The sequence below is a fragment of the Bacteroidia bacterium genome (genome assembly GCA_020852255.1).
GTDB lineage: Bacteria > Bacteroidota > Bacteroidia > JADZBD01 > JADZBD01 > JADZBD01.
The window spans coordinates 57,672-115,342 of the sequence record JADZBD010000018.1 but is presented as its reverse complement, the minus strand read 5'-3'; the positions used below and the strand labels follow the sequence as shown (position 1 = coordinate 115,342).

Sequence of the window (57,671 nt, the reverse complement as noted above, 5' to 3'; positions counted from 1 at the left end):
AATGCCATCTCCAAGCCGGTTGTTATTTCTTTTCATACCGTATTACCGCACCCGCATGCGTCATTAAGAGAAAAAGTGCAGCAAATTGCGGATGCTTCTGAAACTCTCATTGTTATGACCAAATCTTCTAAAAAAATATTGATTAATGATTACGGGGTAGAAAATGAAAAAATTTCAGTCATTCCGCATGGTACACACTTAGTGCCACATTCAGATAAAAAGCTTCTGAAAGAAAAATATAAATTATCCGGGAAAAAAGTACTCTCCACCTTTGGACTGCTCAGTTCTGGTAAAAGTATTGAAACCACTTTAGAGGCATTGCCGGCAATCATTAAGAAAGATTCCGACGTGTTGTTTCTTATTATCGGTAAAACGCACCCGTCTGTTATAAAACACGAAGGCGAAAAATATCGCAGGGAGCTTGAAACAAAGGTTGCTGATTTGCAAATGCAACAGCATGTACAATTTGTTAATTATTTCCTGCCGCTGCCCGATCTGCTGGAATATTTACAGCTCACGGATATATATTTGTTTACCTCTAAAGACCCTAATCAGGCGGTAAGCGGAACTTTTTCTTATGCCATTAGTTGTGGTTGCCCGGTTATTTCCACTCCTATTCCGCATGCGCGTGAAGTATTGCGAAATGATGCAGGGATTATCGTTGATTTTGAGAACCCGAAACAATTACGTGATGCGGTAATCCGCTTATTGAATGATGAACTGCGGAGAAAAAATATCAGTTCAAACGGATTGCACAGAATAGCATCTACAGCCTGGGAAAATGCGGCTATTGCCCATGCATATTTATTTGCCAAAACAGGAAACGATAAAATTTTATTGCACTATAATTTGCCTGCCATCAACCTTGACCATATAAAAAAACTGACGACTGATTTTGGAATGGTTCAGTTTTCTAAAATAAATAAACCTGACATTGATTCAGGATACACATTGGATGATAACGCACGGGCCTTGATTGCCATGTCTCAACTTTTCGAACTGACAATGGACAAGAAGGTTGTAAAAGATATTTATACGTATTTCAATTTCATAAAACATTGTCTGCAACCGGAAGGTCACTTTCTGAATTATGTGAACGAGCAAAGACTTTTTACAGAACAAAATAATTCAACCAACCTTGCTGATGCAAACGGGAGAGCCATTTGGGCTTTGGGCTATTTGGTTTCTCTGCGCGATTTATTGCCCAAAGAACTGACAGAGGAAGCAGAATCAATACTGGAAATAGCTTTATTGAATGTAAATAAGATTCATGCAACGCGAGCCATGGCATTTGCAATTAAAGGGTTGTACTATCGCAACACAAAATGCAAATCAGCGCAAAATGTGTTGTTGATAAAAGAACTTGCAAATAGGCTGGTTCAAATGTACAGGCACGAAGCGGACCATGAATGGCAGTGGTTCGAAAGTTATCTTACATATGCTAACAGTATTTTACCCGAAGCGATGTTGTGTGCATGGTTAGCCACCTCTGAACCGATATACAAAGAAATTGCAAATTCATCTTTTGATTTTCTTTTGTCGAAGACCTTTAGAAACAACAGCATAAGAGTAATTTCTAATAAAACCTGGCTTCATAAAAGCGAGGACAGGGTATTGATAGATACCGGAGGAGAACAGCCGATTGATGTAGCCTATTCTGTCATTGCATTAAGTAAATTCTATGATGTAGTTAAGAATAAATATTACCTAGTTAAGATGAAGACCGCTTTCGATTGGTTTCTTGGAAATAACCATCTGCACCAGGTTATTTACAATCCCTGTACTGGCGGATGTTATGACGGGCTTGAAGAAAATTATGTAAACCTCAACCAGGGTGCTGAATCAACCCTGAGCTACCTGATGGCAAGATTAACAATTGAAAAATATTTTGGGGGTAAGCAAAAAATTGAAGGCTAGGGTGGACAGTGTGAGACCAACTAGGGATTTTCTTCTCTTTGTGCAAAAGTTTGTGTTTCCCGAGGATTGGAGTATAACCGCAAAGAAGGGGCATTTCGAACCCCAAAGTGAACTTAATTTTTCAGACCATTGCCCATTTTAGCAGTAGAAAAGGCAAAAATAAGAAAGGACTGCCCCCCTTTTTTAATGGGGCAGTCCTTTTGAGCGGAGAGAGGGATTACTGGCATGAGCCCTATTACTCCCATTGTCACAGTCAAATGAAGCGCTGCGCTGTTTTCAATTTTTCTCCAAGACCATGAAAGCAAGCTTTCCGGGCTTTCCGAAAAATTAAAAACCCCGCGATAGCGGGGCTTCATTTGACTTATCTGCGGGAAAGGAGGTCCACGCTTCGAACCTCAATCCCGCTGATTTACAGGCTATAATTGACTTTATTGACACTTACTTGCAAGAACCTGAACAAAGGTATTAAAAACCGGCTATAAGCCTTTAAGGGACGATCCTGGTAACCTGTCAGGAGTGATGTTCCTGTATACCATTTACTATTATTCTTGTATTGAAAGACAAAGGTAGGTAATCCGAAATCCTTCTCATTTCAAGTGCAGATTCTGAACGTAAAAGCCTGTGAATCAGATACAATTTTTGACAAAAGTAAGCAAAAGTTAGCATTTTCCGTACCCGAATTCCGCACCTAAAATCGCATCTTTAAATACGCCTTACTTCTTGTATTTAAACCTCAACAAAGTCGGCTTTTTATCCTGACCTTCATTGGTTATAAGCATATCGCCATTCTCAAAGAAAGTAATTCCTTCTGCTTTATTGAACATTGCTGGATTTAGTTGCTCAATATGTTCAAGATTACCGTTCATGTTGAAAATAAACAGCAAATGATCAGATGCTGAAAGCAGGTAGAGTTTTTGCGTGACTGGATGAATGCCGATAGCCGAAGTCCTGAATTTGATAAAAGGTTCCTTCACAGTTTCCCCTTTCTTTTTTCGCTCCTTTACCGGAAGATTAAGATTGTTCTTGATAGCAAAATCTTTGATGGCTTGCAAATCAAAGTCAAAGACAGGTTCTTTGGAAAGAGATTTTGTCTTTAAATCGAAACCATAAATCACCCTCTTGTCCTTGAATTCAGGCCCCTTTCCAATTTTGCCCTTGCAAGCGATCAAGAGCCTGTTGCTATCCGGATTAAAACATAATCCTTCATTGTTGTTGGCAGGAATACCGGTTTGATATGAGTTAACTTTGCAATCTTTTGAATCATAATCAGTGATCTCAAAAAGCACACCATCGCTTCTGAGAACATATATCGTCTTGCCAACCCTGGCTATTCCCTCGTAATCTCCATCAAGGTGAAAAGTATATTGCTTTTTTACTTCGTTCTTTACAGCATCGTAGATGAACAATATTCCGTTTTCATCCTGAATACAGGCAAAGGAAACAGAATCAATGGCCGTAAGCCCTGATACTTCTCTTAAAGTATCGGGGAGAATCATTGTGGATTCTGGTTTTGTCATGTTATAGCCCACCAACTTCTCATTGCTTGTATAAGATGCACTGCATCCCAGCAAAAGCAAGACATATAATAAGACCATATTGCGAATTTGAACTACCATTTTTAGATGCATTTCTTTATGCCAGGTTTAATCATCGCTTCCTTTTTCATTCTTTAGCTTTTCAATGATCCCCTTCTCTCCAACAATCCAGATAATGTCTCCTTCTGAAAGCGGTGTGGAAGAATCGGGATTCAATATTCTCTGTCCGCCCCGCTCGATTCCTACAATTAGTCCATTGGTTTTTTCCCGGATGCCCGATTCCCTGATAGTCTTGGAAATAAGCTGGAAATCCTTATCTATTACAAACTGCTGAAGCAATACTTCATGATTAGACTTTTGCTCAAGTGGCTCAACGGGTAAAATTTCCAGTTCACTTCGGAATTGGTCTAATTGTTCGTCTGTACCAATCACAAAAATATTGTCCCCAGGATAAAGCCTTTCCTCTTTCCTGGGAATATTGATTGTAATTTTTCCCCGTTCAATCCGTGCAATATTGATTCCGAATTTTTCCCGCAAGGCCAGTTCCATGAGGGTTTTTCCAATAAAAGGAGATTCGGGCAGTATTTCAAATTCCGCTATATGCGCGTCCCAAGGAAGCATTTCCCGCATCGGTATTCCTTCTTTCTGTTTTAATTCACGCGCATGAAGGTTGTACATGAACCGTTCTTCAATTATGTCATAAAGTAGCTGTAAACGCCTGGAAAAAATCACCGTTATCGTAATGATTATGGCAAGGGCCACAATAAGGGCGATCAGCGGAGAAAATAACTTGTCAAGCAGGAATCCAACAAAAAAAATCGCCAGCACTATTCTTATGATCTCCAGAATAACCAAAGGTCCCCTGTATTTCTGATTAAGCCATACATTATGCCCGGTAGTGGTCGTGATCTTCTTCATAGCCAAAGCCCACAGGAAAGGAGTTATGCATAACATGGCAATGACAGCAGTAAGAATATTACCCGTTAAAACATTCCCGATTTTTTCCTTTACAAAAGGAGCAAGAAGGTATGAAGACAGAAAGATAAGACCGCTGATTACAACGGAATTAAGAACTATAACATAAGCATACGACTTCAGAATGGCTTTCCATTCACTTATATCTTTAATCACGTTCACATTGGAGGCATAGCGGTTCATCCTATGAACAAGTTTTGCAGGTAGAGTTTTTTCAATCAACCTGTAAAACGGCTCGGAAGAGCGAATAAGATATGGTGTAATAAAAGTTGTAACTGCCGAAACCGCTACCGCAATCGGATAAAGAAAATCACTGGTAACTTTTAGAGTAAGGCCGAGGGTTGCAATAATAAATGAAAACTCCCCGATCTGGGAAAGGCTCATTCCTGCCTTGACGGACTGTTTTAGCGGCTGACCTGAGATCAATGCCCCGAAAGTAGTGCTCATGAATTTGCCAAAAACTGTAACCAGCGTGATAATGGCGATCGGTCCGGCAAATTCTTTCAGCATGGCAGGCTCAATGAGCATACCGACTGAAACAAAGAAAATGGCTCCGAAAAGGTCTTTTACTGGTTTTACGATATGTTCTATTTTCTCGGCTTTGGTAGTTTCCGCAAGCACAGAACCCATGATAAAAGCCCCAAGTGCCGGGGAGAAACCGACTTTTACGGCAAGCACCACCATTAGTAAGCATAGAGCCAGCGATACGATGAGCAATGTCTCGTCACTCATTAATTTTCGAATCATTCTTAGGAATGTGGGTATCAGAAAAATGCCTGCAACAAACCAAAGGACAAGGAAAAAACCGAGTTTCAGAAGCGAGATCATCATTTCCGTACCCGCGAATTGCTGACTTAATGCCAATGTGGAGAGAATGACCAGCAGTAGTATTGCCACCAGATCCTCAACGATAAGTATCCCGAAGACAAGCCCGGCAAATTTCTGGTTCTTCACTCCCAATTCCTCAAAAGCGCGAATGATAATTGTGGTGGAGGATATGGACAAGATGCCTCCGAGAAAAATGCTGTCCAAATGCGACCAGCCCAATAGCTTGCCCGTACAAAATCCCAATAAAAGCATAGTGGCGACCTCAAAGACGGCAGTAATAGAAGCCGATCCTCCCACCTTTATGAGTTTCTTAAAGCTAAACTCTAATCCAAGACTGAACAGCAGGAATATTACTCCTATCTCAGCCCACGTTGTAATATTTTGTGCATCTATTACTGTGGGAAACAAAGGGAAATTCGGGCCAACCAGTATCCCGGCAATAATATAACCGAGCACAAGGGGTTGTTTGAATTTCTTAAAAATGAGGGTAACAAGAGCCGCAGAGCCCAGTATTAAGGCAAGATCAACAATTAAATTCGGTAAATGAATCATCTATGCAACATCGGTTTTTAGAGGCTCCCTTTGCCATAAAACATGCAAAAGTATAATAAAGAATCCTATTGTTAAAGCCAAGAAACAATGTAAAAAGCCTCGCCCGAAGGTGGAGGCTTTTTACCACAAGTAAAATTAACCTATAAAGAGCTTTAATACCACCAGAAGTAATATTACTACTCCTATAATCACAATAAGAAATCCGAATCCTCCCATGAATCCCGGCTTTTCGTCAGGCGTTTTTTCTGTATTTTCCATAGTGTATTTTTTAATGTCAATATTAAAATTCATTAATGAAATGAAAATAAAATCCGCACATCAGCCATTAAGCCGTGTGTAGATTAACCGCGAACGTGGAAGGATCAGATTATCAGCCGGCGAAAGGCAATATAGAAAGGATAGCGGCTGAAATTATTATGCCCATACGAATATGCCGGATATACAGATGGCGAAATGGCTGAGGCATGAACAGACGAGTTGAATCCTATGAACTTTACATTGTTTTTGAGTATCTGATGGACCGGAGCATTACTTGGATTTATCCTTATAGAAGACTGAAGTATCCCATCTGCGGCATTAATAGAATAAGCGGAAAGCCGATTTCCTTCTTTGCAGGGTGTTTCCTTTTCGGATGATGGACTGGAAGATGAAATACGGAAGTCGCCCAGGCTGTTTAGGGCAAACAGCAGCATTAGGGAACCGAGAATAGCTGTAATCTTCCTTTTGTTCATTATTTTATGATGCTAAAGTAATAAAATAAATTTTGGGAGGAATTCTCCTTCCTTGCCGTATCACCCGTATTCATTCAGGCGATAAATTCCTCAAGATTCTTCGCTATAATAAATTTTATAATACTTCCTTCCGTCCTTTTCAACTCCTTGCTGAATCATCTCCCGATTTCCATGAATGTAAATGTGGAAGTTTTTATCCAATTTCAGAACACTCTTGAAAACCCTCGATTGCCGTTTAACTGCTTGTGGCGAAATATCAAAACTTTCAGCCAATTCAATATCATGGTCCTCTCTATAAGTTGAATCGAACTTTCGGAATGATTTTATAATTTCTGAGTCTTGAAACACTTCTTTTTCAAACTCCTTTTTTTCAAAACTCTCATGCGTTTTAAAATATTCAACAGAGCGATTCAATAGTTCAATTTGGTCTGCCTTACCCACCTCGAATTCATCCAAAAGTTGCTTAGTAACAAAATTCTTAGCGATACTCAAGAATTGATTTGTCTGATGAAACTCGTTACTAATTGGCCTAACTTTCAAAAAGTCATCCTTCCAATATTGTGCCTCTGCCGACTTATTCGCATTATCCACGATCAAAATCTTATATCCCTTCTTATGGTCAGTATTGAATATGATGCAACCCTTATCCATTCCCTTAATTTCAAACCCGTAGTCATGATGGATGTTATATTTCGATTTTTGACTTTTCATTTTAAGGAATGGAACATTCGTCTCCGATTTAAATATTCCAATTGCGTCAACAACTTCATCATCCAAAATGATATTTGAAAAAAAGGCTACATTTAGTTCTCCCTCCTGGATTTTCGGGTGCATTGATTGTTCATAAAGCAGTTTAGCAATACTTTGGGACGATTCAATAAATGATTTCGGTTTCGAGAAAACATTTTCCACCACCGTATATATTTCATTTAGATTGAGCCGTACAGAATGGGAAAAGGAATAAAATTCTTCAGTTTTTATTGGCAATAAGAAATATTTTAGTAGAAAATCCTTCGTTTCATCCGCAATGCTTGATAGTTCATTTGAGAGAGAAATCCTTTCATCTCTCAATTTGCTTCCAACATGATGAGTAATCAGGCTCCTAAGCTCTATTTGTGTAAAATCTAATGTTGTCATGAATTTGGCACAGTAAATTGTTTGCTGAGATTTTGAAGTTTGCACCACTCATGTTTTTCAGTCTTAAAATTTTCAAATTCCTTGAACAGTTGAGTTTTTATTGCTGAAATGGGAGTGGCTGAATATTCATCTTTTGGATAAATTTTCGGAATATCCACAACGAACTCAATATTCCCAATTCTCTTTTTAAAATCATAGCCGTTAAACCCAAAACGAATTATGCAACTGCCTTCAACAGAAGGAAGTTGAAAATCATAAATTATTTCCATTTCAGATAACTCCATAAACTTGTGTAATTTTTTATCCTTCAAAAAAGGAAGCTCATGCAGCTTTTCGCCATTAATATTTAATTCCCGGACTTTAGCCAATTCAAGCCATCTGATATCACTATGTAATGTTTCAGTCGGATCGGGTCCTATATCCAAAAAGGTGGCTTTTGTGTAAGTAAAAATATCATTGCCTTCGGTCATGCCCAATAAAAATTGAATTCTTTCCTCGTTTGTGAAATCTCTATAAAGAATCCTTTGAATTTCCTTTTGGGGATTCATGTAGTTGTTTGCTTTGAAATGTTTTTCCAAACTCTTTGAAACTTTCTCTGCAATATCAGTTGTCTCTGGTGAAGTGTGAATGATCTGTAATTGAACTTTATTGTCCTTCGTTGTGATTTTTTCAAAGGTTACTTTGCCTTTGAATTCATTTTTGCCACGGAACCATGCCTTGCTGTAATTGTTGGTTTCACATTTAAAATCCAAAGAAATTCTATTTGGATTATTGTCAATCATCTTAAAGTTTGGGTTTCCAATTACCTTATACTTTGGGAAATTCGTTTTAATCACTTCTTGAATATTGAAATTATCAGGAATGGCGGCAATTAAATTTTTGTTTGTTTCCCAATCCAAAGTTCTTGTTATTGTTTTTTCTCTATCCTCCTTTGCTTGAAGTTTCTCTTTCAGAAACTCAAATTCATTCGGACTTAATAATGAAGTTGTAAGAATTGGAAAAGTACTATCCTCATCACAGTTATTCACAAAAATTCCTTTCATTCTCAGAAGCTGTCTTCTTTCCCTATCCTTAATAGAATCATGCTGGAGTATTGCTCTTAATGAATCTCCGAATGGAAGGAAGCGATTTATATTGTCATTTATTTTCTCCATTAGTTTCTAAAATTAGGATTGAAATTTTCTACTGAAAGAGTGTTAGTAAAAGACGCTTCTTCAACTATTAACTTGGCATTAGCGACAAGTTGCTCATGTTGTAAGCGATTATAGTCGGGGAATGCGATAATTGTATTTGACTGGTAGTTTGCAGTAATATTCTTAGCCAAACCAATTAGTTTTATTAATTCTTCTTCTTCAAAATTTTCTCTTGAACAAAGTATCAAAGTGTTTTTATCTGTATCAGTTTGTACCCTCATGGGTAAAATATTTGAACCCAAATATTGAATCGGCATTATGCTTCCATTTTTGGGAGTTTCATTGTCATTATTCAATCCTGTGCTGAAGTAAGTAAACTGAATTTCTTTGCCAAAATATTTTCGTTTTGCAAATTCAATCGCCTTAAAGAAAAACTCTATTTTCTTATTGTCGACAAGATAAATTCCATCATGATTAAAATCCTTTGGTGCTTCAAGTTTTGATAACTTCTCCAAAATATCCACGGAATCATCATCAATATTATTCAACCAGAAAATTACTCCTCTATCAAAGGTTGTTTCAAAATCAGAGCGGCTATTAATAGTGTTAGCCCTCATTTCAGACTTTTTAAATGATTCTATTGCCATCCCCAAATCGCGGTAATGAGATTTAAATTTCTCAACGGGAGCGTTTGGATATTTATCCTTGCTGTATTTAACCGAAATTAAGATGTTCTCCAATGTTCTTGAAATCATTGGACTTTTATAGTGGAAGTAAGCATCAAGACCATGTGTATCTTTTTCATGTTTGACTGGATCAATACTTGGAATATCAAAGTTGCGGACAGGTTGATGCCATCCGACCAAAGCAAGAAATTCGACTACTATTTCTTCGCCAATTTCTCCTATGCGTTTTGAAAATTCACCCATGATATTATTCGTTAGCTATTAATTCATCTGGATCAGTTTTAGCCCGTATCTCCCGCCACGCCTCTGCAATAACCTTCCAATTCTCCTTTCTCTCATTTTGTCCCGTCCATACATCCCAAAAGTCGGGATATTCTGATAGGCTAAAGCGACACAACGCTTCCTGCACCAAACCATTCCATTGCCTTAGCTACCACTTGCGGACTGGCATTGTGATAGAACACTGCTAAATTCTCTTTAGCTCGAGTACAGCATACATAAAATATCTTTTGGGTTCTTTCCAAAACGCTCTGCGTACCTGAATTTAAAAACACATTTTCAAAGTTATATTTATTCCAACCTCCATTATCCAATATAACTAAGACATTATCGAACTCCGTTCCTTTTGTTTTGTGTTGCGTAGAAAATGGTGTTTTTCCTTCCAGATAATCATATAACTTTTGGAATTCGCTATACTTAACTCCCTTTACTCTATTGTACAGGTATTCCTTCTTTAATTTGAAATCTTCCAACTTATCATCTTTTAGACAAATATCTTTTTCATGTGCATCATTTATTACCTGCTCAATGGTCTTGTCCCCTACATTGATAAGGCTTTCGATATTATCTTTCAAAATTCTTTTAGCTGCAATACTGACAATCCTATCTCTATAATCCGTTGCTCGCAAAAATTCGTTATACCTGCCAGATTGATATAGCACGATATTGTTTTGAATCCTAAAAAGATGCTTTATCAGGTTGTCCCGCTTTGAGCCCTTTTTGTTCTCATCGTCCTCATTCTGCTTTTTATCATCCAATAGTTGATCTTTATTGACATAGATTTTTGAAAACATCTCATAATTATAGTTCGATGCAGCCTGGTAAAGTGGCTGATTTTGATCTATGAAAGTTTGCATAGAAGCTGTTGGGTTGACCGAATTCAGTTCGCGACCTGATTTACCATTAGTCAAAGCTGCAACAACTTCTCCAAATGTTTTTTGCGTAAAATCAGTGGTTATTGCCTTGTCCTTGATATACTTTTTAAGTCTGTCTCTATAACTCAGTATCAAGTCCTTATCATAAATATCCATAAGTGTTCTAAACCCCGCCTTATCCGCAATCAAGTTGTGCGTCAGGTTCAGCTCTTTTGTTTCCTCTGCGTTTTCAAAGTTCCATCCATGATTCTCACTCAAGTATTGCTTTACTACCGAAACATCACCATTCGCTGAATGAATAAACAGAACGTTCCCTTCCTTTATCTGGCCACCTGTCATATTTGGTGCTTTTCCATCAGATGATGGTTCTTGGGTAATACCGTCCGTTCTTAGTCTGTTTGCCAGATCAATTACTCTGCGAGGGCTCCTCCTGTTTTGGGGTTTCTTAATTTCCTTCACAGTATCCACAGTCTCTCCTTTATATTGATCAAGATTACCAATGCCGTCATCATAAATGGATTGCATAGCGTCTCCAAAAAAGCCGATAAGATTTTTTCTTTCACTTTTCTTGAAGTGATTCAGAAGAATATCTACAACAGCCGTATTTGTATCCTGGTACTCGTCAATAAATATGAACTGGTACTTATCTTTAACAATGGCGCTGAGCTTGGGATATTTTTCAAAGAGGCCGTTTGCCACGATCAATAATTCATCATGGGAAATAATGCCCTCTTTGAGTTTTAAGAACTCTTTATATTGAATGCCTTTTTCAAGTTCGTCAAAATAATTATTCGGAATGGGTTTATCTTCATCAATAGAAATTTTTGCATCATCTTCGTTCGCTAAATCAATGATACTTGATTTGAGTTCCTTCTGAAAATGCTTGATGTTGTCCCATAGGAAATCATGAATGGTCGATACATTCAGGTTCTTGTGGTTTACCCGTTCTTCAATTTCTTTAACTGCTGCATTGGTATATGTCATGCAGGCTACCATAGCCGTTGGATTCTCAGCAATAACCTGCCGAATAACTTGAACTAACGAATAGGTCTTACCACTTCCTGCGCCCCCGCTTAGCAAAAAGTTACGTTTGCCATCAATGCATTGAAATATTTCCCGCACTTCCGGCTCTAATTTTAGTCTTTCTTCAGCCATAGTAAACCTTCTTTGATGTAAGCGGGAATTTTCCAGTTATTAAAATCAGCATTACTGTGATACAGAATGTCCAAAGCAAAATGTGTTTTCTTTTTTATACATTTTTCGGCCAATTCGTAGGCATTGGCTCCGTTTTCAAAGAGCTCTTTATTTTGAAGTCCTCTAAAGCCAGCCTTGTTGTCATTTACATAACCTTTATTGATATGAATAAATGCGTCCTCAAAACTTCTGGCATTGTAACCAACTTCTTCGGTTTGATAAACAACACTCAGTTGGCCATCAGCATGATTTGTCCATGAGCCAGCTACCTTATTAAATAGTTTGTTTACAAGTGTAAATCCTCTCAAATTAGCCAACGTTGGACTATTAAAGAAGAACCTAATGGCTTCATTGCTGTAATCCACACCGGTTGCGACTTCGCATTTTTTTCCATCGCCATTAACCGCATCAAGGTCAGTAATGATAAGTGCTTTAATACCTAAGAAGTCAATGAATTTTTCAAATATCTGAGAGTACGCACCAACTTCAATAATCGAAATATTTTGAGAAAGCAATGGCAGATATTCATCCTGTCCACCAGATGCAGAGTATTTTTCTTCTTCTTCAATATCCACCTTACGCATGAGAGTGGGGATAAGGATTCGTTCAGTATCGCCTTCGATCAAAACTGCTTTGTCAGCAAAAAATATTTCTGCGCGGCTAATAGTAAGATATTGCTTCAGGAACTGGTACTGTGTTGTTTCAGTATCGTATTCATTCTTCAGGTCTTTTAGATTCCTGGCTATTATTCCCTTGTCCTTATCCTTTTTCAGATACTTAAGATCGTCAAAATCGCTGTCCGCTACAATGCAAGCTGAATGCGTGCTTATAACATATTGTAATTCCCTGTTCTCTCCGTCTTCCCGCTTAATTCCTTTATCGAGTAATTTCTTGATATTCTTTATAAATATATACTGCATTTGGGGATGAGTATGCGCTTCCGGTTCTTCAATAAAGAGTAGGTTTATGTCTGCCGGCTTTTTATCCTTTTCACGTTTAAACTCATGAACAAGTATTTCGATTTCAAAAATCATGCTGATGAGGTTCATATAGCCCAATCCATTGTAATGTTCGGGAAGATGATTATCCTCATCATGTTTATAAACAACCGTTGTGTTTCCTTCGAGCAATTCCCTATGTTGCAGCGTAGATATAATCTCAATCTCAGATTCATTGATTTTTACGCCCCCGAAATCCTTCACCTTCTGAATAATTTCAGCAAACAACGTTCTGTATATGCCGCTTAAATCCGTGTCAGTTTCACTAAGTTTATCTTTAAAGTCTGCAACAGCTTGATTTTCTTCGTCTCCATTAACAGTGCTGCGGTATATTTCTGAGGTCTGTCCTGAAAGAGTTTTGTCAGCATCCTTATTTGCAACATCCCTTTTTGCACTGATGTATTTGAAATTGATAATATCAGCAACACTTATTTTTTCAGAATCCAGGTCAATAGATTTATCTTCACTTGATTTTTTTGTCGCTGGATCGTAGACCAATGATCGCCTACCTGTTTTAAAATATGCCGCATGATTTGACTTTAAGAAATCAATTAATGTACGGGGCTTGTACCCATTTTTCTCCTGCTCCTTCTGTTTTTCCTTTGCTTCAAACTCCCTGTAATCACTTCTGAGACGGGTATATCCGTAATAGTCGAGTGTATAGTCAAAGCCAAGTACAATCACATTATTATCCGGGTTCAAATCCATCATTACCCGGCTGATGTTGGAAAGGTTGTCTGCATCTGAATATTCGACAAACAGCCTGAGCCTAATGCCTAATCGTTTGTAGTCCCCCTCAACTATACCATCTGCGGCTTCTATTTCTCCTTTCAATACTTTCTTAAAAGCAATATTGAAATCGTCAAAAGTAAATTTAGCTCTTTCGTAATTTCCCAAAAACTTGTCAAGAGCTGATAGAATCGAAGTCTTTCCAGTGTTATTTTTCCCGATTACCAAAGAAAGTTCCTTTTCCAAATCCATAGAAAAGTCCCTCAACAGCCGGTAATTCTCAATTTCTATTTTAAATACTCTCATTTGAGATAATAGCTCATTTAGCTAACTGCTTCAATTATTCTATTGACCTTACTTTTCCATTCATTCTCAAATATGACCTGAAACTCGAATTTCTTATCAGGAAAATCAAGATCAAGCTCTTTCCATGCTTTCTTTGTCCCAAGTTCATTGCACAGCGCGAAAACGTCCTGCTTGTATTTTGTATCCTCGTTTTTCAGGTGAAGACCTTTCGTTTCGAGAACATACACGTTTCCGTAATCAGCTTTGCTGGTGGTTTTCGTGTCTGAAGCAATAAAGTCGGGATATATCTTGTGCCGTTTCCATCCCTGGATATGGTAATGCTGCCTGCTCATGTTGCGATACCACCACAGTAACTTCTCCTGCTGATCCAGGTAAATGGCCACCGCCTTTTCCAGATCATTCAGGTCTTCCTCCGGCACATAATCGAACAGACTGCGCTGAATCGGGGTATTATCGGAACGGACAAGCTGTTTATTGCTTCTTACTTTGATACGCGGTGGAATACTGAATTCGCCCTTCTCAGTCAAAAGGAAGAACACTAATTTTTTCTCCTTGACCAGGCTCCTGAACACAATTTCCGACAACCTGTCGCGCTCATGCTGCAATACTTTTTTCATTTCCTCAATGATGAAAACGAAATTCGCGGCTACCATTTCTCTGTCATATCGCTTCAGGAACATATTGATAGCTTTTCTGCCAAGTTCAAAACCTACCCAGGGATTAGGAACAATGTCCAGGATATGCCTGGTTAAAAAGGATTCATCAATCTCCAGGTTTCCCTGTTTTTCTACACGTTCCTTTTCTCTTACTAATTTTAAATCATCATCCGATAGGCCAATGACCAATGCCTGCTCCTTCTGTCTAATTTCTGAAAGAGAAACATCCTCTAACTCTTTCAGTGAAATTTGTTCCCAATCAATTCGGCTGAGAATATCAATATCAAAATTTATGTCTCGCCAGGTTTTTTGTTCCTGTATAACGAATTTCGGTAGGTATATTTTACCCTCGAACTTTTTAAAGGGATCTCTGTATCCGGTCGAACGCTCTTTTAAAACGCGGCCATTGTCATCGTCCCCGCTATCAATCGTTATCCGGCCTGCGATATCACCCAAGCCTTCGCTGCTCAGTTCGGTTTCAATATTGCGTACCAGATCAGAAGCATTTTGACGGAAAGTATAAACGTAACACTCATCCAGTTCCTTCACCTTAGTTTTCGTTGCTTTTGGCTGTCGTAAAATTCTTCCGATAAGCTGGGTTATGCCTGTTTGTGATGTTGGATTGGTGAGGATAGTGAGAATATAAGCGAACGAGCAATCCCAGCCTTCCTGCAACGCCTGTTTGGTTATGATATAGCGAATTTCACAATCCTTTGAAAAAATATCAGCTACTTCAATCAATTCGTCCTTGTCGCTGCTTTTAATAGCAATATGACCTTCGGGAACATTGCACTTTTTAATCAGGAATTCCTTTACATCTTCCGCGTGGATAAATTTTTTCTCTCTCTGATCGGCTCCTGTTCTTTCGACCTGAATAAGGTTGATCGGTCGAATATACTCTCCGGTGTTTTGTTCATACTGCCGGGCTTTCTTCTCCAGGAATTTACGTTGTTCAACCGAACAGAGCATCGTGTCCTTCCAATCCAGGCTGGTCTTATTCGTTAAGTGAATGTCGAGCTTAATCATTTCCTCATCATTCAGCTCGCGCCCGGTAACCTCAACCAGCTTATTCGTATTGGGAGGTGGTGTGGCTGACAGCTCCAACAAAAACGAAGGATTGAAATTGCGAATGGTATCGCGGGCATTATCACTATATGCCTTATGACCTTCATCAATAAGGATCAGAGGTTTTAGCAATCGTAATGTATTCCCCAGGGAAGTTTTTATCATTCTTCCAAAAACCCCATCTTTTTCTCCGTAAGAATCAAGATTAGGAATTGCCTGCAATAGTTTTTCATGCGCCTCGTAAGCATCTTCGGCAGGGAAGAAGTCAGTAAATCCGCCCGAATCGCGAAACATCCGAAGGGTTTCCTTGTTTTGTCTGCTGGCAGAAGGAAGCATCAGGAGCAGAATAACCAGGTTTCCTTCTACATCAGCCCTGCTAAACAGATCGCCCTTCTCTTTTATAAGAGTTCTTCCTCCGCTTGAAATATCCAGCGTTTGCCGGTAATGATGCTCCCGGTTCCGCAGATGGGATATGGTTTGCCGATAAATCTGTGTGGTTGGAACGATCCAAAGTACAAATCCTGTTTGCTTTTTCAGGAATGCTTTATGGATCAGATCAATCGAATGGCAGGCCAGCAATGTCTTTCCACCGCCCGTAGGAACCTTCAGGTACATATCTGGCAGCGGCTCTTTCAATCCATTCTGTTTTGATAAATACACCCCGCCATGCACTTTCTCCCAGGCTTTTTTGGGGTAGTTATAGTCAGAAGCAATCTCAGGATCATCCACCAGGTATTTATCATACTTGGTTTTGAACTCCGATAAGCAGACCAAATACTCCTTGAGCGTATTTAAAACCTTTTGCTGATATGTTTTAAGATGCAGCATTACTTCGCCATTTTATAAATTTCATACGGGAGCTGACAGAAATCAATTCGGTGCTCACGTAAAGTATGTTCGTCCAGGAATTTCATAGGCGCAAATACCAAACGCTGTTTTGCTTTGAATTTCGGAAGCGATTTTGCAAGCTCAAGCGTGAGGGCGGTCTTTTTTAAATAATCTATATCGGGCTTGTAGATCAGATAAACCTCATAATGGGAGCTTTCGCCTATGAATCCTGTTTTTTCATTGATCTTTTTTTCATCAAACTGTTCTCCGGTTGCAGTATAAAATAGGAAACGAGCGAAATCCTTGTATTTCGGTAGCTTTGAACCTTCCAACAAATGATACAATTCTATCGGGTCTCCAAGTTCAAAATAGCTAAATGAACCTCCTAATCCTTTCTTGTAAGCTTCATTTCTTGGGTTTTTAACTCCATTAATTACTCGTCTAACCCTTTCAGCAGTAACAGAATTTGCATAATCTTCCTGCTCTACCAATATAAATTTTCGGTTCCCATCATCTTCTTTATTCATCTCTAATACGGCATGGGCAGTAGTAGCTGAACCCGCGAAACTGTCTAATACTATGGAATCCTTATTTGTGGCTAATGCAAGTATTTTTTTTATGAACTTGAGAGGTTTCGGGGTTTTAAATTGATCCGAAGTATTTTTCTCAGGAAATATATTTATTTGCTCATATTTTGCCTGACGATTATGCCCAGTTTCTTCAATATCAAACCAAATATTAGAAGGTGCTAATCCGCCTTGGTCAGCCAAGTAGGTTTTTTTGATAATCCTCGTCTCATCTTCGGAGAAAATAATTTCGCCCGTGTCAATCATTTCCATCAGGGTCTCTTTTTTCCATCTCCATCCATTTGCCGGAGGCGCGATTATTTTCCTGCCAGGCGTTTTAATTTTGTATTTCAAATTCTCTCTTGGGTTAGGTGAGGAAACATTTCCAGCAAACCAGGGTCCGCGAGGATCATTATCTGGATTTTTGTAATGCTCATTATTTTTTTCAGTCCTTTCAAGTCTGTTTGGCAGCCATTCCAATGTTTTAGAATAAACTAATGTGGAATTATAATCGTTGGAAAACGTTTTAGCGTCATTGTTAGATGAATCTCCTGAGCGCCAAGCTATATCAACCACAAAGTTATCCTCACCAAATACCTCATCACATAACATTCTTAATCGATGCTGCTCATTATCATCAATAGAAATAAAAATTACTCCATCCTCAGAAAGCAACTCACGTAGTAACTTCAATCGAGGCATCATCATACAAAGCCATTTGTCGTGGCGCGTAAGATCTTCTTTATCTACAACTTTGCCTAACCAATCCTTCATCAAAGGGCTACTCACATTGTCATTGTACGCCCAGCCCTCGTTTCCTGTGTTATAAGGAGGATCAATATAAATACACTTGATTTTTCCCGCATAGGAAGGAAGCAGAGCTTTAAGTGCAATTAGGTTATCGCCATTAATAATAAGATTATCGTGTAGAGAGACTTTTTTGGTTAGGCTCAATTTCTCTTTAGGAACGAGCTGATGGTACTTTACCGTGAGGTGATGATTCTGAACAAATGTTTTTCCTTTGAATTGGAGAGTAGGCATATTACTTATATACTTTAATTATTTTTTAGAATATTTAATTTTTTGTTCTGCAACGTGCAGAGCTTTTATTGCCTGTTCTTCATCCTCCATTTCAAAAACAATCTTATCCGATAGCCAGGCAACAATAAGATCATCTTTGTCTACCTTAAAATAAGCGGCAAGTTTTATTACCTGCTCTTTTGTGGCCCTGCGTTGCCCACGTTCGACCTTGCTCAGAATGGCTGGGTCAACATCCAGATATGCGGATACAATACGCAGAGGTATGTCCTGGGATTCACGTAGCTCCCTTATCTGCTCACCGAGACTTTTCATGTTTGAATAGGATTATCTTGACAGTAAGTGTCAAAAGTATGGAAACCGGATTTATTTCCAAGATTCTGTATGCGCTATTTATCAACAATTTTAAAATGCTCAGAATCAGCGATAAATCAATTTTATTAAAATAAAACAGGTCAATTATTTGGTCAATTCAGAAAATATACATTCCTTTGCTGCATAAATGATTCACACAATTTATGGTTGCAACTGAAATACAAATAAGCCCTAAAATGGTCGTCCTGGCAAGGGAATCCAGGGGAATGTCGCAGAAGGAACTGGCGGAGAAGCTCAACACTTCTCCAGGCTTTATTTGCAAGATCGAGACGGAGAATAAGTCCATGCCTGAAGCTACACTTGAACGCATGAGCAAGCTGCTCAAATACCCCAGGGAGTTCTTTTACCAGGAAGGTGAAGCATACCTGCCTATGAGCCTGAATTACCGCAAAAGAGACCACGTTTCGGCTAAAGTGCTGATGCCGCTGGAGGCTCAACTGAATATTTACAGGCTAAACATTGAAACCGTTGCCCAAAAGATTAAGCTTCCGGTCCTGAATATCCCTGATCTTGACCTTAAAAAGGTTGGCTCAGAGGAACTGGTAGCCAAGCAGCTTCGCAAGACATGGAAAATGCCCAAAGGCCCCATCACCAACCTTACGGAACTGCTGGAGGCCAACGGGATCATCGTTATTTCCTTCGATTTCGGGACTGAGCGCGTGGACAGCCGCACTATATTGACCAAAGACAAACACCCGATCATCGTGGTGAACAAACTGCACCTTGCCGACAGGCAAAGGTTCAGCTTGGCTTATCAGTTAGGCCACCTGGTTATGCACGGCCATACCCTCCCATCACATGACCGGGATATTTCGCATGAGGCAAATCTGTTCGCTGCCGGGTTATTACTACCGGAAAATGAGCTAAAGAAGGATTTTGAGAAAGGAATAACCATTCCCTTGCTCGGTGAACTCAAACGGAAATGGAAGGTTTCAATGATCTCGCTTCTTTACCGGGCTGCTGACCTGGGCTTTTTGACCGAAAACCAAAAGAAGTACCTGCTTTCGCAATTCAATCAATTAAAAATACGCAGGCGCGAACCCATTGAACTGGATTTTCCGAAAGAGAAGTCCCTTTTGATGCGCGACCTGATTACTAAATATAAGAACGTCCATAAATTCACTTCCAAAGAGCTTGCCGCATCGCTGCACCTGGAACTGGAAGAGTTTATGGCAAAATACGCTGAGTAAATATGTAAGTGCCACAAATACCTTTTCATCATGGAGAGTAAGAATAATCTGATCGAAATCAAACCCTACACAAAGAAGGAACTTGCCGGAGTTTTCGGAATTACCCCGCGCTGCCTGTACACCTGGCTGAAAGAAATAGAAATGGAAGTCGGCCCGAAGAAAGGAAAATATTATACCCCGAACCAGGTTCGCATAATTGTAAAACTCATCGGTGGTAAAGGGACAATGAACCCCGATGAATAGCAAGTTTAAAACCTTCAAAAAATAAATAGTATGGCTAAAATTATACGTGAGAACTTCACATTGAATGAGTATATGCAGATGGTAAACGAATTTCTTTACGCTGATTCCAGGGTTTCTTTGCCGGTGGAATCATTGGCTAAAGTGAAAGACCGGCTTCGCAAGGCGGCTACATCCTTCAGAAAGTTGTTTACCTGCTATTTCGAGCCTATCGGAAACCACAGGTTCGACAAACTCGTAAGACGAATGGAATCACTTGCCAAACGGCTGAACAAATTCAATGCGGATTTGAGCAAAAAGGAAAGGAAAGTCTTTATTCTCTTTTGGAATGATATGGCCGAGCTGATCGAAACCGACTATAATCGCATCGGAGATCAGTATCTGAAGAATACCTGCAACTATTTTATTTGGGAAATAGGTAAATTAAAATAGAACATCGTCTTTCAGGCTTAAAACATTATAGCGGCTAAGGATTAAGCCGTAAAGGTCCATTCGATTTGTGCAGCCACGCCACCTGAGCGTGGCTTTTTTTATTTCCTGCAATGCCATGCAGTTTCGTGTAATTCCATGTAGTTCCGTGCAGTTTCGTGTAGTTCAATACGGTTTGATACACTTTGAAGCGGTCACATACACTTTCGATCACTTCCAGGCTATCTACAGCACTTCGATACTATCGTCTGCACTTTGATACCATCGTACTACGCCTGGGTACACTTTGAAGCGGTTACGTGCAGTTATCGGAAATGACCATTTTTTCTTACCCGAAATTTGTCCCGTGATTAAAATTTACCAATGAAAAAACACAGTATGGGCTGTCCAAAAAGAAAATATCCGAAAGCACCGGAAAACATCACAAGCGATCGGAAAGCAGTCGAAAGCATCGGAAAATGCTCTCGGAACTCTGTGGCATTTTTACGGCATTCAATAAGTAACCCAAAAACAAGCATAATATGAAAACAGAAAGGACCTGCCAGCATTGCGGGCAGACATTTGAACCGACAAGAAGCGATGCTAAATTCTGCAATACAAGGTGCAGATGGGACGCATGGAAGTTAAAAGCATCGGCTGAAACAAAAGTAAAAGTCCATCCCGCAGCACTTCGACTGCTTACCAATGCCACCTGGGAGTTTGCCCACAGCATCCTATGGGATGGTTATCCGTTCAGCAAAGCGGAAGTTGAGCTTTCCAAGCTCTACATACGGGAGTATTATGAAGAAATACCCGCTGAAGAATTCACCGCAACAGCACATAAGCATTTTACGGCTTATTGCGAAAGAATCCTGCTCGCCAGGCAGTACGTCAGCCGCTTTTCTCACCGCTATATCCCGCATCCCTGCATTTGGCTGAACAAGGAAAATCCAAAAGGCTTTGCCGGAACGAAGGCATGGTATCTCCGCAATCTTGAAAAGAGAAAGCAGGCATGGCTCTGCGAGAGCTGCATAGATAACATCAATCCAATTCACAATCATTTTCATTTCTGCGCTTAATCCAAAAAAAAATCATGGAAAACCAAAATCATATACTGGTAAGACCTTATACCATTAAGGAGCTTGCAAAGATTTACCAAGTAAGCATACCCACTATGAGAAAGTGGATCAATGAACTCAAAAACGAGATCGGGGAAAAGAAGGGATGGTTTTATTCCATTCGCCAGGTAAAAATCATCTTCGATAATCTCTGCGTACCCTATACAACGGAACTTGACAAGTAAAAGGGCCTCACAAAAAAGAAAGAATCAGAAACCACCGGAAAGAATCGAAAACAATCGGAAGCCAATGGAAAGCATCGGAAAATGGTCTCAAAATGCGGGTGCATATTTGTCGTGTAACAAAAAAATACATCCGAAAAATGGAAGCAAGACATCATACCGCAGGCAGCGACAGCACATCGAACTTTTTTCTTACTGGCGCTATTCTCCTGGCCAACCTGGACGCTTCGGGACTTGCCGAATATGCGGTAAAAGCCGCAGTTGGCGGAGCGATCTGGCTGGTGTTCAAAATTACGAGCGATTACCTGAGCGAAAGGATCAAAAACAAAAAGGGAAAATGAATTTGAAAAAACTCATACTCGGCTCGGCCATTGGCGGGGGGATCATTGCAGGAGCTACTTACCTGTTTCGCCTGAAACGCACGAGCGTGGAACTGGAATCGGTAGTCACCGTGAACATCTTCAAGCTCGACCTCAGCGGCCTGGTACTACGCGTAGATGTACAGCTCAAAAATCCCACTTCGACAAAGTTCAAGATCAAGTTCCCTTACATAAAACTGATCTACAAAGATGCAACGGTAGGCAGCTCGCAGGTGGTGGACAAGGATATTGAGATTCCCGCCTATGGAGAAGCGGTAGCGGAAAAGATTATGATAACAATACCGCCCCGTAACATTTTCTCAGTGAGCGCGGGCATGATAAAGTCCCTGCTGGCAGGAGAACCCATTAAGCTCACAACCAAAACTGTTTCAACGATTGACCTGGGCTGGAAAAAACTGCCTTACGAAAAAACAGAAGAAACAACCCTGAAAAAGTAAATGGAAGCATTGAAGTATAGAAATATCGAACCAGGAACGCAGTACGATTCCTTGTTTCCTCCAGCTCACCTCAAGGATGAGACGGTGAAGAAAGGGGCTACGGTATCTGACACGGTAAAGTTTATACCGAAGGTGGTTCACGACACACTACTTCAAACGCGGGAGGTCGCGGATATGCTTCGCGGGAGCAACAGGAGCGAAACCTGCAAGAATATCTGGGATTTTGTGTACCGCTATATCCGGTATCACAAGGACGAGGAAGGCAAAGAGCAGATACGCTCACCAGGCCGCACCTGGCACGACCGCCACCGGGGAGTTGACTGCGATTGCTACACGGTTTTCATCAGCAGCATACTGACGAACCTGAAAATCCCGCACTCCCTTCGGATAGCACGGTACAGGAAGGACTACTTCCAGCACATCTATCCGATAGTCCACAAGACAGGCGGCAAGTACATCACCCTGGATTGCGTGGTGGACTATTACAACTACGAAGAACCTTACACAGAAATAAAAGACACAAAAATGGATTTAGAATATCTCAGCGGAATCGAAGACCCGGATTTTTCCGGTGAAATGGGAAAGATTCAGCTCTTCAAAAAGAAAGCTGCGTCCTCAAGCACAAGCACACCCCAAAAAAAGCCCGGCATTCTGAAAAAAGTTGTGGGCAAGGCTCTCAACGTGGTGAACAAGGTAAATCCGGCAACCGTGCTTTTGCGGAACGGTGTCCTGGCTGCGATGAAGCTGAACCTGATGAATGTCGCCAGTCGCCTGAAGTATGGTTACCTGAGCGATGCCGAAGCCCAAAAGCGGGGCATTGATATGGCGAAGTTCCAAAAGCTCAAGACTATCAAGACTAAGCTGGAGAATATTTTCTTCGGAGCGGGTGGAAAACCTGAAAACCTGCGCTCTGCTATTCTCACCGGCAAGGGCAACAAGAACCAGGACGTAAAAGGTCTTGGTAACGTGAGCCAATATACCCCGCTGCCTGAACTCCTCGGAGATGAGATATTCCTGGGCGAGAACGAGGAAAGCCTGGGAGAGCTTGGCGAACCTGTTACCGCAGCCGCCATCACAGCCGCTTCGGGTGCATTGGCCGCCATTGCCGGGCTTTTGAAATCCATCGGCAACATTTTCCCGAAAAAGGATTCGCCTGAATCCAAAGAATTCGAGAGCGCGGAAACGCAGAGCAGCAGCACCAATCTTACGGCTGAGATTCAACAGAACCAAAACGAGATCAGTACCATGAGCGTGGATTCAGGAAGCAGCAATTCAACTTCCCCTGAAAGTGATCAGAAAATTTCCTCTGACAGCACAAGCCAGGACACACCTGAAAAGGAAGGCTTCTGGGACAAGAACAAAAGCTGGCTCAAGCCTACGCTGATCGGTGCAACCGGTCTGGGCCTTCTCTTTCTCGGCTACAAAGCCCTTTCCGGTAAAGAGGCAAAGCAAAAATCCCTATCGGGAACAAAGGGCAAGCAAAGCCACGACAAGAAAAGTCCGGTGGCTCTGCGATAGAAAATCAATCATAAACTATTAAAACGAAAAAACAATGAGCAAAAATTCTTATGAACGGGCAGCCAAGAAAAAGTCCCTGCTTGGTTCCATAACCACAGACCTGGAGACAAAGGGCGATGCGAAAAATTCCGCTATCGAAACGCTGAAGGATGTTGTGGTGGGCGTAGTGGTGGGTGGCGTTGCCGGTTCCGCAATAGGGCGGGCATCGCTGATCGTAGGGGCAGCCATCACCGGCCTGGGACACTACTACAAGAACCACCTGGCTTCCATTTTCGGAGTGGGCATGATGGCGGCAAATGGATTCCAGGGTAATACCGAAATGAAAGGCACTCCTAAAGAAGGACTGGAAGGAGTGATCGAAGGCGCAAAAGATCGCGTTATGGCCTTCAAGGACACCTTCTCGCAAAAACTCTACCTGGATAAGGTGATGAAGAAAAAGGAGGAAAAGAAGGAGACGACCAATGGTGTAGGCGAAGTGCAGTATTTCACTTACCCGGAGAACAAAGAGCTGGGACAAGGCCAGGAGCTTGATCTTACCGCCCTGGATAAGCTGGAAAAGCAGGTAGCTCAAAGCGGAGAATCCTTCCAGCAAAAAAATATGGGAACGCTTCCGGTTCAGGAGATGGGCGAGATTGATCCCAGCGAGACGAACTATTAAAAACTGAAAAGGGCTGCATCAGCAGCCAAAACAAATCCTGAAAAATACGGCTTGTAAAGACCCCTGAAACAGCAGGGTTAAGCGTGAGCCTTGACTAAAACGAAAATAATAACCACTAAAAACCAAAAAAACCATGTTTGGAGAATTAAACGCAACAGAAGAGTACAACAACGCGGGAGCGTTGCTGGGACTGGACGGAGAAAACGATGAACTCGTAGGCGAAGTGATGGGCGCACTTCAGAAAATGAATCCTGTAAAAAGGATGCGGACCCTGAACAAACTTACCACCAACCCGACACCGAGCAAGGGCAGCCGTGCCGAGATGGAGAAGCATTTCAATGAGCTTCCTCCTCACATCAAAACCGCCCTGGCAAAAGGCGAGCTGCGCCTTGCCGACACGGTGATCTACTCGATCAAGCCCGTGACAAGCAAAACGATCAAGCTGTTTGAAACGCAGGACGACAAGGAGATCGGACTTCGCAACATTTCCAACGCGAAGCTGCCCAAGAACCAGGCTCTCCTGGTAAGCGGGATCATCCTGCTGGGTGGAGTGGCAGCCGATCCGAGCAAGGATTCGATCATGTCCACGCCCTACAACTTCATCGAACTGTTCCCGGCCATTGCCAACGGAGAGTTCAACCTGAAGGCGAACAAAAAGCAGATCGTTCCCGACACCAGCAACAGCGTGTTTAAAACACAAGCGAACCACCTCGTTCCGATGGGCTACTACAAGCTCGCCAACCCCAGGCTCATTCACGATGACATCCTCATCGAGCTGACCCTTGAGCTTGGCACAATGGCAGGCATCGCGCCCAACACCCAGGTATGGGCCGGCCTGCACGGAACCATCACCACGCCCTAACCCGCGTGGCAAGGAGCGGAGAGGGAGCCATGCCCTCCCGCTCCTTTTTTTTAAAAACAATCAATAAAGATCAACCATGAATAAGATCGTAAAGAAACGCTTCGACATCGAAGTGACCCAGCAGGATAAAATCTTCTCGAAATCATTCGAGCTGGATAAGGACATTGTTTCCATCCGGGGCCTGACGGTTACCAGCGACCGGGATGATCTGCTCTACTTCCGGGGATCACAGCGCATCGAGATCAACCGCGATGAAATTTTCCCGGACGATTACGAGAGTAAGCTGCTCATGTCAGGCGTGAACGCTCCGGTAGGTTCCAGGTACTATGACCTGGGCAATGTGAATCCAGGGAACAAGAGCATCAAGATAGACTACAAGGATACTCAGAATCCGATGGCCTTTTTCCAGCCGTACCGTGTGTCCTACTATTTCGAGTGCGAAAAATGTGAAATGGCATGAAGGAGAAAGTTCTCATATACCCGGTTACTGTAAAAAAGAAAGGAGAAGTCAAATCCTTTCAGATCATTCTGCCTGAAGATGCAAAGAGAATTATCGGCATCGAAACTACGGTGAAGGATCTGGACGTGCTGATAACTCCCGGAGGATTTGGCGGAGAACCTCTTGCTGCACCCGGTGAAGGTTTGGGCGGGGAAGGCTTTGCTGCCTTTGGTGCATTCGCTGTGCCTGCCGCACAACATCATTTCCATTGGGGACAAACCTACCTGGCGGGCTACCTGAAGCTACAAAGCTGCGAACAGGCCAATATCTTTTATGCCGGAGATGTGTGGCTCACTGATAACAACCTGGGCTACGGCAACTTTTCCCAAACCAATTCCTTCCGTCACCGCGCATGGACGCACGGCTACCGCAGAGAAGAAGATGTGGTGTGCGTGAATGAATGCTGCACAGTGATCCAGGGAACCTATACCGATGCCGCAGGACTAAGGCTCAATGTGGATGCACAGTACACCGTGAAAGTGTATGTGTGGTACGAAGCGGAAGAAATCATTAAACAAAAAGCTGATGACTGTCAACCTTGCACTTGAATACATACCCCGCAGGATGCGTGAGCTGGGACACGGAGACAGGTATTCCCTGCGCTTCCGACACCTGGTACTTCAGCCTTCGGAGAAAGTGGAACTGCCTGCCTACAATCAGTTCTATATCCTGATAGAGGAAGCCCAGGACGTGAGCGTGAAATCCGAACTGGGAACTTTCGACCTGAGCCTGGACAATGTAAACGAAATGCTCTACGAGCATCAGGGTTTGGTGGAAGTCAAAAACAAGGCCGATGCGATGAAGCACATCCGCTTCATCCAGGTAATACCTAAAAAACACAAGTAAGAAAAATGAAAGAGATCACAACCACATACGAACTCTCACGGCTTGAATCCATTAAGCGCGTGCTGGAGAACGAACACAAGAGAGGAACCCCGCGCTTTTATGAAATATGGGTGGACGGAGTGAAGGTGGTGGAGAAAACAACCGACCCCAGCGAGTTCAGCAAATACGAGGAATTCATTTTTTCCGATACGCAAAAAGTAACGGTCAACTTATTCACTTCTTCGCCTACCTCTGCTCATGTTGTAAGCCGTCATCATTTCACTTTCGTAGAGGAAGAAAAGCGCGGAGCATTAAATGGGATCGGCCTGGGAGAAATTCAGGCGCAGATCAATGAAAGAGTTTCCATTGAACGCGAACGCTGGGACTGCGACCAGGTAAGAAAAGACCTTACCACCACGAAGGAAAAATTGGGCGAAGCCGAAGAATACATCGGCAAGTTGCAGGACATCATCGAAGACACCAAAACCAAGTTAACCGAGGCTAAAGGCATGGGCGAAATCGCTTCGGCCATTAAAGACCTGGCTCTGCCTCTGCTTGGCAAAAAAACAGAGGATAAATCTCTCTCAGGCAATGACAAGCCGCAGGAGGAAGCCAGCTTCAGGATGAAGTCCGATGAAAACGCCCAATCGGAAGAAGACAAGTTCTTCCTTGACCTGGGAAAGAACATGAAAGCATCTTTTAATGAGCAGGAGTTCAACCTGGTTCTTTCCGTCATCAGGGAATTCGTGCGCGACAAATCTAACATCGTACCCGTAACTCAACTGTTAAATATTAATCCACCTAAAAAACAAACCAATGCAAAAGTTTAACTACACCATCACCATCGAAGCTCCCAGCAGGGAGATAGCGGAAATGCTCATGGAGCATATCTGCAAGGAAAACATCGAGCTGCTTGAGCTTCTGAGCAGAAAGTACGGCCAGGAAAAGATCAAAGAGCCGGAATTCCCGAAACATGACCCGAAAGAAAACCTCGTCAAAGGGTTCCGGCAATTTGAGAAAGTTATGGGCATCATCGAAAAATGCGTTACGGACGAAACGAACATTGACGTGATCGCTGAACTGCTCGGAGTGAATGTTAAACCTAAAACAGCAAAGCAATGAAAAAGTTCACCTGTGATTTTTCCGTGCCTGCCAACACGCAGGCAGAAGCGGAAACCAAACTGAAAGCCCTTTCAATCCTTGCCAGCTTCCTTACGGCTAAGGAACTGGAGAAACTGGCTCATGTCGTGAAAAACGACCCGATCAAAACCTCGCTGGCAAAAACCTATCTCGGAGTATAAAATGAACACGCCTGAAAACAAGGATGAAGAAGAATTCACGCTGAAGGAAAAGCTCCTTTATGCAGGCGGTACTGTCATCGTTACGGTAGGTACTTTCTTTTTGGGAAGAAAAATTTTCCGAAGCCTTGTTTCAAATCGTGAGGAGAAAAAAACGCTTACCGAGGATTCCCCAGCCACTTATGCCAAGCAGATAAAAATGGCATTCGAGAATGACGGATGGTTCGGTACAGATACGGAAAAGCTAAGGACAACTCTGAGAGAAATTCCAAGCAAGCAGGTTTTAACGAAAGTGGCGAGTTCCTATCAGAAACTTTACAACAGCAGTATGTACAAGGATTTGAGTGATGAACTGCAAAGCACCGAATACAACGAGATGCTGGCCATCATCAATGCGAAGCCTGACAGGATTGGGAAAAAAGGAGAAACGCTGCAACTCACTTCTCTCAATTATACCGGGTGGGCAAAGCGTATGAAAGCAGCGTTTGATAAAACCTACGGACCATTTCCCGGCACAGATGAAGATGCGGTCAAAGCGGTGCTTACCGAAATGCCAACCCAGGCCGCATTTGTCGAAACAGTCAAAGCATATTACAAGGAATACAACAGCAATATGCTGGATGACCTGAAAAGTGAAATGGACGACTGGAAGGATTACATGAAAATAATAACATTGAAACCTCAGCAGTAAAATGGAAAAGGCAAAACCAAACAAGAAAAAAAAGTTCCTCCTTATCGGCCTGGGCGTGGCTGCAACCGGCCTGCTCAGTTACTTCGGATGGGACTATTATCAGAAGCGTAAACGCAAGCGGGAAGAAAATGCAGAGGATAACGCGCCCGAAACTACCCTTCCTCCTCCGCAGAAAAGCACCTTTCTGCCTGGATATTTCACGCAGCCGACCAAGCGCAATGATGATTTCCCCCTGAAGAAAGGCAGTAAAGGCGCGAGAGTAAAATCCGTACAGGATGCGCTCATCGCCAAGCACGGGAAAGAGATACTCCCGCGTTACGGGGCTGATGGGGACTTCGGAAGCGAGATGGTAGCTGCTCTGAAAAAACTCAACCTGCCTGAATCCATTGATGAGACAACTTTCAATGTGATTGTTGCTGCGCCCAGCATTAACGCCTCTGAGCTTGCCAAAACACTCTACAAGGATGCAGCGAATAAGAACCTCAGCGGATTGATCGCTTCACTGAAAAAAATGCGAAGCACCGGAGACTACACAGCCGTTAGCAACGAATTCAAAAAGTACCCGCTTCGCGGAGTAAGTCAAACCCTTGTCAACGGACTGCTCGGCAGTTTCTCAGACGAGAATCAGAAGCAGCAGATACGCTTGGAATTCTCCCGCATGGGGCTGAAATATGATGGCAGCAAATGGTCGCTCTCCGGGCTGGATGGCTTCCGGCTAATGACCACCGTGCCCACTACCGTTTGGAGAACACCCAGCGAGGGAGCGAAAGTTCCCGCAAACATGATCCTGGGAACAGAGATCGCAATTAACGGAGGGTTTACCCTCTTTGAAAGTAACGGACAAAAATTCATTGTAAAAACTTCAACCATAAAATACCTATGAGAAAGATCAAGTACATCGTGGTGCACTGCACCGCAACACAGCCGACAGCCACAGTTGAGGCGATAAAAAAATACTGGAAGGAAGTACGCAAATGGGATAAGCCAGGGTATCACTACCTGATCCTGCGTGACGGAGAAATTATCACTCTCCTGGATGAAAAAGAGGTCTCCTATGGAGCATACGGCCATAACCAGGATTCCGTGCATATCTCTTACATCGGAGGAATTGACAAAAGCGGAAATCCGGTTGACAACCGATCCACACTTCAGAAACACGCTATGTTCGACAAGTTGGTGGAACTAAGCGAGAAATACCCCCAGGCTCAGATACTCGGACACCGCGATTTTCCGGGAGTTAAAAAAGCCTGCCCTTCATTCGATGTGAGAGAATGGCTCCGCAATTACGAACCTGATCTTAAACAAGCTGCCTGATGATTTTTCCCAGGGTAAAATCCATCCTACGCAGTAACGGGTACAGGCTCCATACGCGCCCCTATGAATTGAATATTGTGGGGGTGCGTACACGAAGCACAAAGCCGAACCGCTTTGACGATGAAGTTCATGTATTCTACAAAAGCAAGCCGCTGAAATGGGAATACCACATCTTCAAGGCAACGACTGATCCGGGAACCTACTGGCTGGAAAATCCGATGCAGCCCCAGGGAACTGCTATCCTGGCCCAGGGACAGTACGTGAATGCGTACAGGATTGGACTTCACCAGGGGAAATACAAGGCGCTTGTCCAGGCAGCACCCGTCACCGTCATCCGGGACTATGACCGAAACGCAAAGCTCGATTTCTTCAATGGAAGAAAAGACAAAGGACTATTCGGGATCAATATTCACCGGGCATTGGCGCAGGGCAAGACGAAGTTCATTGATAAGTTCTCAGCAGGCTGCCAGGTCTTTCAGGATGCGGTGGATTTCGACCGCTTCATGGGATTGTGTGATAAGCACAGCTCGCTCTACGGAAATAGGTTCACCTATACGCTCCTGGACTTCCGGGCCATGAGGCGGGAATCCATCAAGCGAATGGTGGTCGGAACCCTTACCCTGGGTTTGGGACTGATAGGATACATCAACTATGACACGAATGAAGAAACAGCCTAAACAGATGAATGAGTTTATTAAACAACTGATCCGGGACAAGGAAGGCAATTACAGTTTACGGGAAGTGGTAACCCTTGTATTTGTTGCTGCAACTCTCATAAGCTGGATCGCACAGCAGTTTTTCGGAATAACTATTCCCGAATATATGTTCTACTCCTTTGTCAGCATTATCGGTGCTGGTTGTTTCGGCTACTCATTCGAGCGAAAAGGAAAATCATCCATTAACAACAAAAACGAAGAACAATGAAGAAAACAATTATCATAACATTTTTATTCGGACTTATCTCCGCACTCTCTACCTACCTGCTATTCGATTCAATGGAAGGTTTCCGAAAGGAAGTCAAGGAATCGAAAATAGCCCTGAAGGAAATGACACAGCAGGTGAACTCTATCGAAACAAATTACAAGCAGCAGATCGGGTACTGGATTCAAAAGAACACGGTTTTGCAGAGGCGGATTCAGCAGACTAACCTGGAGTTGGAAAGGTCGAGGATGAAAGAAAAATCCATGCAGGGGAAAATACTTTCCCTGATTTCAGAAAGCAAAACCCTGACTGACACATTTTCCATTGTATCGAATTGCGATACCCTGAAAGAAAAGGTGGCTGAGTTTATTGTCCAAACCAATATAAAGGACAGCTTATGCCAGGCTGAAATAACCGATCTGAAAACAGTCATTCAGAACCAGGATTCGATGGTGGTAGTTTGCCAAAGCTCGTTCAGTATGCTAAAGCAGGTAACGGATTCATCCTTCGCTATGCAAAGCAGGTTGACTGATGACCTGAACAGGGCAAGTAAACAGTTAAGAAATGAAAAGCGAAGATCGAAGCTGCTTACTGCCGGAGTGATGATCCTTTCAGGCGCAACCACTTTTTTACTTCTACAAAAATGAACGAATCCATGAAGGAGAAAGTAATCGTTTCATCCTTCACGCTGGTCACTTCGCTCACAGGTTATTTCTATGCGAAGGGAGCTGAAAAGGATGTAGTGCCTTACATGATGGTAACTGGCTTCATCGGGGCATTACTCGGAGAGGCTATTGCCCAGACTTTCTGTAAGGACGATAAAAATAAACCGAACAAGCGGAAATAAAATGGCAAATACGATAGAAATTGAGGATTCAGGGGATAGCCTGAGAATAACCGAAAACGGGAAAACCCGGTTCGTTATCAAGCGGCACGTTCGTCAGGTTTATATCATCGAACCATCGGTAGTAAAGCTGGATATTGGAGCCGCGCTGCAAAACATTTACCTGAAGCATTCCGATGTTGTTAGCCCATTCACGCAAAGTGCCGAAGAACTACGCGATATGATGAATGAGATGCTCAGGGATGAATGCGTCACTCAAATCAATCAACAGATCAGCGAAATCGCTATCAGCGTGGATGCGATCAATTCCGAGATTTTCATTGAGGCTTCTATTGAAGAACAGATAAATACCGGAGAAACTTATTACGGCTATGCTCTGCCCGGCTCACAAACCTCAGAGCCGGTCTGGGCTATCCAGAAGGTATCTGAGGATAAAGGGATTCTTACAAAGCAATGGGCTGATGGAAATAAGAATCGGGACAAGGTTTGGGATGAACGAAAGAACCTTCAATACGCTTAATGAAGCATGGCAAAGACAAAACAATATTCAGTAAAGCCGGAAATGATTTTCACTTTAGGCGCATTGCGTGAAGGCGATGTGCCTGAAGTAAAACTGCGCCTTAACCGTTCAGCCAGGAAAAAGCATTATGGAACAGTCGGTAATTCCAAAGACGCAGCCGAATTCATCCGAAAGATTTACAGGAGGGGTGAAATCCAGTTGCAGGAACAATTTGTAGTTCTCTACCTGAACCGGGCGAACAACATCATCGGGTATTACCGGCACGCTGTTGGAGGAATTACTGGAACTGTTGCGGATATAAGAATCATCCTGGCTGCTGCGCTGAAAAGTGCAAGCACCTCCCTCATTGTTGCCCATAACCATCCAAGCGGGAATCTGCGGCCAAGCGAAGCGGATGTTGAGCTGACGAAGAAAATTAAAGCAAGTGCCGCTACGATGGATATACAACTGCTCGACCATATAATTATTACAGTAGACAATTATTTTTCATTTGGCGATGAGGGAATGCTCGGCTCGGAGTTGAATGGCTTTGATACAAAGTGGAAGTTTGTGGATCAGATCGAAACAGATTTGGCAAGTAAGGTGCAGTACACGAAGCGTTCTATTGAAAAGCTCGCTGCATCTTATGGCATCAATGATAAGAACCTGGTCAAAGAACTTACCGAGCTTGCCATTGTCCGCAGGGCGCGGTTTCTCGCCCACGCTGAGGGCAGTATAAGTGAGAAGTATGATTCCATTGTAGAGCTGTACAAGAGCCAGGTCAATTTATCTCACCGCACCAGCCAGAGCATCCTGCTTCAGCAATATTCCACGCCTGCGCCCATCGGATTCCTTGCAGGGATTTTTACCGGGGCAGATAAAGGAGCTACCGTATTTGAGCCAAGCGCAGGAAACGGTCTGCTAACTATTGCAGGATTCCCAAAGAACATTGTCGTCAATGAAGTGGATTCTGTACGCAGGAGCAATTTGCAAACCCAGGGCTTTAAACAAGTGATGCAGCGGGATGCAACCAAATCTTTCCCTGAGTTCTATCAAAAGATGGATGCGGTCATAACGAACCCTCCTTTCGGAACGCTGGACGCGGATGTAATGTTCGACACTTTCCCGATCAAAACGCTGGATCACCTGATGGCCCTTCGTGCGCTGGACTGCATGAAGGATCGCGGTAAGGCTGCGATTATTATTGGTGGGCATACGCGCTGGGATGAGAAAGGAAGGATTCAGGCCGGAAGGAACCGTATCTTCTTTAACTACCTGTACAGCCGTTATAACATCATTGACGTAATCAATATTGACGGTAGCCTGTATTCCCGCCAGGGAACTTCGTTTGACGTTAGGTTGATTCTTGTTGACGGAAGAAAACGCCCTCCGCAGGGCGCAGCCCCGCCCAAAGGCAGCGTGATCGCTGAAACTGTAAAATCATTTGACGCATTATACGAAAGAGTAACCAACGCCATGAAACAAAATATACCGCACTTAGAAAAGGAAGCCCTGGAACTTCAAAGGCAGCTTGGCTTTGCAGACCTCGGCTCACCCTATGTTCCCGCATCGGCCGCCTGTGTTGTGCTTAACACGCAGGTTCCCGATTCCATGAGTTTTGAAACGCAGAAAGCCCTGGAGCTGATCCGCGAGGAAGTTGGAGGCGATATTGACAATTTCGTGCGACACCGCCTGGGTTATCGCGCCAAAACAGAACTCTGCAAAGCTCTTTCGGCAGAGCAGATTGATGCGGTGGCAATGGCAATCTATAATATCGAAGCGCGTGGCCAGGGAATGATTATCGGAGATCAGACCGGCATCGGTAAAGGCCGTGTAGCCGCATCCATGATCCGCTACGGAGTACAACAGGGTTTGAAGCCGATCTTCATTACCGAAAAGGCCAACCTTTTTTCTGACATCTACCGCGACCTTTCAGCAATCGGTTCATCCAACTTGGTCCCTTTTATTGTGAACGGACGGGAATCCAAAACCGACATTAAGGACGAAGACGGGAATATTATTCACCAGGCATTACCAGCCAATGAACAGCAGAGGATTTTTGAGAGCCGGAAAGTACCGGCAAAGTATCACTTTGTCGTAGCAACCTATTCTCAATTCAATTCCCCAGAGAAGAAACCTGAAAAGCCGAATTTCCTACGGGAGATCGCACAAGGCAATATTATGATTATGGATGAGGCGCATAACTCAAGCGGCTCATCCAATACGGGAGAATTCATGCAGTCGGTTGTGGCGAATACAAAAGGCGTAGTGTTTCTCTCGGCAACTTTTGCAAAACGCCCGGACAATATGCCGATCTACGCTATGAAGACGGCTATTTCCGATGCGAACATGACGAAAGACGAGTTGGTAGAGGCCATTATTCGCGGAGGCGTTGCCTTGCAGGAGGTTTTGTCGAGCCAGCTTGTTGCAGAGGGACAGATGCTCAGGCGGGAGCGTTCATTTGAAGGTGTGGAAGTGAATTACATTACCCTTGAGGACAAGGAACAGGAACACTATGCAATAGCTGATAACATCACAGAGATTTTACGGGATATAATTTCCTTTCAGAAGAATTTTGTGGACAAGCAGGTTGAGGAGTTGGACAAGATCGCGGTTGCTGAAGGTAAGGAAGTGGAGCTACGCGAAGGAACTTCCCAGGCAGGAGTGGATAGCCAGCCTTATTTCTCAAAGGTGTTCAACGTCATCAATCAAATGCTTTTCTCGATAAAAGCGGAAACAGTTGCAGACAGAGCAATCATACGATTGAAAGAAGGCAAGAAACCGATTATTGCCTTTGCCTCCACAATGGGCAGCTTCATTGAGCAGATGGAGAATGAGAAAGGCGTGTTTGTTTCGGACGGGGATGTTATCAATGCTGATTTCACAGAAGTATTGAAGCGTGGCCTGGAAGGAATCTTGCGCTATACCGAAAGAGATGTGGACGGCAGTCCTATTCATAAGAAGTTCGAGCTTTCTGATCTTTCGGTGGAGGCTCAAGCAGAATATACCCGGATCATGGAGCGGATAAAAGCGGCCTCTACCGGGATCACGATTTCTCCGATTGATATTGTCATCAAGAAAATACAGGATGCCGGGTATTCGGTCGCTGAAGTAACTGGAAGAAAATATGAATTGCAAATCAACACAAAGACCAACAAAGGACTGGTACTACAAAGGAAACGCATTAACACCAACGATGCTTTCCGGCAGTTCAACAATAACGAAGTGGATGTGCTGATGATTAACCAATCCGGCAGCACAGGCGCATCGGCTCATGCTATTCCTACGACTAAGGTTCCGGCTTCACAGGTAAAGCAACGCGTTATGATCGTGCTTCAGGCAGAGCTCGACATCAACACAGAGGTTCAGAAGCGAGGTCGAGTAAACCGAACAGGGCAAATCTTAAAGCCGATCTACGATTATGTGAATTCGGCAATACCGGCTGAGAAGCGACTGATGATGATGCTTCAGAAAAAATTGAAGTCTTTGGATGCCAACACTACGTCCAATCAGAAGCAAAGCACCAAAATCCTCGATGTGCCGGATTTTCTGAATAAATACGGAGACAAGATCGTGAAGGAATACCTTATCGAGAACCCCGCAGTAAACGAACTGCTCAATGATCCGCTTCATCTGAAAACTACAAAGGGGGATGATAAGGAGACTGTCGAGGATGCAGCGCACAAGGTCTCCGGGCGCGTGGCCGTGCTTTCTACCAAAATGCAGCAGGATTTTTACAATGAGATTGCAGAGCGGTACAATGACTTTACAGAATACCTCAAGCAAATCGGTGACTACGATCTTGAAGTGGAGGCAATGGATTTAAAAGCGGAGCGCACCGGGTGGAGCATCACAAAGATGGGTAAAGGCGGAGACAGCACCTTCGGAGATGATAGCATCCTGGAAACAGTAATAGCCAATGTGCTGAAAAAACCTTTCTCAAAAACCGAGCTGGAAAACCTGCTTAAGGAATCACTTGGCAATAAGGATGCTCATGCGTTGCAGTCAGAGCTTTTGAGCGAATATGAAATCTTCGTTGCCCAACGCCTGGAGGAAGAAACGAAAGAAGTGAATGAAAAATACGATGAGCTGATAAAGGAAATTCCAGGCGAAAAGAAAATCCAGAAGATCAAAAGCGAAAAACAGAAACTCGATGCAATCCGGGAGCAAGAGCAGGAACTCAACGCAGCAAGAGAAAAGCAGCTTGAGCAGACGCAGACATCTTTTGAAAATCGCTCACAGTACCTAAAACGGATATTCAAATACTTTCATATCGGAAAGCGGCTCAGTTATCCCATACAGTCGTACAGCGAAGGCCAGGAACTTATCCTTGCAACCTTCCTGGGGTTCATTATAGAGAAGAAAAAGAAGAACCCCTATGCGCCCAGCGCGATGAAGCTGCGCTTTGCCATTGCCAATAGCAGTAAATACATCGCTATTCCCGCAAGTTATTCCGATGATATTACCGCCATCATGGGAGCCAGCACTGCAGTTGAAGAAACCGGAAGAGAAGCACTATTGGTCGATTGGGAAAAGGCGATCAAGAATAATGTAACGGACCGCAAGACCCGGCACATTATAACGGGCAACCTTCTCCAGGCATTCAGCGATTTTAAGGGAAAGCTGGTGAGCTATACAATGAAGGATGGAGAGGTGAAGAAGGGAATCCTGATGCCGGAGAACTGGATTCCGGCAGAGCATATCGGGGATAAGGTTGTAGTTCCTATCGGCAAGGCGCTCACCTTTGTAAAGTCCCTGGCAAACGGAGCGGCTATCTATACCCATAACAGCATCGGGATATTCCGGCAGGGCGAAGGGTACAAGGTGATCGTCCCGGCTTCGCGTGTAAAGGGCGGGGAAATATACCTGGACAAGGATTTACTGGAGATCGTGGACGGAAAGAATTTCGATAAGGTATCGGATAAGATGGTAGCCACATTCCCACTCAAAAAAGTAGAGCCGTTTGTAGAAATCCTTCAGGATAAATTCAGTTCTGCCGTTACCCTCACAAATTTCCAGTTTGATATGATAAAGGATGAGAAGCACAAGCGTAGTTCATCCCGAAAGAAAATACAACCCCCTCCGGCAGAGGATGAAAGCGGCAGCGAACTGATGAAAATATATGAGCTGGAAGCAGAGGCTTTGGCTCTTGAACTTGAACTAATGGCAGCATAAAATCTAATTACCATGATAAACGCAGACAACTATTACAGCAAAGTAAGCTCGCTCGACATTTCATCCCTGCCTGCACCATTGCAGAAAGGACATGAATTCGTGAACAAGGTTACGCAGAACGGTACGGACTGGAACACATACCACTCCAGCTCAACCATACAGAAGGTGGTGGATGACTATTTTCAGAAATTATCCAGTCACCTTCCCGCCAAGCAGGAGAAAAATGAAAGTGCATCCCCGAAAAAGGAGGAGCGCAAAACAAAACCTGAAAAGTCCAAAAAACAACGGGCAGAGAAGCAAGAAGCGGATGAGGAAGAAGATGATGTAGAACTGGTGGAGCGAATCCCGGAGGAGTTGCGCTTTATGAAGCGGTATCTCAATCTGAACGGCAAGCGCAAAACCAAAGAAGAACTGTTGCGGTTTATTAATGGCCTCCAACGGGCGATCCTGGAACGCAGGATCAGGAAGGAATCCGAATGGGCAAAACAGATTCTCCATATTCAGGAAAGCTTGCTCAAGGCTTATAATGGAATGAAGAGCCGCACGGTTGAAATTGAAATACCAGGAAAGATTGTAGTCGAATTCAAACAGGAAATTGAAGGAGAGCAGATATATAAATCCATTCAGTTCATTAAACGGTATGTCAGCCTGCACGGAAAGGTTGGTGTAAAGGAAAAGGCCGCAAAGCTCTATGAGCAGATGAACCGGACAGTAAAAAAAGGTAAGATCGTAAAGGACGACAAGTACGCAGTTAAGCTCAACGAGATTTGGAAATCCCTCAAAGAATTCTTGGAGGATAAAAAAGCGAAAACACTTCCGATGAATTCTGCGGAGCTGAACGGCCTGTTGGGTTTATTAGGAAAAGGCAGAGGAGGAAAGCTGTACGATACACGGGAGAAAAGGATCAAAGCAATAAAGAAAGGCAATATTATCACTTTCAAAAAACCTTTCTATCCGCGAGGAACTTCCGAACCCAGCAGAATACAAATTGCAATAACAGGTATTCGCAAAGAAAAATCAGGAGCGATTAAACTGGAAGGTTTCGGGCATGATTCCGATTGGTATAAAAGCATGGACGACCTTTTGAATGCGATTAATTGGGAATGGATGGAACAAGTGCATAGTGGGGATGATCTTGAAGGATGCGAATGTGGATTGAACGGAATTGAAGAAAGCAAAGACAATAAACTGATGAGCAGTATGGAATTTGCTGATATGACTTTCAAGTCCATTGGCTTTACCGGAAAGTGGAAGAAACTGATCGGAGATCCCGCGCCAGGCTTTACAGCAATGGTATTCGGGCGGCCTAAGATGGGTAAGTCATACCTAAGTGTGGAGTTTGCGGGATACCTGGCACGAAATCATGGCAAAGTGTTATACGTTGCAAGGGAGGAAGGGCTGGATGCCACCCTTCAGATCAAGCTCAACGATAAAAACGTAAAGCATCCCAACCTTTTTGTAAGCGATTATCTGCCCGAAGATTTATCCAGCTATGATTTTATCTTCCTGGACAGCGTGAACAAGCTCGGCCTTTCACCTGGTGATCTGGATGGGCTACGCAGAACCTACCGGGGCAAGTCTTTCGTCTTCGTTTTCCAGACAACCAAAGGTGGAAATTTCAGGGGCAAGAACGAATTCCAGCATGATGTGGACGTGGTGATCGAAATACCTGAGCCAGGGAAGGCCGTACAGTTCGGCAGGTACAACCAGGGCGGGGAGATGGACATTTTTGAGTAGGATTTTAAAGATTTTGCCAATTCAAAAAGGCTCCGTACATTTGTAATATGTTGATAATCAATGTATTAATAATATACACGGGGCCTTTTTCAATAAATGGAAACATGAAAGAAAAAGGAAAAATAGTTGAGCTTAGAAAATACGAGGGGATTAATCCCAGGAAGGAGCCGTTAACGGTAGAAAAATTAAAGGAGCTGATGAAGGATGAAAAGCTGACGGATGAACAGGCTCAGGAGATTCTTTTCGCTATCGAAGCATTGGTGAGCATCATCGTTGAGTTCCAGTACCAGCAGGAACTAAACGAAAAAAATAATCAGGATAATTTAAAACAAGCAGCATGAACATAGAAGTACAAGCAATCTTAAACCACAAATTCGGACGCAAGAGCAAAACTGCAATCAAAAAAGTGGATTCCCGCATGGTCATTAAGTACACGCGGGTATCAGGCAAAAAGCAGTTCGATACCAATGAATCCATTGGCAACCAAAACAAGGCGATTGAGGAATTTGCAAAGAGATTCAAGTTGCAAATCGTAGCGGGCTTTGGTGCAACGTATGAAAGCGCAAAGACCGATGAGCGAAAAGAGTTTCAGCGTATGATTGAATTTTGTAAACGGAGCAAGGGAAAAATCAGCACCATACTTGTTTACAAAATGACAAGGTTCAGCCGCACGGGTGGTAAAGCCATTTCCATCGCGGATGAACTCAGGAATAAATATGGCATCCACATCATTGCAGTAACAGAACCTATTGATACTTCAAACAGCAGCGGAGTTTTGTTTCAGGAAATGCAGCTCATATTTGCTAAATGGGATAACGTGCAACGCCAGCAGGTAACCCATGCCGGTTTGAAGTCAAAGTATGAGCAAGGAGAATGGTGTATTCCGGCCCCTGTCGGATATGATACGGTCAAGATCAATGGAGAGAGAAAGATCGTGTTGAATGAATACGGCAAGAAGCTCCGAAAGGCTTGGGAATGGAAGCTGGAGGGGTACAAGAACGAGGACATCATCAAAATGCTGGAAAAGATAGGTGTGAAAACCTACAAGCAGCGTATTTATAAAATCTTTAAGAATCCCTTTTACGCGGGTCTGATCGCGCACGGAATTTTGGATGGCAAGGTGGTTGAAGGCAAACACGAACCAATGGTGAGCAAGGAAGTGTTTTATAAAGTTAACGACATACGCCTTAGCTCCACAAAATATGGCGTGCCGCATAAAAGGGAGAATGAAGGAGTGCCGCTGAAGGTGTTTCTAAAATGCGCGGATTGCAACGAACCCTTAACTGGCTACATCGTTAAGAAAAAGAATCTCTATTACTACAAGTGCCGCAAAGTAGGATGCAAGTGTAACAAAAGCGCAAAGGATATGCACAATCTGTTCCTGGAGGAGCTGGGAAAGTACCAAGTGAGGGAATCCCTTATAGACGCAATTGTATGGAAGCTGGAGCATGATTATAGCGAGACCAACAAAGACAGCGCAGAGAAGGAAACACGCTTCCAAAAGCAATTAGGAGAGCTGGAAAACGGCTTGGTAGTTCTGGAAGAGAAATTCTATGTCAAGGAAGAAATGACCAGGGAAGTGTTTGAACGCTTAATGAGCAAACTGGCGGGTGATCGGGAGAAAATACTCGCAGAGTTGGCTAAAGTGGGTGTTGCCATTTCGAACCTCGGAGGAAAACTCAAGCAAGCAGTAAACTTCTGCCTGAATCTCACCTCATTATGGGCGCAGGGAGGACTGAACTTACGGGAGAAATTACAGAAACTTGTCTTTCCTTCCGGTTTAGCCTATGACAAGAATTTAGGAGCATTTCGAACCCTAAAAATAAATTCGGTGATCGCTGAAATCGCCCGGTTATCAAACAGTTTGGGGGTAGTTGAAAAAGGACTGCCCCCTTTTTTATGGGGGCAGTCCCTTTTTGCGGAGAAGGAGGGATTCGAACCCCCGAGGCTGTTACACCTAACGGTTTTCAAGACCGCCGCGATCGACCGCTCTGCCACTTCTCCGCGGCAAAAGTAATAAAAAATGTAAATCAGGCTATGGTCCCTTTGTACCGGGAAAAGTTTTCCGCTACCCATTTCCTCCCTGCCCCACTCTTCAGGAATAACTCTCTCGTGCGCGCTTCGGTGCAACTACCGTATACTTCCGTATGTATCAAAACCCATGAACGGCCGGATTGTCTGTTGCTGCATGAGTTACGAAAGGGTGAAGTCAAGAACAACTGGAAACTCGCTTCTATTTATTATCCGAATCGGACACCAACACAAATTTCAGTTTCACTCCCCAGTCCGCCGTGGCGTTAATGAGTACACACCTGCCACCGGAATAAGTATGTACCGCCGTGTTCCCGTCCTTATAGGTTGTCAGGTATTTTGAGGGGCCCGTTTGAACCGGAGCTGTCAGCTCCAGGAAGGATTCCGCCATAACTGCCGTATCCGGAAGAACCGGAGGTGTAAAATACATGCTCACCATGCTGCTGCGTATCATCCCCCTAACGATTGTTTCTTTTTTCTCTTTATTTGTTAATATATAATTCTTTCCGTTCCAGAAAATGCGATTAAAAACTGAGATGTTGTCATTGACCTTCCGTATACACACGGCAGAGATCAATTGATTTTTTCCGTATGTTACATTTACCTGCTGACGCATTGTAACACTGATAACCACCCGGAACCGGGTATCAAGATGCGACTGATAATAGGTCATTGTATCCTTAATAATTTGCTGCACCTTCAGGCTTCCAATAGAATCCCCGTCTTTGTACACGGCGTAAACAAGCGTTCGTGACGTTGGGGTCTGCTCTGCGCTTTCCGATGACCTGCCGTGCAGCACAACTGAATTTAACAGAAGTAAAAAAAGCAGATTTTTCAAGGCAATTTCGTAAAACTGAATATCCTGCAAACTTACAATTAAGAAACAAATTACCGAACAGAACGCTGAGGCACGCTGCCTGCCTGTCTGCCTCCTGGATACAAACCAGCCGCGCAGACAATTTTTCTTGTGCCGGTGCTGAAATAGAGCACCTACACCCTCACCCCGATCACACAAATATCATCAATCTGATCCAGCTCACCCTTCCACACATCAAACGTTTCGCGCAACATCCGGTGCTGATCTTCCATCTCCATTCCGTGGATCTTCACCAGAAGATCCTTCAGTGTTTTGTATTTAAATTTCTTACCGGAGGGTCCGCCAAACTGATCAGCATAGCCATCGGAAAACAGATAAAAGCAATCACCCTTACTGAGCTGCGCGACATGATTGGTGAATGGCCGGGCATATTCGTACTTCCCGATAGGTTGTTTATCCGCTTTCACCTCCTCCACTTCCGTTGCACCTTTACGCACAATCCAAAGGGAATTATTCGCACCGGCGTATTGCAGTTTTCGCTCCTTCAAATCAATTGAAACCAGGGAAAGATCCATCCCATCCCTTACCTCCTCCCCTGTTGTGTCAAATGTTTCCACTACGAGCTCACGCAATTTATCCAGAATGGTTGCCGGCCGTTTAAGGTTAAACTCACGGACACATCGCTCCAGACTATTAGCGCCCACCACACTTACCATCGCTCCCGGTACCCCATGGCCGGTACAGTCGACCACGGCCACAATAACCTCCTCCTCCTTTTTATACATCCAGTAAAAATCTCCCGACACAATGTCCTTCGGGATAAAAAGGACAAAGCTGTTCTTCAGATTCTTTTTGAATTTGTCCATGGGAGGGAGTATCGCGCTCTGAAGTCGCTTTGCATAATTAATGGAATCCAGTATCTCCTTGTTCTTGTCCTCAACCAGTTCCTTCTGCCGCTGGATTTCACTCGTTCGTTCTACAACTTTGTTCTCCAGATTCTGATTAATATCCCGCAGGTCTCCGATCAACTTCTTTATTGAGGTTTGCATACTCCGGAAACTCAGCGCCAGAATTCCGATCTCATCCCTTCGCCTTATATTGATCTCCACATCAAAATTTCCCCTTGCCAGTTCCTTGGCATCATAGGTAAGTAGATGAATGGGGCGGGTAACATTACGCGCAATCAGCACGGATCCTACTATCACAAGGAGCAGGAGCACGCCAAATGCAATCAGCATATAATTCCTCAAGCTGGTAACATGGGCAAAGGCTTCCTCCTCGTCGATCTCGCTCATAATCACCCAATGCATATCCTGGATTTTGAGCGGCTTGTAAGCGGATAACACCGGCACGCCCCTGTAATCAGGGAAAATCCTTGACTCGGTTTTTCCGGAAAGAGCGCTTTCGGTTCCACGGGTTCGAACTTCCTGCAAGCCTATGGACGACTCCATGGCTTTGATCCTCTCCACAACATGTACCGGTGTACCCAGGCCTTCAATCATACGGAAATAGTTTTCACGATCCTCTATCAGAAAACGGCTCTGGTTCCGCAACGTGTAATCCTCGCCCACAATATAGGTTTCGCCGGATACGCCCAGTCCTACTTCCTTCCATTGCTGGTGCGAAGTCATAATTTCATTGATTCGTAAGATCGGCATTTGAAATGCCAACACACCTATAAGTGAGTCTCCTTCCATGATCGGACAGGCAACAAATGAGGCATGGGCATTATAAGAAGGATGATACGGTTTAAAATCTACCTGTTTCGTAAACCCGGCCGTTCCCGACTTCTGTGCACTGACATATGCATCTGCAAGATTCGTAAGCTGAAAAGGACCATCCGTCAGGGAAGTGCCAAAATCCACTTCTTTGAACACGGTGTACACTATGTTTCCTGAAACAGCATCTATGAGGAAAATATCATAATACCCGAACTCCTCTAGAAAATGGCGAAAAACGGGATGATACTTCCGGTGCGATGAACTATACGACGAGTGATCCGGAGAGGCATCCAAACGATGCTTTTCCCCTACCGGGTTCGGATTGGATGCGATATAGAGGTTTTGAAGAATCCGTCCACGCATATCGCGTGTAGTTTCATACGCCAGCGTGCTGGGACTCTCCAGATTCGCGTTAAGTCTTGGGAGGTACTCTCCGGTAAGATAGGCGTCGAGTCGCGTATTAATTCCCAGCATCCCCTCTTTGGTTAGGCCCGTTTCCTTCTCTATTTTGTCGAAACCGGACCGGAACTCTTTCATGGCCTGAATAACAGTAGGACTCTCCGCCATCGTGCGGACCTGATCGTGAATATTCAGAAAATAATCTTCGATCTGGCTGGCCTTCATTTCCCGGACTGCGGTAAGTCTTGCAAAGGATTCCTGCTCCATTGCGGACTTCGCCCTTGAATAAGAAATAAAACCAACCACAGCCATGGAGGCAGCCGACACAGCAAACAGAAGTACCGCGATTTTTAGTCCAAGTTTCATGGTTGGTAAAAATAGCACTTTCCCGCCCGTCAATGCGTATCTTCGTTGCCGTATGACAGGCTCAGGTAATCGCCTCATTGTCATCACCGGTCCTACAGCCTCCGGCAAAACCGCGTTGGCCCTGGAGCTGGCCGGGGAACTCGGCTGCCCTGTGATCAATGCTGATTCGCGTCAAATATACCGCGAAATGCCCATTGGTTCTGCGGCTCCAACGGCGGAAGATCTGCGTAAAGTTCAGCATCATCTGGTCGGAAGCCACTCCGTAAGCACCCCTCTGAGTGCCGGAGAATATGAATCGCTGGTTATTCCTTTGGCTGAAAGCCTGTTTAAAGACCATCCCCATCTGATTCTGTGCGGGGGAAGTGGCTTATACATTGATGCTGTGCTGTCGGGATTTGATTCCCTGCCTGCGATTCCCGATGGCATACGGGATCACTTTAACCGTATCTATGAAGAACAGGGCTTATCGCAACTGAAACAACTGCTGAAAGAGGCTGATCCGGAATACTACGAACAAGTGGATCCGGAGAATCCGAGGCGGATGATCCGAGCACTGGAGATATGCTCATTAGGTACACCCTATTCCCGGCTTCGGGAAGGAAAGAAAAAGAAAAGGAATTTCGCTGCATCGATATTTTGCATCCAGACCGAAAGAAAGGAACTTGAAGCAAGGATCCGGAAACGCACCTCGGCAATGATTTCCGGCGGTCTGAAAGAGGAAGTGCAGCGTTTGCTTCCTTACAAAAACACAACGCCCCTTCAAACGGTGGGCTACCGCGAGATGTTTGAATACCTTGAAGGAAAGATCACTGAAACGGAATGTATGGAACTGATCAATATCCACACCCGTCAGTATGCGAAACGGCAGGAAACCTGGTTCAGAAAAAAAGAATGCCGGTATGTTTTACCCAGTGACGCGAAAACAATTCTTGATTCATTAGGGAGGTGAGCTTGTTTCGATCGTACCGGCTCATTGAACGTCCTGTGATGGCAGTGATAGTGGCTGAGTTTTTTCTGCAGCTGATTAACACTTCCTTTATGAGCATCCTGCCTTTGTATATGAAGGCAGAAGGTTATTCCGACGGCGAGATCGGAAATTCCATCAAGTACCGTTACCTGGGTGTGCTGGTTCTGGCTCTTTTTGTCGGAGTATGGATCCGGCGGAAGCGGCTCATAGGGCTGTTTTACCTGGCCTGCCTGTTTGTTCCGGCATTTTCCTTCGGTATACTTTATACGGTTGGAAGTCATAACCTGATGCTGAACCATGTTTTTCAGGTATTGTGGGGTGCTTCATTCACCTTTATGCAGGTGCCGGTATTGCCATTCATACTGCGAAACAGCAGCAAAGAAAATCACACCTCAGCCATCGCTTTATCTTATGCCACATGGAGTGTAGCCACCATCGCCAGCCATGTGATCATTTCCGCATTGAACGGGTACGACCAGATACTGTTCAGCGAACAGAACCTTCTCACAGGTTTCGGGGTACTGGGTTTTGTCTCACTTGTCTTTATGGTCAGAGCTGGTCGTAACGAACAAGTTCCCGTACTTAATCCGGAAAAGCGATCCACCGGAAAAAAGGACATTCCCGTGCTATTCAAAGCCCTGCTTCCAACCCTGATCATAGCGATCGGCGCAGGTTTCACCATTCCCTTCATTAGCCTCTTCTTCACGGAGGTACACGGATTAAGCACCAGCACCTTTGCCGCATTGAACCTTGGCGGAGCTCTGCTGGTTGCAATGGGCTCACTGGCAGTACCGGGGATCAAGAAAAAAATGGGATACAAAACCGCTGTTCCCACTACCCAAAGCTTTGCCATCATTGCCCTGATTATGATGGCTACTACACAGTTTTATGCAGATGTTACGATTGCTGTTTTCATCGCAATGGGATGCTTCCTTCTGCGCCAGCCTCTGATGAATATGGCCGGACCCATGACCACGGAGATCGTGATGGGATACGTGGGAAAAAGAAACCGTGAACTCGTGAGCGCCCTTACTTCTGCGATCTGGTCGGGTTCCTGGTATTTTAGCGGACAACTTTTCGCGAGCATGCGTGACAGCCATATCCGGTATGTATATATCTTTCTCATCACTGCCGCCCTCTATATTGTCGGTGTCATCTGGTATTACCTGCTCATACTCGCCTATGAACGAAAACTGAAAGAAAAAAAGGAAAGAAAGCTGGCCTTGAGGAGTGGGCAAAAATAGTACCTTTGTCCATCCCCAAAACCGTATCATCAGGCGTATGCTTGCATTGCTCAGAAAGGAAATTCGTGCATTCCTTAGTTCTCTGATAGGCTACGTCGCCATCAGCGTTTTTCTTCTGCTGCTCTGCATTTTCCTGTGGCTTTTACCTGGAGATACCAATATACTCGACAACGGCTTTGCCACTATTGATCCGCTGTTCGCCCTCGCCCCCTGGGTTTTTCTGTTCCTGATCCCCGCAATCACCATGCGCTCCTTTGCAGATGAAAAGCGCTCAGGCACCATAGAACTTCTTATGACACGTCCGCTTTCGGATCTTCAGGTAATCTTCGCCAAATTCCTGGCCGGTTTCCTGCTTGTATTGTTTTCCCTGCTTCCGACCCTGCTTTTCTTCTTTACCGTTTCACGCATGGGTGTTCCGCCGGGAATAGATACCGGAGGCACCTGGGGCTCCTATATCGGACTTCTCTTTCTTGCCGGCGCCTTTGTTGCGATTGGTATTTTTGCCTCTTCGCTGACTGACAACCAGGTGATCGCGTTCATTTTTGCCGTGCTGATCTGTTTTTTCTTTTTTATGGGATTTCAGTTCATCGGGGAATTGTCCTTCCTGAACGGCATTGACCGGCTCATCCTCTCATTCGGTATCAATGACCATTACATCTCCTTGAGCCGCGGTGTGGTAGATTCCCGGGATATGCTTTACTTCATTAGCCTTATTCTCCTGTTCATCCTGCTTACCAAAACCGTTCTCGAAAGCCGTAAATGGTCATGAGCAGAAAAAGCAGCAAACGGAACGATCTGATCCAACTCTTTCTTGCCGTTGCAGGACTGCTTTTGCTGAATTTTCTTGGCAGTCAGTTCTTTTTCCGGCTTGATCTTACAGAAGAAAAACGATATACGCTCTCTGATCAGACCAGAGAATTACTGGAAGAGCTGGACGATGTGGTTTTCTTCCGCATTTACCTGGAAGGAGAGGATTTCCCTGCAGGATTTGACCGTCTTCGTACTTCTGCCAGAGAAATGCTGGACGAATTCAGGGTTGTTTCCGGAGAAAATATTGAATATGAATTTGTAGATCCCATTGCCGGAATTGCGGAAAAAGAGCAGATGGATGTTTACCGGCAGCTCTACCAGAAAGGGATCCTGCCGGCGGTTCTGGAGGTGAAGGACAAGGGGGCGACTACCCAAAAGACCCTCTTCCCGGGAGCAATCGCTTCCTTCAAGGGACGAGAGGTGGCTGTTCAGCTGTTCAGGGACGAAATGGGAGTTCCCAGCGAAATAGTACTCAATAATTCAATCGAAAACCTCGAATACGAGCTTTCCAACGCTATTCGTAAACTGCAATCACGGCTTAAGCCAAAGATCGCTTTCCTTGAAGGACATGGCGAATGGGACAGCCTTCATGTGGCGGACCTTTCCACGGCCCTATCAGAATATTATGTAGTAGAGCGTATCCGCTTCAACAGCCAGCTGAAAAAACTGACCAGAGCAAAAGAATACAAAGCAATCATCATCGCCCGCCCTGACACATTTGTTTCCGAACAGGATAAATTCATTCTTGACCAGTACCTGATGGACGGAGGGAAGCTCATGTTCCTCATTGATCCGGTATATACAAGTATGGACAGCCTGACGTCTGCGGAATTTACCTATGGTCTGCCTAATAAAATCAATCTGGACGACATGCTGTTTAAATACGGTATCAGGGCGAACTACAATCTGGTTCAGGACATGAATGCTTCACTCGTACCCATTCCCGTACAGGGAAGGTATCAGTATTATCCCTGGCTGTTCTTCCCACTGGCAACTGCAGGCAGCGAACATCCCATTGTTACTAACCTGAATGCGGTAAAAACAGAATTTGTAAGTTCCCTGGATACGCTGGTTTCGCCCGGAATTAAAAAAACCATCCTTCTTCGCTCCGGTACGGCCTCCAAAACTTCTAACACTCCTGTATATATCACACTTAGAGGTATCACACGGCGACCCAACGAGAAGCAGTACCGTGAATCCGGTATTCCTCTGGCAGTTCTTCTGGAGGGGCGTTTTGAATCGTTATACAAATTCCAGGCATTAGGGGCGCTGGATTCCATGCCGGGATTTACACGAATCAAAGACAGTAAACCCACAAAAGTTATTGTGATCGGCGATGGAGATATGATTGCGAATAAAATCCAGCCCTCCAACGGAATGGCATTGCCGCTGGGTTACGACATCTGGACCAAGGAAACCTTTGGCAATAAAATATTTCTGCTCAATGCGGTGAATTACCTGTGCGACGACAGCGGGCTTCTATCCGTGCGAAGCCGCGAAGTGGTACTGCGCATGCTTGACACAAAAAAGGTAAATAAAGAACGGCTGCAGTGGCAGCTCATCAACACCATCATCCCCATAGGGTCGGTATTGCTTTTCGGACTGGCCATGTTCTACCTGAGAAAAAGAAAATACAACCGATGAAAAAGAACAGCATCTTATGGGTTACCGTGATCCTGCTGGCCGCAATAGCTGCCTGGGTTTGGTATTCAAAAACCAACACGACCCTAAAAAAAGAAATGAAGGATTTTGCTGTTACGGACACCGCCAATATCACAAAAGTGGTGATCACCAGCAAAACAGGTCAATCGGCCATACTGGAGCGAGAAGGTGCCGGAATGTGGAAGGTCAATGATACATATCCTGCACGGAATGATGCCATGAACAATCTGCTGGAATCAATCTGCAAAGTGCAGGTACGTAATCCGGTCGGTAAAAGAGCAGAAGAGAATATTACGAAGTCTCTTGCCAGCGGAAGCACAAAAGTGGAAATCTATTTGAAGGGAGAATTACATAAAGTGTATTACGTTGGCGGAGAAACGCCGGACCAGGAAGGAACCTATATGCTGCTTCACGACCACAAAGAAGGTGTAAATGCCGAGGCTCCTTTTGTGGTTCACTTGCCCGGATTTGTCGGATACCTGAGTCCCCGCTATTTCACAGACGCAAAGGTGTGGAGAGATAAAATATTATACCGGTTCGATGCCAGCACACTCCGCAAAGTGGAGGTGGTTTATTACCGGAGCCCCGACTCTACTTTCTCTGTAGAACTTACCGGTATGCGCACGGTGAAGGTGTTTGATAAGAACGGGAATGAGCTCTCTGGTATTGACTCTGTTAAAACCAGGCAATATCTCAGCTATTTCAGTTCAGTCAATTATGAGGGGATTGAAGTATTTGAGAAAGTTAAAACAGATTCCATCACCGGGAACGCACCGGTTCACAGGGTCACAGCAACAGATGTAAACGGAAAATCCACCGTACTCACAACCTATCCCAAGGCTCCAACCAAAAAATCGGATGATTTGGTGATCAAAGGAAAAACCTTTACGGAGGATCCTGACCGGATGTGGGGAACCATAAATAATAACAAGAATGAGATCATTCTTGTTCAGTTCTATGTGATAGGCAAGCTATTACAGAGCCCGGCCTACTTCATGGCCAAAGGAAAACCTGTTAACAAGTAGTGCATAAATCAGGTGGGATTTCGCCTGCTGAAAAGGTAAATTTGTTTCCCCCGAAAACCGGGGTGAATCATAATTAACCAAAAAGATATTGCGATGAAATTTATTGTTTCCAGTTCCACGTTGCTGAAGCAGCTGCAGGCCATTTCCGGGGTGATCAACACCAGCAATGCGTTGCCAATTCTGGACAATTTTCTCTTTGAATTGGAGCAGAACAACCTGAAGATCTCCGCTTCTGACCTTGAAACAACGATCAGCACAACGTTGCATGTAGAATCAAAAGATGCGGGAAGCATTGCAATACCAGCAAAACTCTTGCTGGACACGCTGAAAACATTCTCGGAGCAACCCCTTACGTTCAATATTGACCGGAAGAAAAACAGCATTGAGATCAATTCCGATTATGGAAAATATAAATTGACCGGGCACAGCGGAGATGAATATCCCAAAGCCCCTGCCATCGAAAGTCCGGCTTCTTTTATGATCAACGGATCGGTATTGACCTCCGCGCTGAATAAAGCGCTGTTTGCCACCGGAAATGATGAGCTTCGCCCTGTAATGAGCGGGGTGTTTTTCCAGATTGAAAATGACGGTGTAACTTTTGTGGCTACGGATGCCCATAAGCTGGTGCGCTACAAGCGTTCGGACGTAAAACCCCAGAATGTGGCTTCATTTATTGTTCCGAAGAAGCCGCTTACCCTGCTTAAAAATCTCCTTACAGCTAATGACGAAAACGTACAGGTGGAATACAACGCGAACAATGCGCATTTCTCCTTCGCAGGCATCAACCTTACCTGCCGTTTGATCGACGGCAAATACCCGAACTATGAAGCGGTAATTCCTAAAGAAAACCCGAACCGTCTAACCATTAGCCGCAGTTCTTTTCTGGGAAGCATTCGCAGGGTTTCCATTTTCTCCAATAAAACTACTCACCAGGTTCGCCTGAAAGTCGGAGGAAGCGAGCTGAATATTTCGGCGGAGGATCTGGATTTTTCAAATGAAGCAAATGAGAGGCTGACCTGTGCATACGAAGGACAGGATATGGAAATCGGGTTTAACAGCCGGTTTCTTCTCGACATGTTGAATAATCTTGAAACAGAAGATGTGGTTCTTGAAATGAGCGCCCCTAACCGGGCCGGCATTATTAAGCCTGCCACCGCAGCAGCAGAAGGGGAAGATACCCTCATGCTGGTGATGCCTGTGATGCTGAACAACTAGCCCGGAAATGGTCAACCCAGACACTGCCTCCGCAGGTCTGGGTTGATGTTAAGGCTTATAAGCCGGGTTCTGTCATCAGGATTTTCATCCCAACCCTTGTCATTTGTCTGGTCCTGCCGTCACCGGCCTGATCTGTCGGCCCACCCGTTACGGTATCCTTTCGGATTCAGGCGAACAGCCCTTCACCGTAACCTATTTGGCCTTTCAACCCCCGGGGTTTACCCTGCTTCGCTGTTACCAACGAAACCCGTAAGCTCTTACCTTACGTTTTCACCCTTACCCTTCAAATCCGCCAAAGCGGAAATAAAAGGCGGTAATTTTCTGCGGCACTTTCCATATCCGCCAAAGGCGGACTCTTCCTGTTAGGAAGCGAGGTGTTCTATGTTGCCCGGACTTTCCTCTCTCCGCCAAAGCGAAGAGCGACAAGGAAGCCTTAGTGCAAAGGTACAAAAACACCGGCTAATCAGACCGTACTCAGCGAATACGCACCTCTGTAGCCCCCATTCCATATTTGCTCATGGAGGCATCGAAAAACTCGCAGGCAGGATAGTCGGCTCTCAGGATTATTCTAATTTCCGCTTTCAGCACCCCTGCTCCCACCCCGTGAATAAAAACAACCTTATGAATGCGACCTGTCAACGCTTCCTCCATTGTTTGCCTGAATATGGAAATCTGAACAGCGAGCATTTCACTGTTACTCATTCCTTTTGCGTTCTCCACTAATTCATCTATGTGAAGGTCTACCTCTATCTGCTCCGTACGGATATCCCGCGCCGGAGCCGATTCCCTTCTTTTGCTGAACATTTTTTCCTTCAGACTGATAACCTCCTCCGGATCGAAATCAGGAATGCCATCCTGCTGTGTTGACTTCGCCGCCTCATCTTCTGTCTCTTCCTCCATTCCCGGAACCGGAATCAATTTTCCCTCCGGCATAATGTGTTCGAATCCTTCCTCGGTGAGCACTTTGATATTCCCATTGGGGTAAATATGCATCACTAGGGCCTCCCCTGTTTCATCGAGAAATTTCACCCTGGTACCCACCCGGAATTTCATATCCAAATTTAGTACATTTGACCATGCGGTTCTTTTTGCTTTTTATTCCGGTTCTGCTTTCTCTTTCCTGCCGGAAGGATCTCGCCGTTACCTCGCCCTCCGCTGAACACGTTATAGTAGTAGTGATGGACGGAGCCCGGTACAGTGAAACGTTCGGTGCCCCGGATCTGATGTATATCCCTGTGATGCGTTCTCTGCTCCCGGAGGCTTGTATTTTTCCTTCCTTTTTTCAGGATGGCTATACTCAGACCACCTGCGGCCACACGGCCATTACAACAGGCGTATATCAGAATATTAATAACGGTGGTCAGGAAATCCCTGACGAGCCCTCGTTTTTGCAGGTATGGCTGAGAGAACGGAAGAAGGATAATTCAGGAGCATGGATTATCACTTCCAAGGACAAACTGGAGGTTCTGAGAAACTGCAAGAATTCAGCCTGGAAAGACCTGTATATGCCGCGAACCGATTGCGGGATCAACGGATTGGCCACCGGTTACCGTCATGATACCATCACATTGCAGAGGGTTCTGGGTACCATGGCAGCGCAGCACCCCTCCCTGTTGGTTGTCAATTTCAGGGAACCGGACGGCTCTGCACATTCAGGCAGCTGGGACGGGTATCTGCAAGGTATCCGGGACGTGGATAGCTACGTGGGGCGTATCTGGCAGTTTATTCAATCTGATCCGGTTTACAGAAATAAAACGGCACTCATCGTAACGAACGACCACGGACGTCATTCAACGAATATTGCGGATGGCTTTGTAAGTCATGGTGACGGCTGTGACGGCTGCCGTCACATTATGCTCTTTGCTATCGGACAAGGCATTCCCGATGGAAAAGAGGTAAATAACAGGTATTCCTTGAAGGACCTTCACCATACCATTACCAGTATCCTTGGTATTTCTGACCCGGAGGGCGATGGAGAGCTGATTCCCGAATTACTGGGGGTACAATAAGCTTAGCTGGAACAGTAGCAATATTCCCAGAACCCAGGAAAACAGGCGGGGATCTTTCCGGTAGAGCCAGAGCGTAATCATCCCTATTCCTGAATAAAGCAATAGGACCGAAAGCAAACCAATGCTTATGTTTTGAAGAACCGCGAAAGGCAGTTGACCCGTAAATTCAATAACGGCATTCATTCCATTCATTCCGTTCCGAAACAGCCAGCCTGCCCACGCGCCAATTACCGGAATCCATCCGAGCAAAATAATGAAGACTCCGGTGTAGAGCAGCACGGTTGAAAACGGTATAACCACCAGATTAACCAGCAGAAAAAGAACAGGAAATTTGCCGAAATAATACAGGATCAGCGGGAAGGTAGTTATTTGTGACGCCACAGAAAGCACATTCATATCCCACAGCCATTGCTGCCACCTGCTTTCCGGAATCCAAAGGGCACGCAGGGGCTGATAAAACACAAGGATTCCGAATACGGCTGTATAGGACAACTGAAATCCAACGTCGAAGATCAGTAATGGGTTCGCAACTAACAGCAGAAACGCTGAAACAGCGAGGGTATTCACCGATTCTGTCTTTTTTCTCCAGGTTTCTGCGACCGCAAAAAGAATAAACATCGCGGCGGAGCGAAGAACACTGGGAGACATTCCGGTAACCAGAGCGTACAAGCAGATACCGGCGATTACGGGCAGAACAGCAATTAAACGATGTCGCTGTCCCCAGCGATGATTCAGGAATAGTATCCGTAAAAGAAAATAGATCATTCCAACATGGAGCCCGGAAACCGAAAGGATATGTACGGCTCCTGTATTTGCATAATCATCTCTGACGCTTGCAGGAATTTCTCCGTCGTCGCCCAGCACGAGTGCCTGACCCACCAACAATGCATTTCCGTGCACTCCGCAGGACTTCATGCGCTCTATGAAAGCCCGGCGCCACCTTGCTGAAACAGATCGCAGGGAAAAAGCCGGAACAAATAACCGGCAATCAGCGATCCGTGCGTTGCCTGCGGCATAAATATTATGCTGAAGAAGATACTTTCCGTAAAAATCGTCCGGATTGGATGCCCGCAGGTAGGTTTTAAAGAAAATCATCATTCCGGGCAGAGGCAATGGATCTTTCGTACGGATGTAAAGTTTGATACTACCGGATGCGGGGTGCCATTGATGAGAAAACGAAGCATGAATATTTACAGTCAGATTCCAGGAACCTTTACGGGTCCGTGCGGTGCTCTGCACCTCTCCCATCCAGCTTCTGTTCTGTTCCATCCCAAAATGCACGTAATGTGTATGGTCGGCATGAGGTGAATGTACCCAACGCGAAAGAGAGCCCAGGAAGAAAAGAAGAGATAGTACGACAAGACCACGCCACAACGCAGAGCGGTGATGAAGAATAAGCGAAAGCACAAGAAGCAGGGAGAGTACGGAGGCCGGAAGAACAGACCAGCCTCCGGGACCGGCGATGATCCCGAGCATAAACGGTATTAGTAACCGCAGAGCCGGCACACGATCCCAGGAGATCATGCCGGCAATTTAGGCATGTATTACAGCCGGAAAAGGTTCTGATTTAAAACCAGGGTCTGCGGATCATTACTTAGCGAACTCGCAAAGCGGATACTGGCAGACGACCAGCTATTAAACTCGGCGTCCGGCATCGTCTCTGCGCGGGAGAGCACTTCCTGCCACTTTCTCTCTTCCTCTAATGGAATTTCCCATCCAAGAGAATTATTCTCAAGATCCTTCCAAGGCGTGGCATCGGAAATAATCACAGGAGTACCGGCGCTCCATGCCTGGACGATAGCATGACCATAATTTTCCCCTCTGGAGGGAAAAAGAAGAAAATCATAATTCTGAAACATCTCCTGCACCTTTCCCGGCTCAATGGTTCCCATAAACCGAACGGTAATTCCCTCAGGCATCCGAGCAGCGATACTCCGGCACTTTTCCGCGTACACCTTGTCGTATTCAGCACCGTAGAGATCCATCGTAATCTGTCCGATCGGTTTTCGGCTTTTCAAAAGTTCTAACGCAAAGAGATTGTTCTTTTCCGGGGCAATCCTTGCAAGCATCACGAGTCGTGTTTCACCGGCAGATCTTTTCCGATTTACTCTGAGAGGAGTACTTCGCGCGGAAAAATTCGGAGCAATCCGTATTTCGTTGTCCGGAAACCATTTTTTAATCTGCCTCTCCTCTTCCGTATTCGTGGCATGAAATACAACATTTTTATGCCACCCGGAGAGGGCAGATAGTTTTAGAAAGATCTGTTTCTTTATTCGTTTCAGCCTTAGTGCTTCCGGTGCCAGCATCCCTCGTGGCGACAATAACACTTTTCCCTTCCATAGCCGGAGGGGAAGAATACTGAAGGAGCTTGAAAACATTGAATTCAGCCAGATAAAATCCGGCATCTCCTTTTCCAGAATTCTGGAGATAGCGGTATTTCCTGCTTCCGAAAGATAGATCACTTGTTCTCCGAAGGGGCCGGTTAGCCATTGATCCGCTGCGATATCCGGGAGGGGGTCTGATTCTAAATATTCCTTATTGGAAGTAACAACTTTGAATTCAAACTGGTCACCTAGCCGTTCAATAAGATTAAGGCAACTTTGCACCGGACCACCCGCCTTGTACGCCGGGTAATACCAATCAATGAAAACTAGTATTTTTCCTTTCTTACTCATTGACGGCGTGCCTTTGCATCCAGTCCTCCAACACTACAAGATGCCATAGCCTGGACCAGGTTACCGATGGATCCTTCTTTAAGAATCGTTCCCACAGTTCAACCGGAGTAATTTTACCAATAAACCCTCTCTGAGACAAAGACCGGATTTTTGAATCGCATAATGTGTAAAGCTCCTTTCTCATCCAATGTTCCCAGGGAAGTGTAAAGCCCATCTTTTTCCGGTGAATTACTTCCGCAGGCAACAGGTCGCCCAGTGAATCGGTAAGTAATTTCTTAGGAGAATGGGGGAATTTCCACTCATCGCGAATACCAAGTATCAGGTCAACAAGCGAAGGATCCAGAAAAGGCGCCCGCACCTCCAGGCCGTGAGCCATAGACATTACATCTGTATCTCTAAGCAGCACGGAATGCAGATAAGTATGCATCTCATTAAGAGAAAGTTGTGAAAGAAGGAAATTGTCAGGAAGTTCGGGGATATCTTTAAGTATTCTTCGTATTTCCCACCCGCAGTTTGTTTGTACCAGTTTTCGAACCTGATCATCCGAAAAAACCTGGCGACTTACACGGTATAATTCCCTGATATCGGTTCCAGCCTGAAGAAATGAAGCGATCTTTTCTGTTTTTACGGTCTGCCGGAATTTGTTCGCAGGCAAGGCCAACATTTTCCGAAGATCCGGCGGCAGCAGATTCAGCCACCACCATCTGCGCATTTTATGAATACGCTTAAAAACATCGTATCCTGCGAACAATTCATCTCCTCCGATCCCTGATAAGGCCATTTTGATACCTGCTTTACGGGTAGCGCCGGCTACAACATAAGTATTAGGTCCGTCGCCACCGGGATGATCCATTGCAGCAAGGGCATCGGGAATAGTATTGAGGAAATCCTGTACAGACAGGACAATGTTAGTATGATCGGTATTAAACTTTGATGCTACCCTGTCCGCATACTGCTGTTCGCTGAACTCCTGCTCGCGAAAAACAACGGAGAAGGTCTTTACTTTTCCGGTGTGCATGCGTGACATGAGGCCCACTATCGCGCTTGAATCAATTCCCCCGGATAAGAATGCGCCAAATGGAACGTCCGAAACCAGCCGCTTTTCCACCGCCCTGGATAAACCCTCATGAATCATTTTCCGGATCTGGTGCAAGGTAAGACTCTGCAGATCTGTACGATGGGATGATGGCGTTTCATGATATTTCCACCCCTTCATCTTTCCGTCTTTTATCACCGCACATGTGCCGGCCTCCAGTAAACGGATATTACGGATCAGCGTATCCTGTCCGTACACTGTCTGGTACTGGAAATATTCGCATAGTGCGGAACTGTTCAGTACCGGTTTTACCAGACCTGAGGCAAGAATTCCACGAATCTCTGAGGAGAAAATCATCATCTCATCAGATGCCCAGTAATACAGCGGCTTTTTTCCAAACCGGTCGCGAGCAATAAAAAGCGTTTCTTCCTGTTTATCCCATATAGCAAAAGCAAACATTCCGTCGAGCCGTTTAACACATTCCGTGCCCCAGGC

The 57,671-nt window shown here is 44.4% G+C and carries 54 protein-coding genes, 1 tRNA gene, 1 other RNA gene and 1 pseudogene (2 of these 57 cut by a window edge); 35 read left to right on the top strand and 22 right to left on the bottom strand.

All coding sequences use genetic code 11. From position 1 onward, the window contains the following. Positions 1–1,917: the 3' portion of a glycosyltransferase gene (locus tag IT233_10725; GenBank protein ID MCC7303104.1), read on the top strand. It extends 402 nt beyond the left edge of the window; only the last 1,917 of its 2,319 coding nucleotides appear in the window; its start codon lies beyond the left edge, outside the window; the stop codon is at positions 1,915–1,917. A 113-nt stretch (positions 1,918–2,030) separates the two neighbouring features. On the opposite strand, the gene IT233_10720 is transcribed toward IT233_10725, so the two are convergent. From IT233_10720 to IT233_10665, 12 genes are all read right to left on the bottom strand, one after another. Continuing rightward, the gene (locus IT233_10720; GenBank protein ID MCC7303103.1) at positions 2,031–2,273 is read right to left on the bottom strand and encodes a hypothetical protein; all 243 of its coding nucleotides are present in this window, start codon (positions 2,271–2,273) and stop codon (positions 2,031–2,033) included. A gap of 357 nt (positions 2,274–2,630) precedes the next feature. Then, a complete protein-coding gene (locus tag IT233_10715; GenBank protein ID MCC7303102.1) occupies positions 2,631–3,533 on the bottom strand; it encodes a hypothetical protein in 903 nt (300 codons plus the stop codon). A gap of 27 nt (positions 3,534–3,560) precedes the next feature. Beyond that, the gene (locus tag IT233_10710) at positions 3,561–5,807 is read right to left on the bottom strand and encodes a cation:proton antiporter (GenBank protein ID MCC7303101.1); all 2,247 of its coding nucleotides are present in this window, start codon (positions 5,805–5,807) and stop codon (positions 3,561–3,563) included. Between the two features lie 362 nt (positions 5,808–6,169). Next, a complete protein-coding gene (locus tag IT233_10705; GenBank protein MCC7303100.1) occupies positions 6,170–6,538 on the bottom strand; it encodes a hypothetical protein in 369 nt (122 codons plus the stop codon). Positions 6,539–6,628: 90 nt separating this feature from the next. Beyond that, positions 6,629–7,675, bottom strand: a complete 1,047-nt coding sequence (locus tag IT233_10700) for a nucleoid-associated protein (GenBank protein ID MCC7303099.1) — start codon at positions 7,673–7,675, stop codon at positions 6,629–6,631. Further along, positions 7,672–8,829 carry a hypothetical protein gene (locus IT233_10695; GenBank protein ID MCC7303098.1) on the bottom strand — a complete coding sequence of 386 codons (1,158 nt, stop codon included), beginning with the start codon at positions 8,827–8,829 and terminating at the stop codon, positions 7,672–7,674. The genes IT233_10700 and IT233_10695 overlap by 4 nt, the downstream gene beginning before the upstream one ends. Beyond that, positions 8,829–9,737 (bottom strand): hypothetical protein, encoded by a 909-nt coding sequence (locus tag IT233_10690; protein ID MCC7303097.1) that lies wholly within the window; start codon positions 9,735–9,737, stop codon positions 8,829–8,831. Before IT233_10690 ends, IT233_10695 begins: the two co-directional genes overlap by 1 nt. A gap of 140 nt (positions 9,738–9,877) precedes the next feature. Continuing rightward, entirely contained in the window at positions 9,878–11,803 is a 1,926-nt protein-coding gene (locus tag IT233_10685; GenBank protein MCC7303096.1) for an ATP-dependent helicase, read from the bottom strand. Then, positions 11,785–13,875 carry an ATP-dependent endonuclease gene (locus tag IT233_10680; GenBank protein ID MCC7303095.1) on the bottom strand — a complete coding sequence of 697 codons (2,091 nt, stop codon included), beginning with the start codon at positions 13,873–13,875 and terminating at the stop codon, positions 11,785–11,787. The genes IT233_10685 and IT233_10680 overlap by 19 nt, the downstream gene beginning before the upstream one ends. Before the next feature lie 17 nt (positions 13,876–13,892). Continuing rightward, entirely contained in the window at positions 13,893–16,421 is a 2,529-nt protein-coding gene (locus tag IT233_10675; GenBank protein MCC7303094.1) for a DEAD/DEAH box helicase family protein, read from the bottom strand. A gap of 2 nt (positions 16,422–16,423) precedes the next feature. Beyond that, complete coding sequence (locus IT233_10670) at positions 16,424–18,031, bottom strand: site-specific DNA-methyltransferase (protein ID MCC7303093.1); 1,608 nt, start codon at positions 18,029–18,031, stop codon at positions 16,424–16,426. An 18-nt stretch (positions 18,032–18,049) separates the two neighbouring features. After that, positions 18,050–18,343: a helix-turn-helix transcriptional regulator gene (locus tag IT233_10665; protein MCC7303092.1), complete on the bottom strand. Its 294-nt coding sequence runs from the start codon at positions 18,341–18,343 to the stop codon at positions 18,050–18,052. Between the two features lie 236 nt (positions 18,344–18,579). Here IT233_10665 and IT233_10660 point away from each other — a divergent pair, with 236 nt between their 5' ends. Genes IT233_10660 through IT233_10650 form a run of 3 tightly spaced genes read left to right on the top strand, consistent with a single transcriptional unit; the run spans position 18,580 to position 20,265 of the window. Next, positions 18,580–19,593, top strand: coding sequence for an ImmA/IrrE family metallo-endopeptidase (locus IT233_10660; protein MCC7303091.1), 1,014 nt, complete (start codon positions 18,580–18,582; stop codon positions 19,591–19,593). Between the two features lie 30 nt (positions 19,594–19,623). After that, a complete protein-coding gene (locus tag IT233_10655; GenBank protein MCC7303090.1) occupies positions 19,624–19,836 on the top strand; it encodes a hypothetical protein in 213 nt (70 codons plus the stop codon). A gap of 30 nt (positions 19,837–19,866) precedes the next feature. Next, complete coding sequence (locus IT233_10650; protein ID MCC7303089.1) at positions 19,867–20,265, top strand: hypothetical protein; 399 nt, start codon at positions 19,867–19,869, stop codon at positions 20,263–20,265. 34 nt (positions 20,266–20,299) lie between these two features. On the opposite strand, the gene IT233_10645 is transcribed toward IT233_10650, so the two are convergent. Beyond that, positions 20,300–20,476, bottom strand: a complete 177-nt coding sequence (locus tag IT233_10645; protein ID MCC7303088.1) for a hypothetical protein — start codon at positions 20,474–20,476, stop codon at positions 20,300–20,302. A 307-nt stretch (positions 20,477–20,783) separates the two neighbouring features. Here IT233_10645 and IT233_10640 point away from each other — a divergent pair, with 307 nt between their 5' ends. The 24 genes and pseudogenes from IT233_10640 (at position 20,784) to IT233_10525 (ending at position 40,076) form a co-directional block, all read left to right on the top strand. Further along, positions 20,784–21,320, top strand: coding sequence for a hypothetical protein (locus tag IT233_10640; GenBank protein ID MCC7303087.1), 537 nt, complete (start codon positions 20,784–20,786; stop codon positions 21,318–21,320). A 361-nt stretch (positions 21,321–21,681) separates the two neighbouring features. Continuing rightward, positions 21,682–21,882 carry a hypothetical protein gene (locus IT233_10635; GenBank protein ID MCC7303086.1) on the top strand — a complete coding sequence of 67 codons (201 nt, stop codon included), beginning with the start codon at positions 21,682–21,684 and terminating at the stop codon, positions 21,880–21,882. Continuing rightward, on the top strand, positions 21,879–22,358 hold the full coding sequence (locus IT233_10630; GenBank protein MCC7303085.1) for a hypothetical protein: 480 nt from the start codon (positions 21,879–21,881) through the stop codon (positions 22,356–22,358). The genes IT233_10635 and IT233_10630 overlap by 4 nt, the downstream gene beginning before the upstream one ends. After that, positions 22,359–23,876, top strand: a complete 1,518-nt coding sequence (locus IT233_10625) for a hypothetical protein (protein ID MCC7303084.1) — start codon at positions 22,359–22,361, stop codon at positions 23,874–23,876. It begins immediately after the preceding gene. A gap of 34 nt (positions 23,877–23,910) precedes the next feature. Further along, positions 23,911–24,534: a hypothetical protein gene (locus tag IT233_10620; GenBank protein MCC7303083.1), complete on the top strand. Its 624-nt coding sequence runs from the start codon at positions 23,911–23,913 to the stop codon at positions 24,532–24,534. Positions 24,535–24,667: 133 nt separating this feature from the next. Then, a complete protein-coding gene (locus tag IT233_10615; protein ID MCC7303082.1) occupies positions 24,668–25,396 on the top strand; it encodes a hypothetical protein in 729 nt (242 codons plus the stop codon). Positions 25,397–25,472: 76 nt separating this feature from the next. After that, positions 25,473–25,856, top strand: a complete 384-nt coding sequence (locus IT233_10610; protein MCC7303081.1) for a hypothetical protein — start codon at positions 25,473–25,475, stop codon at positions 25,854–25,856. After that, positions 25,853–26,443 (top strand): hypothetical protein, encoded by a 591-nt coding sequence (locus IT233_10605; GenBank protein ID MCC7303080.1) that lies wholly within the window; start codon positions 25,853–25,855, stop codon positions 26,441–26,443. The genes IT233_10610 and IT233_10605 overlap by 4 nt, the downstream gene beginning before the upstream one ends. Further along, positions 26,421–26,741 (top strand): hypothetical protein, encoded by a 321-nt coding sequence (locus IT233_10600; GenBank protein MCC7303079.1) that lies wholly within the window; start codon positions 26,421–26,423, stop codon positions 26,739–26,741. Before IT233_10605 ends, IT233_10600 begins: the two co-directional genes overlap by 23 nt. A 5-nt stretch (positions 26,742–26,746) precedes the next feature. Then, complete coding sequence (locus IT233_10595) at positions 26,747–27,550, top strand: hypothetical protein (GenBank protein ID MCC7303078.1); 804 nt, start codon at positions 26,747–26,749, stop codon at positions 27,548–27,550. Continuing rightward, positions 27,537–27,842, top strand: coding sequence for a hypothetical protein (locus tag IT233_10590; GenBank protein MCC7303077.1), 306 nt, complete (start codon positions 27,537–27,539; stop codon positions 27,840–27,842). Before IT233_10595 ends, IT233_10590 begins: the two co-directional genes overlap by 14 nt. Next, a complete protein-coding gene (locus IT233_10585) occupies positions 27,839–28,021 on the top strand; it encodes a hypothetical protein (GenBank protein ID MCC7303076.1) in 183 nt (60 codons plus the stop codon). The genes IT233_10590 and IT233_10585 overlap by 4 nt, the downstream gene beginning before the upstream one ends. A gap of 1 nt (position 28,022) precedes the next feature. Next, positions 28,023–28,709 (top strand): hypothetical protein, encoded by a 687-nt coding sequence (locus IT233_10580; GenBank protein ID MCC7303075.1) that lies wholly within the window; start codon positions 28,023–28,025, stop codon positions 28,707–28,709. Position 28,710: 1 nt separating this feature from the next. Next, positions 28,711–29,592 (top strand): hypothetical protein, encoded by an 882-nt coding sequence (locus IT233_10575; GenBank protein MCC7303074.1) that lies wholly within the window; start codon positions 28,711–28,713, stop codon positions 29,590–29,592. Continuing rightward, the gene (locus tag IT233_10570; GenBank protein ID MCC7303073.1) at positions 29,589–30,023 is read left to right on the top strand and encodes an N-acetylmuramoyl-L-alanine amidase; all 435 of its coding nucleotides are present in this window, start codon (positions 29,589–29,591) and stop codon (positions 30,021–30,023) included. The genes IT233_10575 and IT233_10570 overlap by 4 nt, the downstream gene beginning before the upstream one ends. Further along, the gene (locus IT233_10565) at positions 30,023–30,700 is read left to right on the top strand and encodes a hypothetical protein (protein MCC7303072.1); all 678 of its coding nucleotides are present in this window, start codon (positions 30,023–30,025) and stop codon (positions 30,698–30,700) included. The genes IT233_10570 and IT233_10565 overlap by 1 nt, the downstream gene beginning before the upstream one ends. Continuing rightward, positions 30,684–30,947: a hypothetical protein gene (locus IT233_10560; protein ID MCC7303071.1), complete on the top strand. Its 264-nt coding sequence runs from the start codon at positions 30,684–30,686 to the stop codon at positions 30,945–30,947. The genes IT233_10565 and IT233_10560 overlap by 17 nt, the downstream gene beginning before the upstream one ends. Next, positions 30,944–31,591, top strand: a complete 648-nt coding sequence (locus IT233_10555; protein ID MCC7303070.1) for a hypothetical protein — start codon at positions 30,944–30,946, stop codon at positions 31,589–31,591. The genes IT233_10560 and IT233_10555 overlap by 4 nt, the downstream gene beginning before the upstream one ends. Further along, positions 31,588–31,791 (top strand): hypothetical protein, encoded by a 204-nt coding sequence (locus tag IT233_10550; GenBank protein ID MCC7303069.1) that lies wholly within the window; start codon positions 31,588–31,590, stop codon positions 31,789–31,791. Before IT233_10555 ends, IT233_10550 begins: the two co-directional genes overlap by 4 nt. A 1-nt stretch (position 31,792) precedes the next feature. Beyond that, positions 31,793–32,308 (top strand): hypothetical protein, encoded by a 516-nt coding sequence (locus tag IT233_10545; GenBank protein MCC7303068.1) that lies wholly within the window; start codon positions 31,793–31,795, stop codon positions 32,306–32,308. A 6-nt stretch (positions 32,309–32,314) separates the two neighbouring features. Beyond that, positions 32,315–37,462: a strawberry notch family protein gene (locus IT233_10540; protein MCC7303067.1), complete on the top strand. Its 5,148-nt coding sequence runs from the start codon at positions 32,315–32,317 to the stop codon at positions 37,460–37,462. A gap of 12 nt (positions 37,463–37,474) precedes the next feature. Further along, positions 37,475–39,199, top strand: a complete 1,725-nt coding sequence (locus IT233_10535; protein MCC7303066.1) for a hypothetical protein — start codon at positions 37,475–37,477, stop codon at positions 39,197–39,199. A gap of 47 nt (positions 39,200–39,246) precedes the next feature. After that, a complete protein-coding gene (locus tag IT233_10530) occupies positions 39,247–39,540 on the top strand; it encodes a hypothetical protein (GenBank protein ID MCC7303065.1) in 294 nt (97 codons plus the stop codon). Continuing rightward, a pseudogene (locus IT233_10525) lies at positions 39,537–40,076 on the top strand (recombinase family protein). The gene IT233_10530 and the pseudogene IT233_10525 overlap by 4 nt, the downstream one beginning before the upstream one ends. Here the strand turns inward: IT233_10525 and IT233_10520 are convergent. The 4 genes from IT233_10520 to IT233_10505 all read right to left on the bottom strand — a co-directional run bounded on the left by IT233_10520 (position 40,053) and on the right by IT233_10505 (position 44,533). Next, the gene (locus tag IT233_10520) at positions 40,053–40,415 is read right to left on the bottom strand and encodes a hypothetical protein (GenBank protein ID MCC7303064.1); all 363 of its coding nucleotides are present in this window, start codon (positions 40,413–40,415) and stop codon (positions 40,053–40,055) included. The pseudogene IT233_10525 and the gene IT233_10520 sit on opposite strands and share 24 nt — an antisense overlap. 703 nt (positions 40,416–41,118) lie before the next feature. Further along, positions 41,119–41,203 (bottom strand) — tRNA-Ser (locus IT233_10515). Between the two features lie 229 nt (positions 41,204–41,432). Further along, positions 41,433–42,029, bottom strand: a complete 597-nt coding sequence (locus IT233_10510) for a hypothetical protein (protein ID MCC7303063.1) — start codon at positions 42,027–42,029, stop codon at positions 41,433–41,435. A gap of 191 nt (positions 42,030–42,220) precedes the next feature. Then, positions 42,221–44,533, bottom strand: coding sequence for a SpoIIE family protein phosphatase (locus IT233_10505; protein ID MCC7303062.1), 2,313 nt, complete (start codon positions 44,531–44,533; stop codon positions 42,221–42,223). A 52-nt stretch (positions 44,534–44,585) separates the two neighbouring features. Here IT233_10505 and miaA point away from each other — a divergent pair, with 52 nt between their 5' ends. The 6 genes from miaA to dnaN all read left to right on the top strand — a co-directional run bounded on the left by miaA (position 44,586) and on the right by dnaN (position 51,456). Beyond that, positions 44,586–45,482, top strand: coding sequence for a tRNA (adenosine(37)-N6)-dimethylallyltransferase MiaA (gene miaA, locus IT233_10500; protein ID MCC7303061.1), 897 nt, complete (start codon positions 44,586–44,588; stop codon positions 45,480–45,482). Next, entirely contained in the window at positions 45,479–46,744 is a 1,266-nt protein-coding gene (locus IT233_10495) for an MFS transporter (protein MCC7303060.1), read from the top strand. The genes miaA and IT233_10495 overlap by 4 nt, the downstream gene beginning before the upstream one ends. Before the next feature lie 37 nt (positions 46,745–46,781). After that, positions 46,782–47,513, top strand: coding sequence for a gliding motility-associated ABC transporter permease subunit GldF (gene gldF, locus IT233_10490; GenBank protein MCC7303059.1), 732 nt, complete (start codon positions 46,782–46,784; stop codon positions 47,511–47,513). Further along, positions 47,510–49,198: a gliding motility-associated ABC transporter substrate-binding protein GldG gene (gldG, locus tag IT233_10485; protein ID MCC7303058.1), complete on the top strand. Its 1,689-nt coding sequence runs from the start codon at positions 47,510–47,512 to the stop codon at positions 49,196–49,198. Before gldF ends, gldG begins: the two co-directional genes overlap by 4 nt. After that, positions 49,195–50,241, top strand: a complete 1,047-nt coding sequence (locus IT233_10480) for a DUF4340 domain-containing protein (protein MCC7303057.1) — start codon at positions 49,195–49,197, stop codon at positions 50,239–50,241. The genes gldG and IT233_10480 overlap by 4 nt, the downstream gene beginning before the upstream one ends. A 93-nt stretch (positions 50,242–50,334) precedes the next feature. After that, positions 50,335–51,456 carry a DNA polymerase III subunit beta gene (gene dnaN, locus IT233_10475; GenBank protein ID MCC7303056.1) on the top strand — a complete coding sequence of 374 codons (1,122 nt, stop codon included), beginning with the start codon at positions 50,335–50,337 and terminating at the stop codon, positions 51,454–51,456. Between the two features lie 45 nt (positions 51,457–51,501). Here the strand turns inward: dnaN and rnpB are convergent. Further along, positions 51,502–51,892, bottom strand: an RNA gene (gene rnpB / locus IT233_10470) — RNase P RNA component class A. Positions 51,893–51,930: 38 nt separating this feature from the next. Continuing rightward, entirely contained in the window at positions 51,931–52,509 is a 579-nt protein-coding gene (locus tag IT233_10465) for a Smr/MutS family protein (protein ID MCC7303055.1), read from the bottom strand. Between the two features lie 23 nt (positions 52,510–52,532). Here IT233_10465 and IT233_10460 point away from each other — a divergent pair, with 23 nt between their 5' ends. Further along, positions 52,533–53,465, top strand: a complete 933-nt coding sequence (locus IT233_10460) for an alkaline phosphatase family protein (protein MCC7303054.1) — start codon at positions 52,533–52,535, stop codon at positions 53,463–53,465. Here IT233_10460 and IT233_10455 read toward each other — a convergent pair. The 3 genes in view from IT233_10455 to asnB are tightly spaced (at most 20 nt apart) and all read right to left on the bottom strand, a layout consistent with a single transcriptional unit that may run on beyond the window. Further along, positions 53,448–54,989: a ComEC/Rec2 family competence protein gene (locus IT233_10455; GenBank protein MCC7303053.1), complete on the bottom strand. Its 1,542-nt coding sequence runs from the start codon at positions 54,987–54,989 to the stop codon at positions 53,448–53,450. The genes IT233_10460 and IT233_10455 overlap by 18 nt on opposite strands. A gap of 20 nt (positions 54,990–55,009) precedes the next feature. Next, positions 55,010–56,140, bottom strand: a complete 1,131-nt coding sequence (locus IT233_10450; protein ID MCC7303052.1) for a glycosyltransferase family 4 protein — start codon at positions 56,138–56,140, stop codon at positions 55,010–55,012. Beyond that, a protein-coding gene (asnB, locus tag IT233_10445) for an asparagine synthase (glutamine-hydrolyzing) (protein MCC7303051.1) crosses the window boundary here: on the bottom strand, positions 56,133–57,671 show its 3' portion. The gene runs 357 nt beyond the window's last position; 1,539 of the gene's 1,896 nt are visible here — the last part of the coding sequence; its start codon lies beyond the right edge, outside the window — the gene reads right to left on this strand; it ends in the stop codon at positions 56,133–56,135. The genes IT233_10450 and asnB overlap by 8 nt, the downstream gene beginning before the upstream one ends.

Bases quoted from the DNA above. Each gene is read 5' to 3' on its own strand.
- IT233_10455 (MCC7303053.1), bottom strand. From the start codon at position 54,989: ATGATCTCCTGGGATCGTGTGCCGGCTCTGCGGTTACTAATACCGTTT.
- IT233_10460 (MCC7303054.1), top strand. From the start codon at position 52,533: ATGCGGTTCTTTTTGCTTTTTATTCCGGTTCTGCTTTCTCTTTCCTGC.
- IT233_10450 (MCC7303052.1), bottom strand. From the start codon at position 56,140: ATGAGTAAGAAAGGAAAAATACTAGTTTTCATTGATTGGTATTACCCG.
- IT233_10605 (MCC7303080.1), top strand. From the start codon at position 25,853: ATGAAGGAGAAAGTTCTCATATACCCGGTTACTGTAAAAAAGAAAGGA.
- IT233_10705 (MCC7303100.1), bottom strand. From the start codon at position 6,538: ATGAACAAAAGGAAGATTACAGCTATTCTCGGTTCCCTAATGCTGCTG.
- IT233_10530 (MCC7303065.1), top strand. From the start codon at position 39,247: ATGTTGATAATCAATGTATTAATAATATACACGGGGCCTTTTTCAATA.
- IT233_10480 (MCC7303057.1), top strand. From the start codon at position 49,195: ATGAAAAAGAACAGCATCTTATGGGTTACCGTGATCCTGCTGGCCGCA.
- IT233_10715 (MCC7303102.1), bottom strand. From the start codon at position 3,533: ATGGTAGTTCAAATTCGCAATATGGTCTTATTATATGTCTTGCTTTTG.
- IT233_10620 (MCC7303083.1), top strand. From the start codon at position 23,911: ATGAGCAAAAATTCTTATGAACGGGCAGCCAAGAAAAAGTCCCTGCTT.
- IT233_10650 (MCC7303089.1), top strand. From the start codon at position 19,867: ATGGCTAAAATTATACGTGAGAACTTCACATTGAATGAGTATATGCAG.
- IT233_10720 (MCC7303103.1), bottom strand. From the start codon at position 2,273: ATGAAGCCCCGCTATCGCGGGGTTTTTAATTTTTCGGAAAGCCCGGAA.
- IT233_10555 (MCC7303070.1), top strand. From the start codon at position 30,944: ATGAAGAAAACAATTATCATAACATTTTTATTCGGACTTATCTCCGCA.
- IT233_10585 (MCC7303076.1), top strand. From the start codon at position 27,839: ATGAAAAAGTTCACCTGTGATTTTTCCGTGCCTGCCAACACGCAGGCA.
- IT233_10520 (MCC7303064.1), bottom strand. From the start codon at position 40,415: ATGCGGCACGCCATATTTTGTGGAGCTAAGGCGTATGTCGTTAACTTT.
- IT233_10600 (MCC7303079.1), top strand. From the start codon at position 26,421: ATGACTGTCAACCTTGCACTTGAATACATACCCCGCAGGATGCGTGAG.
- IT233_10635 (MCC7303086.1), top strand. From the start codon at position 21,682: ATGGAAGCAAGACATCATACCGCAGGCAGCGACAGCACATCGAACTTT.
- IT233_10680 (MCC7303095.1), bottom strand. From the start codon at position 13,875: ATGAGAGTATTTAAAATAGAAATTGAGAATTACCGGCTGTTGAGGGAC.
- IT233_10595 (MCC7303078.1), top strand. From the start codon at position 26,747: ATGAAAGAGATCACAACCACATACGAACTCTCACGGCTTGAATCCATT.
- IT233_10615 (MCC7303082.1), top strand. From the start codon at position 24,668: ATGTTTGGAGAATTAAACGCAACAGAAGAGTACAACAACGCGGGAGCG.
- IT233_10575 (MCC7303074.1), top strand. From the start codon at position 28,711: ATGGAAAAGGCAAAACCAAACAAGAAAAAAAAGTTCCTCCTTATCGGC.
- IT233_10670 (MCC7303093.1), bottom strand. From the start codon at position 18,031: ATGCCTACTCTCCAATTCAAAGGAAAAACATTTGTTCAGAATCATCAC.
- IT233_10695 (MCC7303098.1), bottom strand. From the start codon at position 8,829: ATGGAGAAAATAAATGACAATATAAATCGCTTCCTTCCATTCGGAGAT.
- IT233_10540 (MCC7303067.1), top strand. From the start codon at position 32,315: ATGGCAAAGACAAAACAATATTCAGTAAAGCCGGAAATGATTTTCACT.
- gldG (MCC7303058.1), top strand. From the start codon at position 47,510: ATGAGCAGAAAAAGCAGCAAACGGAACGATCTGATCCAACTCTTTCTT.
- IT233_10630 (MCC7303085.1), top strand. From the start codon at position 21,879: ATGAATTTGAAAAAACTCATACTCGGCTCGGCCATTGGCGGGGGGATC.
- IT233_10580 (MCC7303075.1), top strand. From the start codon at position 28,023: ATGAACACGCCTGAAAACAAGGATGAAGAAGAATTCACGCTGAAGGAA.
- IT233_10685 (MCC7303096.1), bottom strand. From the start codon at position 11,803: ATGGCTGAAGAAAGACTAAAATTAGAGCCGGAAGTGCGGGAAATATTT.
- IT233_10570 (MCC7303073.1), top strand. From the start codon at position 29,589: ATGAGAAAGATCAAGTACATCGTGGTGCACTGCACCGCAACACAGCCG.
- IT233_10550 (MCC7303069.1), top strand. From the start codon at position 31,588: ATGAACGAATCCATGAAGGAGAAAGTAATCGTTTCATCCTTCACGCTG.
- IT233_10690 (MCC7303097.1), bottom strand. From the start codon at position 9,737: ATGGGTGAATTTTCAAAACGCATAGGAGAAATTGGCGAAGAAATAGTA.
- IT233_10625 (MCC7303084.1), top strand. From the start codon at position 22,359: ATGGAAGCATTGAAGTATAGAAATATCGAACCAGGAACGCAGTACGAT.
- IT233_10710 (MCC7303101.1), bottom strand. From the start codon at position 5,807: ATGATTCATTTACCGAATTTAATTGTTGATCTTGCCTTAATACTGGGC.
- IT233_10590 (MCC7303077.1), top strand. From the start codon at position 27,537: ATGCAAAAGTTTAACTACACCATCACCATCGAAGCTCCCAGCAGGGAG.
- IT233_10660 (MCC7303091.1), top strand. From the start codon at position 18,580: ATGGTCGTCCTGGCAAGGGAATCCAGGGGAATGTCGCAGAAGGAACTG.
- IT233_10535 (MCC7303066.1), top strand. From the start codon at position 37,475: ATGATAAACGCAGACAACTATTACAGCAAAGTAAGCTCGCTCGACATT.
- IT233_10505 (MCC7303062.1), bottom strand. From the start codon at position 44,533: ATGAAACTTGGACTAAAAATCGCGGTACTTCTGTTTGCTGTGTCGGCT.
- IT233_10610 (MCC7303081.1), top strand. From the start codon at position 25,473: ATGAATAAGATCGTAAAGAAACGCTTCGACATCGAAGTGACCCAGCAG.
- IT233_10640 (MCC7303087.1), top strand. From the start codon at position 20,784: ATGAAAACAGAAAGGACCTGCCAGCATTGCGGGCAGACATTTGAACCG.
- gldF (MCC7303059.1), top strand. From the start codon at position 46,782: ATGCTTGCATTGCTCAGAAAGGAAATTCGTGCATTCCTTAGTTCTCTG.
- IT233_10665 (MCC7303092.1), bottom strand. From the start codon at position 18,343: ATGAAAAGTCTCGGTGAGCAGATAAGGGAGCTACGTGAATCCCAGGAC.
- IT233_10700 (MCC7303099.1), bottom strand. From the start codon at position 7,675: ATGACAACATTAGATTTTACACAAATAGAGCTTAGGAGCCTGATTACT.
- IT233_10545 (MCC7303068.1), top strand. From the start codon at position 31,793: ATGGCAAATACGATAGAAATTGAGGATTCAGGGGATAGCCTGAGAATA.
- IT233_10560 (MCC7303071.1), top strand. From the start codon at position 30,684: ATGAAGAAACAGCCTAAACAGATGAATGAGTTTATTAAACAACTGATC.
- IT233_10565 (MCC7303072.1), top strand. From the start codon at position 30,023: ATGATTTTTCCCAGGGTAAAATCCATCCTACGCAGTAACGGGTACAGG.
- IT233_10465 (MCC7303055.1), bottom strand. From the start codon at position 52,509: ATGAAATTCCGGGTGGGTACCAGGGTGAAATTTCTCGATGAAACAGGG.
- IT233_10655 (MCC7303090.1), top strand. From the start codon at position 19,624: ATGGAGAGTAAGAATAATCTGATCGAAATCAAACCCTACACAAAGAAG.
- dnaN (MCC7303056.1), top strand. From the start codon at position 50,335: ATGAAATTTATTGTTTCCAGTTCCACGTTGCTGAAGCAGCTGCAGGCC.
- miaA (MCC7303061.1), top strand. From the start codon at position 44,586: ATGACAGGCTCAGGTAATCGCCTCATTGTCATCACCGGTCCTACAGCC.